General features: G+C 62.0%; 52 protein-coding genes. 27 read left to right on the top strand and 25 right to left on the bottom strand.

What is annotated here, in order from left to right; all coding sequences use genetic code 11:
* Positions 1-59 precede the first annotated feature (59 nt).
* Positions 60-1,364, bottom strand: coding sequence for a tyrosine--tRNA ligase (gene tyrS / locus LVD10_RS15950; protein ID WP_232940863.1), 1,305 nt, complete (start codon positions 1,362-1,364; stop codon positions 60-62).
* 269 nt (positions 1,365-1,633) lie between these two features.
* Between tyrS and LVD10_RS15945 the strand changes: the two genes are divergently transcribed.
* Positions 1,634-3,016, top strand: a complete 1,383-nt coding sequence (locus LVD10_RS15945) for a peptidoglycan DD-metalloendopeptidase family protein (RefSeq protein ID WP_232940862.1) — start codon at positions 1,634-1,636, stop codon at positions 3,014-3,016.
* 4 nt (positions 3,017-3,020) lie between these two features.
* Positions 3,021-4,130 carry an anhydro-N-acetylmuramic acid kinase gene (locus LVD10_RS15940; RefSeq protein WP_232940861.1) on the top strand — a complete coding sequence of 370 codons (1,110 nt, stop codon included), beginning with the start codon at positions 3,021-3,023 and terminating at the stop codon, positions 4,128-4,130.
* Positions 4,131-4,232: 102 nt separating this feature from the next.
* Here the strand turns inward: LVD10_RS15940 and erpA are convergent, their stop codons facing one another.
* The 4 genes from erpA to argC all read right to left on the bottom strand — a co-directional run bounded on the left by erpA (position 4,233) and on the right by argC (position 7,076).
* On the bottom strand, positions 4,233-4,586 hold the full coding sequence (erpA, locus tag LVD10_RS15935; protein WP_232940860.1) for an iron-sulfur cluster insertion protein ErpA: 354 nt from the start codon (positions 4,584-4,586) through the stop codon (positions 4,233-4,235).
* Positions 4,587-4,742: 156 nt separating this feature from the next.
* On the bottom strand, positions 4,743-5,153 hold the full coding sequence (locus LVD10_RS15930; RefSeq protein ID WP_232940859.1) for a bactofilin family protein: 411 nt from the start codon (positions 5,151-5,153) through the stop codon (positions 4,743-4,745).
* 72 nt (positions 5,154-5,225) lie between these two features.
* On the bottom strand, positions 5,226-5,969 hold the full coding sequence (locus tag LVD10_RS15925; protein ID WP_232940858.1) for a DUF6776 family protein: 744 nt from the start codon (positions 5,967-5,969) through the stop codon (positions 5,226-5,228).
* A gap of 60 nt (positions 5,970-6,029) precedes the next feature.
* Positions 6,030-7,076, bottom strand: coding sequence for an N-acetyl-gamma-glutamyl-phosphate reductase (gene argC / locus LVD10_RS15920; protein ID WP_232940857.1), 1,047 nt, complete (start codon positions 7,074-7,076; stop codon positions 6,030-6,032).
* A 112-nt stretch (positions 7,077-7,188) separates the two neighbouring features.
* On the opposite strand from argC, the gene LVD10_RS15915 reads away from it, so the two are divergent.
* From LVD10_RS15915 to hemL, 4 genes are all read left to right on the top strand, one after another.
* Entirely contained in the window at positions 7,189-9,000 is a 1,812-nt protein-coding gene (locus tag LVD10_RS15915) for a chloride channel protein (RefSeq protein ID WP_232940856.1), read from the top strand.
* A gap of 58 nt (positions 9,001-9,058) precedes the next feature.
* Complete coding sequence (hemJ, locus tag LVD10_RS15910) at positions 9,059-9,481, top strand: protoporphyrinogen oxidase HemJ (RefSeq protein ID WP_232940855.1); 423 nt, start codon at positions 9,059-9,061, stop codon at positions 9,479-9,481.
* 92 nt (positions 9,482-9,573) lie between these two features.
* Entirely contained in the window at positions 9,574-10,362 is a 789-nt protein-coding gene (gene thiD / locus LVD10_RS15905; RefSeq protein WP_232940854.1) for a bifunctional hydroxymethylpyrimidine kinase/phosphomethylpyrimidine kinase, read from the top strand.
* A gap of 153 nt (positions 10,363-10,515) precedes the next feature.
* A complete protein-coding gene (gene hemL, locus LVD10_RS15900; protein WP_232940853.1) occupies positions 10,516-11,805 on the top strand; it encodes a glutamate-1-semialdehyde 2,1-aminomutase in 1,290 nt (429 codons plus the stop codon).
* A 29-nt stretch (positions 11,806-11,834) separates the two neighbouring features.
* On the opposite strand, the gene LVD10_RS15895 is transcribed toward hemL, so the two are convergent.
* Positions 11,835-12,221, bottom strand: a complete 387-nt coding sequence (locus LVD10_RS15895; protein WP_232940852.1) for an MAPEG family protein — start codon at positions 12,219-12,221, stop codon at positions 11,835-11,837.
* 132 nt (positions 12,222-12,353) lie between these two features.
* Here LVD10_RS15895 and hemB point away from each other — a divergent pair, with 132 nt between their 5' ends.
* Entirely contained in the window at positions 12,354-13,364 is a 1,011-nt protein-coding gene (hemB, locus tag LVD10_RS15890; protein WP_232940851.1) for a porphobilinogen synthase, read from the top strand.
* A gap of 93 nt (positions 13,365-13,457) precedes the next feature.
* Here the strand turns inward: hemB and LVD10_RS15885 are convergent, their stop codons facing one another.
* Together LVD10_RS15885 and LVD10_RS15880 are read right to left on the bottom strand one after the other, a co-directional pair.
* Positions 13,458-13,994 (bottom strand): redoxin domain-containing protein, encoded by a 537-nt coding sequence (locus LVD10_RS15885; RefSeq protein ID WP_232940850.1) that lies wholly within the window; start codon positions 13,992-13,994, stop codon positions 13,458-13,460.
* A 40-nt stretch (positions 13,995-14,034) separates the two neighbouring features.
* Positions 14,035-14,652 carry an NAD(P)H-dependent oxidoreductase gene (locus tag LVD10_RS15880; RefSeq protein ID WP_232940849.1) on the bottom strand — a complete coding sequence of 206 codons (618 nt, stop codon included), beginning with the start codon at positions 14,650-14,652 and terminating at the stop codon, positions 14,035-14,037.
* A 181-nt stretch (positions 14,653-14,833) separates the two neighbouring features.
* Here LVD10_RS15880 and LVD10_RS15875 point away from each other — a divergent pair, with 181 nt between their 5' ends.
* Complete coding sequence (locus LVD10_RS15875) at positions 14,834-15,187, top strand: winged helix-turn-helix transcriptional regulator (protein ID WP_232940848.1); 354 nt, start codon at positions 14,834-14,836, stop codon at positions 15,185-15,187.
* A gap of 21 nt (positions 15,188-15,208) precedes the next feature.
* Here LVD10_RS15875 and mrcB read toward each other — a convergent pair whose 3' ends face one another.
* Entirely contained in the window at positions 15,209-17,863 is a 2,655-nt protein-coding gene (gene mrcB / locus LVD10_RS15870) for a penicillin-binding protein 1B (protein WP_232940847.1), read from the bottom strand.
* Positions 17,864-18,082: 219 nt separating this feature from the next.
* On the opposite strand from mrcB, the gene LVD10_RS15865 reads away from it, so the two are divergent.
* Complete coding sequence (locus LVD10_RS15865) at positions 18,083-19,111, top strand: adenosine kinase (protein WP_237064258.1); 1,029 nt, start codon at positions 18,083-18,085, stop codon at positions 19,109-19,111.
* Between the two features lie 20 nt (positions 19,112-19,131).
* Here LVD10_RS15865 and LVD10_RS15860 read toward each other — a convergent pair whose 3' ends face one another.
* The 4 genes from LVD10_RS15860 to LVD10_RS15845 form a co-directional block, all read right to left on the bottom strand.
* A complete protein-coding gene (locus LVD10_RS15860; RefSeq protein WP_232940845.1) occupies positions 19,132-20,877 on the bottom strand; it encodes an EAL domain-containing protein in 1,746 nt (581 codons plus the stop codon).
* A 103-nt stretch (positions 20,878-20,980) separates the two neighbouring features.
* Positions 20,981-21,550 carry a YajG family lipoprotein gene (locus LVD10_RS15855; RefSeq protein ID WP_232940844.1) on the bottom strand — a complete coding sequence of 190 codons (570 nt, stop codon included), beginning with the start codon at positions 21,548-21,550 and terminating at the stop codon, positions 20,981-20,983.
* A gap of 56 nt (positions 21,551-21,606) precedes the next feature.
* Entirely contained in the window at positions 21,607-22,050 is a 444-nt protein-coding gene (locus tag LVD10_RS15850) for a copper chaperone PCu(A)C (RefSeq protein WP_232940843.1), read from the bottom strand.
* A complete protein-coding gene (locus LVD10_RS15845; RefSeq protein ID WP_232940842.1) occupies positions 22,050-22,787 on the bottom strand; it encodes an N-acetylglucosaminyltransferase in 738 nt (245 codons plus the stop codon). The genes LVD10_RS15850 and LVD10_RS15845 overlap by 1 nt, the downstream gene beginning before the upstream one ends.
* Before the next feature lie 141 nt (positions 22,788-22,928).
* Between LVD10_RS15845 and LVD10_RS15840 the strand changes: the two genes are divergently transcribed.
* From LVD10_RS15840 to coq7, 11 genes are all read left to right on the top strand, one after another.
* The gene (locus LVD10_RS15840) at positions 22,929-24,722 is read left to right on the top strand and encodes a protein-disulfide reductase DsbD family protein (RefSeq protein WP_237064257.1); all 1,794 of its coding nucleotides are present in this window, start codon (positions 22,929-22,931) and stop codon (positions 24,720-24,722) included.
* A gap of 257 nt (positions 24,723-24,979) precedes the next feature.
* A complete protein-coding gene (aroQ, locus tag LVD10_RS15835; RefSeq protein ID WP_232940841.1) occupies positions 24,980-25,414 on the top strand; it encodes a type II 3-dehydroquinate dehydratase in 435 nt (144 codons plus the stop codon).
* A 42-nt stretch (positions 25,415-25,456) separates the two neighbouring features.
* Complete coding sequence (gene accB, locus LVD10_RS15830) at positions 25,457-25,927, top strand: acetyl-CoA carboxylase biotin carboxyl carrier protein (RefSeq protein WP_232940840.1); 471 nt, start codon at positions 25,457-25,459, stop codon at positions 25,925-25,927.
* A 15-nt stretch (positions 25,928-25,942) separates the two neighbouring features.
* Positions 25,943-27,283 (top strand): acetyl-CoA carboxylase biotin carboxylase subunit, encoded by a 1,341-nt coding sequence (gene accC, locus LVD10_RS15825; protein ID WP_232940839.1) that lies wholly within the window; start codon positions 25,943-25,945, stop codon positions 27,281-27,283.
* Between the two features lie 123 nt (positions 27,284-27,406).
* Positions 27,407-28,288 (top strand): 50S ribosomal protein L11 methyltransferase, encoded by an 882-nt coding sequence (gene prmA, locus LVD10_RS15820; protein WP_232940838.1) that lies wholly within the window; start codon positions 27,407-27,409, stop codon positions 28,286-28,288.
* Positions 28,289-28,482: 194 nt separating this feature from the next.
* Entirely contained in the window at positions 28,483-29,619 is a 1,137-nt protein-coding gene (locus LVD10_RS15815) for a DUF3426 domain-containing protein (RefSeq protein WP_237064255.1), read from the top strand.
* A gap of 232 nt (positions 29,620-29,851) precedes the next feature.
* Positions 29,852-30,790, top strand: a complete 939-nt coding sequence (dusB, locus tag LVD10_RS15810; protein ID WP_233006719.1) for a tRNA dihydrouridine synthase DusB — start codon at positions 29,852-29,854, stop codon at positions 30,788-30,790.
* A complete protein-coding gene (fis, locus tag LVD10_RS15805; RefSeq protein ID WP_232940836.1) occupies positions 30,787-31,098 on the top strand; it encodes a DNA-binding transcriptional regulator Fis in 312 nt (103 codons plus the stop codon). The genes dusB and fis overlap by 4 nt, the downstream gene beginning before the upstream one ends.
* A 167-nt stretch (positions 31,099-31,265) precedes the next feature.
* On the top strand, positions 31,266-32,837 hold the full coding sequence (purH, locus tag LVD10_RS15800; protein WP_237064253.1) for a bifunctional phosphoribosylaminoimidazolecarboxamide formyltransferase/IMP cyclohydrolase: 1,572 nt from the start codon (positions 31,266-31,268) through the stop codon (positions 32,835-32,837).
* A gap of 141 nt (positions 32,838-32,978) precedes the next feature.
* Positions 32,979-34,277 (top strand): phosphoribosylamine--glycine ligase, encoded by a 1,299-nt coding sequence (gene purD / locus LVD10_RS15795; RefSeq protein WP_232940834.1) that lies wholly within the window; start codon positions 32,979-32,981, stop codon positions 34,275-34,277.
* 34 nt (positions 34,278-34,311) lie between these two features.
* On the top strand, positions 34,312-34,959 hold the full coding sequence (gene coq7, locus LVD10_RS15790) for a 2-polyprenyl-3-methyl-6-methoxy-1,4-benzoquinone monooxygenase (protein WP_237064251.1): 648 nt from the start codon (positions 34,312-34,314) through the stop codon (positions 34,957-34,959).
* A 25-nt stretch (positions 34,960-34,984) separates the two neighbouring features.
* Here coq7 and LVD10_RS15785 read toward each other — a convergent pair whose 3' ends face one another.
* On the bottom strand, positions 34,985-35,392 hold the full coding sequence (locus LVD10_RS15785) for an OsmC family protein (protein WP_232940832.1): 408 nt from the start codon (positions 35,390-35,392) through the stop codon (positions 34,985-34,987).
* 348 nt (positions 35,393-35,740) lie between these two features.
* Here LVD10_RS15785 and crp point away from each other — a divergent pair, with 348 nt between their 5' ends.
* Positions 35,741-36,376, top strand: coding sequence for a cAMP-activated global transcriptional regulator CRP (gene crp / locus LVD10_RS15780; protein ID WP_255701134.1), 636 nt, complete (start codon positions 35,741-35,743; stop codon positions 36,374-36,376).
* A 93-nt stretch (positions 36,377-36,469) separates the two neighbouring features.
* On the opposite strand, the gene trpC is transcribed toward crp, so the two are convergent.
* The 8 genes from trpC to LVD10_RS15740 form a co-directional block, all read right to left on the bottom strand.
* Entirely contained in the window at positions 36,470-37,264 is a 795-nt protein-coding gene (trpC, locus tag LVD10_RS15775) for an indole-3-glycerol phosphate synthase TrpC (RefSeq protein WP_237064249.1), read from the bottom strand.
* Positions 37,261-38,310, bottom strand: a complete 1,050-nt coding sequence (trpD, locus tag LVD10_RS15770; protein WP_232940830.1) for an anthranilate phosphoribosyltransferase — start codon at positions 38,308-38,310, stop codon at positions 37,261-37,263. Before trpD ends, trpC begins: the two co-directional genes overlap by 4 nt.
* Before the next feature lie 24 nt (positions 38,311-38,334).
* Positions 38,335-38,913 (bottom strand): anthranilate synthase component II, encoded by a 579-nt coding sequence (locus LVD10_RS15765; RefSeq protein ID WP_237064247.1) that lies wholly within the window; start codon positions 38,911-38,913, stop codon positions 38,335-38,337.
* Positions 38,910-39,779 (bottom strand): ion transporter, encoded by an 870-nt coding sequence (locus LVD10_RS15760; RefSeq protein ID WP_237064246.1) that lies wholly within the window; start codon positions 39,777-39,779, stop codon positions 38,910-38,912. Before LVD10_RS15760 ends, LVD10_RS15765 begins: the two co-directional genes overlap by 4 nt.
* The gene (gene trpE, locus LVD10_RS15755; protein WP_232940827.1) at positions 39,772-41,304 is read right to left on the bottom strand and encodes an anthranilate synthase component I; all 1,533 of its coding nucleotides are present in this window, start codon (positions 41,302-41,304) and stop codon (positions 39,772-39,774) included. The genes LVD10_RS15760 and trpE overlap by 8 nt, the downstream gene beginning before the upstream one ends.
* Before the next feature lie 250 nt (positions 41,305-41,554).
* Complete coding sequence (gene rpe / locus LVD10_RS15750) at positions 41,555-42,220, bottom strand: ribulose-phosphate 3-epimerase (protein ID WP_232940826.1); 666 nt, start codon at positions 42,218-42,220, stop codon at positions 41,555-41,557.
* A 15-nt stretch (positions 42,221-42,235) separates the two neighbouring features.
* Entirely contained in the window at positions 42,236-42,943 is a 708-nt protein-coding gene (locus LVD10_RS15745) for a nucleotidyltransferase family protein (RefSeq protein ID WP_232940825.1), read from the bottom strand.
* Positions 42,944-42,973: 30 nt separating this feature from the next.
* Positions 42,974-44,032: an aminoglycoside phosphotransferase family protein gene (locus tag LVD10_RS15740; RefSeq protein WP_232940824.1), complete on the bottom strand. Its 1,059-nt coding sequence runs from the start codon at positions 44,030-44,032 to the stop codon at positions 42,974-42,976.
* A gap of 207 nt (positions 44,033-44,239) precedes the next feature.
* Between LVD10_RS15740 and LVD10_RS15735 the strand changes: the two genes are divergently transcribed.
* The 5 genes from LVD10_RS15735 to LVD10_RS15715 are packed head-to-tail and all read left to right on the top strand — an operon-like array spanning position 44,240 to position 50,878.
* A complete protein-coding gene (locus LVD10_RS15735; protein ID WP_232940823.1) occupies positions 44,240-46,816 on the top strand; it encodes an LPS-assembly protein LptD in 2,577 nt (858 codons plus the stop codon).
* An 8-nt stretch (positions 46,817-46,824) separates the two neighbouring features.
* The gene (locus LVD10_RS15730) at positions 46,825-48,177 is read left to right on the top strand and encodes a peptidylprolyl isomerase (RefSeq protein ID WP_232940822.1); all 1,353 of its coding nucleotides are present in this window, start codon (positions 46,825-46,827) and stop codon (positions 48,175-48,177) included.
* The gene (pdxA, locus tag LVD10_RS15725) at positions 48,174-49,220 is read left to right on the top strand and encodes a 4-hydroxythreonine-4-phosphate dehydrogenase PdxA (RefSeq protein WP_232940821.1); all 1,047 of its coding nucleotides are present in this window, start codon (positions 48,174-48,176) and stop codon (positions 49,218-49,220) included. Before LVD10_RS15730 ends, pdxA begins: the two co-directional genes overlap by 4 nt.
* 16 nt (positions 49,221-49,236) lie before the next feature.
* Positions 49,237-50,034: a 16S rRNA (adenine(1518)-N(6)/adenine(1519)-N(6))-dimethyltransferase RsmA gene (gene rsmA / locus LVD10_RS15720; protein WP_232940820.1), complete on the top strand. Its 798-nt coding sequence runs from the start codon at positions 49,237-49,239 to the stop codon at positions 50,032-50,034.
* Between the two features lie 31 nt (positions 50,035-50,065).
* Complete coding sequence (locus tag LVD10_RS15715; RefSeq protein ID WP_232940819.1) at positions 50,066-50,878, top strand: symmetrical bis(5'-nucleosyl)-tetraphosphatase; 813 nt, start codon at positions 50,066-50,068, stop codon at positions 50,876-50,878.
* A 43-nt stretch (positions 50,879-50,921) separates the two neighbouring features.
* On the opposite strand, the gene LVD10_RS15710 is transcribed toward LVD10_RS15715, so the two are convergent.
* The 3 genes from LVD10_RS15710 to LVD10_RS15700 all read right to left on the bottom strand — a co-directional run bounded on the left by LVD10_RS15710 (position 50,922) and on the right by LVD10_RS15700 (position 56,247).
* Complete coding sequence (locus LVD10_RS15710; RefSeq protein ID WP_232940818.1) at positions 50,922-51,725, bottom strand: CPBP family intramembrane glutamic endopeptidase; 804 nt, start codon at positions 51,723-51,725, stop codon at positions 50,922-50,924.
* A 1,133-nt stretch (positions 51,726-52,858) separates the two neighbouring features.
* Positions 52,859-54,991 carry a peptidase domain-containing ABC transporter gene (locus tag LVD10_RS15705; protein ID WP_232940817.1) on the bottom strand — a complete coding sequence of 711 codons (2,133 nt, stop codon included), beginning with the start codon at positions 54,989-54,991 and terminating at the stop codon, positions 52,859-52,861.
* On the bottom strand, positions 54,991-56,247 hold the full coding sequence (locus tag LVD10_RS15700; protein ID WP_237064245.1) for an HlyD family secretion protein: 1,257 nt from the start codon (positions 56,245-56,247) through the stop codon (positions 54,991-54,993). The genes LVD10_RS15705 and LVD10_RS15700 overlap by 1 nt, the downstream gene beginning before the upstream one ends.
* Before the next feature lie 311 nt (positions 56,248-56,558).
* Here LVD10_RS15700 and LVD10_RS15695 point away from each other — a divergent pair, with 311 nt between their 5' ends.
* On the top strand, positions 56,559-57,650 hold the full coding sequence (locus tag LVD10_RS15695; RefSeq protein ID WP_237064244.1) for a CapA family protein: 1,092 nt from the start codon (positions 56,559-56,561) through the stop codon (positions 57,648-57,650).
* Positions 57,651-57,671: the final 21 nt, after the last annotated feature.

Here is a 57,671-nt window from a genome sequence, read left to right as displayed (position 1 = left end):
CGCTTTTGTGACAAAACTGTAAAAAAATTACTTCACCCCAAAAAACGCTTAGAAAGCGATCAGCCGGCAAGGGTAAACAGGTGGTATTTCTTCTTGCCCAGGCGAACGATAAAGAAGCGACCACATAGCGCATTGTCGCGACTGAATACGCCCGCGGGATCACTGTTGCGGTCAATCCCCACCGCCTGCCCGTTCACCAGTACGGCATTGCGGCCCAGCGCATCCTTCACCGGCTTGCCGGACGGGGCCATACCAGCCTCCACCAGGACGTGGATCAGGCTCTGGTCGCCAAAGTCTGCCGGCAGGTCGGAGCTGGGAAGGCCATCCTGGCGGAGCTGCTCCAGGTCACTCTCGGACAAGCCGGCACTATCCCCAGAGAACAGCGCACCGGAGATACGCTCGGCCGCGGCCAACCCTTCTTCACCATGCACTTCCCGGGTAACCTCTCGCGCCAGGATAGCCTGCGCTTCCGGCTTGCCGGCACGCTCCGCGTCGGCGCGCTCGATCGCATCGATCTCCTCAACGTCCAGGAAAGTGAAGTAACGGAGGAACTTGTAGGCGTCCGCATCCGCTGTATTCAGCCAGAACTGGTAGAAGGCATAGGGGGAGGTACGCGCCGGATCCAGCCAGATGGTGCCACTCTCGGTCTTGCCGAACTTGGTTCCATCCGCCTTGGTCACCAGGGGCATTGTCATACCGAACACCTTGCCGCGGTGCTGGCGTCGGGTCAGGTCCACGCCGCCGGTAATGTTGCCCCACTGGTCCGAGCCGCCGATCTGCAGGCTGCAGCTGTGTCGGTGATACAGCTCGGAGAAGTCCATGGACTGCAGCAACATGTAGGAAAACTCGGTGAAAGAGATACCCTCCCCCTCACGCTGGATCCGCTGCTTGACGGATTCCTTGTTGACCATGTTGTTGACGGAGAAGTGCTTACCCACATCCCGCAGGAAGTCCAGCACACTGAGGTCCCTGGTCCAGTCCAGGTTGTTGACCACCATGGCGCTGTTATCGCCGCAATCAAAGTCGATGAACTGGGACACCTGCGCGCGAATCTTCTCGACCCAGCCGGAAACCACATCCGGGGTATTCAGGTTGCGCTCTTGCGCCTTGAAGGAAGGATCACCAATCAGGCCGGTTGCTCCGCCAACCAGCGCAATCGGCTTGTGTCCTGCCGCCTGAAACCTCTTCAAAGTCAGCAGGGGTACTAGACTGCCTATATGAAGGGAATCAGCGGTGGGATCGAAGCCGCAATAGAGGGTGCGGGACTGCGCCAGATGCTCGGTGAGCTCCCCATCCCCGGTGGCCTGATTGATCAGTCCCCGGCGGTCCAAGTCTTTCAGCAGTGTCGTATCGACCCCGGCCATTGTTTCCCCTCGTGAATTAACTGACGGTTGCGCCGCCCGCCGGCGGCAAAACGGGCAGCAACATTACCCGATATCGGACGAAATACAAGCGTCTCCCGGGAGCGCCCACCACTGCAGATTGTCAACGCAGAGGAACTCAGTCATGGACAGACAGGTCAATTACCCCGTGAATCACGGTAAGATTTTTGATATAAAGGGTGTTTGGTGTTCGTTTTTTAGACACCGCAAAGCACGCAAGACAAGTACAAACAGCGCCTCCTGTTAAGACCATGCAGAATCATCGCACTACCAAGCCGCGCCTGCTGGGCGCACTGCGCCAGCACTTCCCGCGCACCCATGCCCTCGCGGCAGGTGCCGCAAGCTGCGCGCTGGCACTCGCCATGTTCGTCTCCACCCCAGAGGTAGAGGCGAAGCGCCATTCATTGCCTGTGACCCTGTCCGCAGTTGAGGAAGCTGCTCCCGCCGTGGTCATGGCCGCTGCCGACGCCGCACCCGAGGCCTCTCCAGCAACCCCCGCCCCCACCAGCAGCAAACGGGTGAAGGTTCGTAACGGCGACACCCTCTCCAACCTGTTTGACCGTGCCGGCGTGGATATCCGCCATATGTACGAGCTACTGGAGAGCGGCAAGGAAGCCAAGGGCCTTGCGCGACTGAGCCCCGGTGAGGAACTCACCTTCCATATCGCTGGTGACGGCTCACTCGACAGCCTGGAGGTGCACCGGGATCGCCTCAGCCGCCTGGAATTCAAGCGCGGTGACAGCGGCGACTTCAGCTATGCCCTGCACCAGCGGGAGGCCGACAGTTACCCGGCCTACCGCCAGGCAGAGATCGAGAGCTCCCTGTTTGTTGCCGGTAACAACGCGGGCCTGAGCAATAACCTCATCATGGAAATGGCGCAGGTCTTCAGCTCCGATATCGACTTTGCCCTCGACATCAGGAAAGGAGACCACTTCAGCGTACTCTTTGAGGAAGAATTCCTCGACGGCGAGAAGATCGACAATGGCCCTATCCAGGCGGTGACATTCGTCAACCAGGGGAAAACCTTCAGTGCGGTGCGCTACGTCGACCAGAACGGTGATGCCAACTACTACACTCCTGATGGCAAAAGCATGCGCAAGGCATTTATCCGCACCCCGGTGGACTTTGCCCGCATCAGCTCACACTTCAACCCGAGCCGCCTGCACCCGATCCATAAAACCCGCCGGCCACACAACGGAACCGATTACGCCGCACCGCGCGGCACCCCGGTATATGCTGCTGGCAGCGGGCGCGTAATCAAGGCCGGCTATAGCAGGCCCAATGGCAATTATGTGTTTATCAAGCACGGCGAGCGCTACATCACCCGCTACCTGCACCTGAACAAGCGCAAGGTGAAGGTGGGCGACCGGGTCAAGCAGCGCCAGGTGATCGGCACCGTCGGCGCCACCGGGTATGCAACCGGCCCCCACCTGCACTACGAGTTCCTGGTAGACGGCCATCACCGCAACCCTGCCACCATCGTGCGCAAGCTGCCCAAGGCCAAGTCCATCCCGGATTCCGAGATGGCGCGCTTCCGCGCCCAGACCCAGCCCCTGCTGGCAAAACTGGAAAATTACGAGCAACCGGCGCTGGCACAACGCGGCGAAGAACAAAACCAACAAAACGTCAACTGACCCTATGGGCGAGCTTTATGTCGGCCTGATGTCCGGCACCAGCGTCGATTGTGTCGACGCGGTGCTGGTCGAGTTCTCTGAGGAAACGTCGTCCAGGGCCGATATTATCGCCACGCTGGGCCACCCGATCCCCCCTGCATTGCGCGATGCCGTGCTGGCCCTCTGCGCCCCCGGCCCCTCGGAACTGGACCGGGCCGGCCAGCTGGACTGCCAGCTGGGCCAGCTGTTTGCCGAGGCAACCCTGGCCCTGCTGGATAATGCCGGGGTCAAACCGGCCGGAGTCACCGCTATCGGCAGCCACGGCCAGACCGTGCGCCACCGGCCGCCCGGCACTGTCGCCCACCCTTTTACCATGCAAATCGGCGACCCCAACACCATCGCCACCCGCACCGGTATTACCACGGTGGCAGACTTCCGCCGGCGCGATATGGCCCTCGGTGGCCAGGGCGCCCCACTGATGCCAGCCTTTCACAAGGCGGCCTTCGCGGCCGACCGCGATCGTGCGGTGGTGAACATCGGCGGCATGGCAAATATCACTGAATTACGCGCCGACGGCAGCGTGCGCGGCTACGATACCGGTCCCGGCAATGCCCTGCTGGACTACTGGATTGGCCTGCACCGCAGCCAGCCATTTGACCGCGACGGCGCCTGGGCCGCCAGCGGTCGCGTCAGCCCGGAATTGCTCAACCGCCTGATGGCCGACCCCTATTTCACCGCCCCAGCCCCCAAAAGCACCGGGCGCGAGGCATTCAATCCCACCTGGCTGGAGCGGGCTGGCGAGGGCCTGGAGCTGGCCCCGGCGGACGTTCAGGCGACCCTGGCCGAGGTCACTGCCGCCAGTATCGCGGACGCCGTGCACGCCTTTGCCAACGGCGGTGAGCTGCTGATCTGTGGTGGGGGCGCACGCAATGCGGACCTGATGCAGCGCCTGCACCGGCGCCTGCCCACCTGGTCGATCGCCAGCACCGGCAGTTATGGTATCGACGCCGACTGGCTGGAGGCTGTCGGCTTCGCGTGGCTGGCGCGCCAGACCATGCACGGGCTCCCGGGCAACTGTCCCGGTGTAACCGGCGCGGTTCGCGAAACGGTGCTCGGAGGTATCTACCCCGCCTGAGTGGATGGCGAGCGGCCAGGCGGGAGCAGGGAAGGCAGGAAGATAAGGGACAGCCGAGCTACGGGAACAGGACAGGACCCGGCCCGGGTTCATCCCGGGCGATCAGATGGAGAATGATGACCCGCAGCCGCAGGTGGAGGAAGCGTTGGGGTTTTGCACCACAAAGCGCGAGCCGGACAGGCCCTCTTCGTAGTCCACTGTTGCCCCAACCAGGTACGGATAGCTCATCGGGTCTACCACGACCTCGATGCCATCTTTCTCGACCAGCGCATCGTCGTCAGCCACCAGCTCATCGAAAGTGAACCCGTACTGGAAGCCGGAACAGCCGCCGCCGGTGACGAACACCCGCAGTTTCAGCTCCGGATTGCCCTCCTCTTCAAGCAGGCTCTTGACCTTGGCCACAGCCTTCTCGGTAACGATCACCGGCTCGGGAGAAAAGGAAACAGCTTCTGACATAAGTCTCTCTCGGCAGAATATGGGCCAGCCCACCCATTGTACTGAGCTGGGCCCGGGGGCCGCCATAGTGCTAAAACCGACGAAATCAGTCAAGTATTCGGCCGCATACACCGGCCGGCCGACAGAGGCCGACCAGCCGGTCAAAGAGAGCCGGGATTACTCGGAGTCGACCGAGATCTCCTCGGAATACTCGAGCATGCGCGGCTCACCGGCGTTGTCCATCTCAACGTTGGAAACCAGGGAGCCATTGACCTGTGCGCCCTTGACCATCTCGATCAGCTTGTAGTGCACGTTGCCCTCAACCATTGCCTTGGCGGAGAGCTCCAGGTGGCGAACGGCATACACATCGCCCTTGACGTTGCCATTGATGACCACGTGCGGCACGCGAATCTCACCTTCCACCTTGCCGCCATCGACAATCTGCAGGCGCGCGTCACTGTCGCTGTGTGCGCTGACATTCCCGTGAACGGTGCCCTCAACCACCAGGTTACCGCGGAAATGCAGGTCGCCACTCACTTCGGTCTGGCGGGCGATCAGGGTCGTGTGGTTACTTCCAGAGCTAGCCATAGTCGTCGTCTTCTCTTTCTCTTGCTTTCTAAACATAATCCAGTCAAAACCTCGTGCAATCAGCGCCTGGCATCAGCTCTTCTGAACCAGCCAGCCATAACGCTGCTCGATATTGAACCCCTTACGCGCGCTGGACTTGAGCAACAGCTCAACGCCCTCTGGCTCGAAGCCATGAGGCAACTGTAGCTCGCCCTCAATATTCTGGAAATATTTGAAGCGCAGGGCGATCTTTTCGCTGTCCACCTGCTGCGACAGGGCGCTGAGCGGATAGCGTTTTGGCTGTCCATCCTGACTGCCCACCACGGTGAAGGTCGCGTGCCCCGTCACCACGCTGTGTCGCGTGGCCGACTGCTGCACCAACAGTTTGAACTGGTAGCGCCGCTCATCGGCCATTTGCGAAAGACTGAAACGGCCGATGGAAACACCATCGCCGTCATCATCCGGCGCCATCAGGCCCCGGTAAAAGGAAATTTCCTGCTTGAGTTCGGCGATCCGGTTTTCCTTCTCCACCAGCTCGGCCCGCACTTTCTCGTCCGCCTGCTCACCGATCGCCAGTGACTGCTCGGCCGTGGCCACCCGCAGCCGCAGGGCTTCATTTTCCCTGCGCAGGGAATCGAGCCTGTCCAGGGACTCCTCGTGGGCCATGGTCTTGCGATCCAGCCCCTTACGCAGGTGGTGCTGGCCGGCGAAGTAAGCGGCCGCCGAGGTGACCAGTACCAGCAGCGTCACCCCCAGCAACGTCAGGGCGCCGGAGTAGGGCCGGTGCGGCACTACCTTCATGCGGTACTGTTTACTGCCTTTTACTTTATGTGCCATGACACCCGTGTGTTCTTATCTCGTTATGACTTACTTGTGAGCCTGTTGAATCTGACGATTCTAAGGCAGCAGCGCCGGGCTCTCCAGTCCGAGCTTCTCATTCAGGCCAAACATGATGTTCATATTCTGGATGGCCTGGGCCGAGGCGCCCTTGGCGAGATTGTCGATCACCGACATCACCACCACCGTGTCCCGGTCATCCGGCCGCGCCAGGGCAATACGGCACATGTTGCTCCCCCTGACGCTGCGGGTCTGCGGGTGACTGCCTGGTGGCAGCACGTCCACAAATGGTTCAGCGGCATACCGCTGTTCGTACAGTTCCTGCAGCTCAGCCAGACCGCTATCCCCGTTCAGCCGCGCGAACAGGGTCGCATGGATACCGCGCACCATCGGCAGCAGGTGTGGCACAAAGGTCACCCGCGGCTCGGCACTGCCTGCGGCCTGCACCCGGCGCAGTCCCTGCTCGATCTCCGGCAGGTGGCGATGGCCGCCTGACGCATATGCGCGGAAGCTGTCACTGTTCTCGGCCAGCAGCAACTCGGTCTTGCCCTGCCGCCCGGCGCCGGTGGCGCCGCTCGCGGCACTCGCCACCAGGTGCCCCGGCTCCACCAGGTTGCGCTCCAGCAGCGGGATCCAGCCGAGCTGGATCGCTGTCGGGTAGCAGCCCGGGCAGGCCACCAGCCGTGCCCCCGCAATCTGCTCGCGGTTGACCTCGGGCAGGCCGTACACGGCTTCCGCCGCCAGCTCCGGCGCGGCATGCGACTGGTTATACCAGCGCTCCCAGGTGGCGATATCGCGCAGGCGGAAATCCGCCGACAGGTCGATGACCCTTACCCCGCGTGCCACCAGTTCCGGCACCTGGGCCTGCGCCACCCCGTGGGGAGTGGCAAAAAAGACCACATCGCACGTGGCCAACTGGGCCAGGTCCGGTTCACAGAAAGCCAGGTCACAGTGACCCCGGAGGCTGGGAAAAAGTTCCGCCACTGGCTGCCCTGCCAGGGCGCGGGAGGTGATCGCAGCCAGGCTTACCTGCGGGTGCAATACCAGCAGTCGCAGCAGCTCCACCCCCGTGTATCCGGTCCCGCCGACGATTGCTACTTTGATCACTGTCTGACTCCTCGCTGCTGTATCCGTACCGGGCTCACCCATACACCGCCGGCGCGGCCTGTATAATGGAGGCTGCACTCTACCACAAGCCACCATCGGGAAAGGACGCACGGTGCTCAGGAAAGCGCGCCCCACGGGTAAAAAAAAGCAGCCGAAATGGCCCCTGCGCGAACGGGGACTGGAAAAGTGGCGCCTGCAGCTGTCATCCCAGGAGGCGCTGGCACCGCTGCTGGCCATGGCCCTGCTGACCGGCATCCTCGCGGGAGCGGTGACGGTGGCCTTTCGCCTGCTGAGCGAAATACCGGCGGAGCTGTTCCTGTCCATCCCCGAGCGCTATGAAAGCCTGCCCACCTATTGGCGCTTCGCCCTGCCCGTTGGCGGAGCGCTGGTACTGGGGGCCATCTACCAGCTGTTGAGCCCCGGCTGGCGGCTGGTGGGTGTGGTCCATGTGCTCGACCGCCTGCACAACCACCAGGCCAATATGCCAGTGGCCAACGCGTTACTGCAGTTTTTCGCCGGTGCAATCGCGCTGGTCAGCGGCCAGTCCGTGGGTCGCGAGGGCCCCGCAGTACACCTCGGCGCCGCCAGTGGCAGCTGGCTCGGGCGCAGGCTTAAACTCCCCAACAATTCGGTGCGCAGCCTGCTCGGCTGCGGTGTGGCAGCGGCGATCGCGGCTTCCTTCAACACCCCGCTGGCGGGGGTGGTGTTTGCCATGGAAGTGGTGATGCTCGAGTACTCGGTGGTGGGTTTCCTGCCGGTCATCCTCGCTGCAGCGACCGGAAGCGCCATCACCCAACTGGCCTTCGGCAACCAGCCGGCTTTCAACGTACCCGCGATCCAGCTCAGCTCGCTGGCCGAGCTGCCGGTGCTGCTGCTCTGTGCCGTAGTCATCGGCACCCTCGCCGCACTCTTCATTCGCGCCCAGAGATACCTGGCCCCCATGCAGCGCCGCGCACCGATCCTGCGTTTCCTGGCGGTCGGGCTGGTGACCGGCACCCTGGGCATCTGGGTGCCGGAGATCCTCGGCGCGGGGTATGACACCCTCGAACTGGCAATGCTGGGCGAACTTGCCCTGGGGGCCCTGCTGGTGATCGTGGCGGCGAAAATGGTGGCGACGGCGCTGGCCTCCGGCCTGGGCATTCCCGGGGGCGTGATCGGCCCCAGCCTGTTCCTCGGCGCCTGCATGGGCGGCATAGCCGGCAGCCTGGCCAACCTGTGGCTGGGCGAGTACACCGCCAGCCCGGGCTTCTACGCCATGGTGGGCATGGCCGCGATGATGGCCGCCTTGCTGGATGCACCACTGGCGGCGCTGCTGGCAATCCTGGAACTCACCTACAACCCCAACGTGCTCTTCCCGGGCATGATGATGATCGTGGTGGCCTGCCTGGTGAGCCGCTACTTTTTTGCAGCCCAGGGTATCTTCCAGGAGACCCTGCGAGCCATGGACAAGAGCGGCACCCCCACCTGGCGAGCACAGATGCTGAACCGCGTGGGGGTCGCCAGCGTGATGGAACGGCGCTTTGTGGTGTCACCACAGAAAGTGGGGCGGAGCCAGGCCGAGCGGCTGATTCAGCGCCACCCGCTGTGGGTGCTGGTAGAGTTGCCGGACGAACCCGCGCACCAGTTGTTGCGGGCAGCCGACCTCGCCAGCTTCCTGCAACGGGTGGAGGAAAAGAAAGGTGCCCCGGAGGGCAGCCAGGCGGTGGAGGGGGAGGAGCCCCCGGTGGACCTGCTCAAGCTGCCCGGCGAGCGCTTTGCGGCGGCCGGGCTCAACTGGCGCAGCACACTGCTGGAGGCCCACCAGAAACTGGAAAGCAGCAAGGCCGACGCCCTGTATATCTCCCGCGGTTATTCGGGCATGCTGGACAATGACGCCGCGGGCATTATCCTGCCGGCAGACATCGACAACTTTTATCGCAAGTGACCCCTGCTGCCCCGCGGGCCGGCATGGTCGCGAGGACGAAAACAACAAGGAATACGCAATGCTCTGGGTCAAAGCCTTCCATATTGTGGCCATGGTCTGCTGGTTCGCCGTACTGTTCTACCTGCCGCGGCTGTTCGTCTACCACCGGGATGCCACCGACGCCACCAGCCGCGACCGTTTCTGCATCATGGAGCGGCGCCTGTACCGCGGCATCGGACTGCCGTCGATGCTTGCCACCATCCTGCTGGGCGGCTGGCTGATCACCTTCAACCTCGACTACTACAAGAGCGCCGGCTGGCTGCACGCCAAGCTGCTGCTGGTGGTATTGCTGATCGGCTATCACCATATGTGCGGCGCCTATGTGAAGCAGTTCGCCGCCGGTACCGTCACCAAATCCGGGCGTTATTTCCGCATTTTCAACGAAGTACCAGTGCTGGCACTGGTGGCGATCGTGATTCTTGCGGTGGTGCGGCCGTTTTAGGCACCGGATCATTCCGGCCCACCGCCATATAACAACTAGAATTAGGGCATCTCTGGTCGCGCCCAATACCCCGGATATCGCCCCGACAGGAAATGGATACACGCCAACCCATCATTCTTACCGTCACCCACCACGACCCCAGTGGCAGTGCCGGCATCACCGCGGACACCGAGACCGCGGTGAGCCTGGGATGCCACTGCACTTCCGTGGTGTCCGCTATCAGTGTCTGTGACACCGGCGAACTCCAGGGCGTGGCGCCGGTGGAGGACACGCTGCTGGTGGAGCAGGCCCGGGCGGTGCTGGAAGACCTGCCGGTGGCCGCGATCAAGGTCGGTTACCTCGGCTCAGTGGAAAACGTACGCGCACTCCACAGCGTGCTTGCCGACTACCCCCACATTCCCATCGTGATCGACCCGGACGCCACCCTGGCCGACAAGGAGAGCCTGCTGGCTCCCCCGCTGTGGGAAGCGATGACCTCCCTGCTGTTACCGTTTGCCACCATGGTCTGCCCCAACCGCCGCGAGGCCCGTGCCATGGCCCTGGAGGCTGACGTACTCGATGCCCAGGCACAGGAGCTACTGGAAAGCGGCTGCCGCTACCTGCTGCTCACCGGGGTCCCGGCCGCCGACCAGCAGCTGGAAAACCGGCTTTACGACGAACGCGGCCTGATGCGACAGTTCCTCTGGCGGCGCCTCCCGCCCGCCGCTTACGGCACCTGCGGTACCCTCGCCACCGCCATCGCCTGCCATATTGCGCACGGCCTCACAGTGATCGAGGCAGTGAGTCGCAGCCAGCAGTTCACCTGGAGCGCGATCGCCGACAGCCGCCGGCTGGGGATGGGCCGGCCGGTCCCGAACCGCCTGTTCTGGACCAAGCGCTGAAGCAACCACATAAAGCTTTTGCCCGCCGGCATGCTCCCCATGGCAAGCCCTGTGCAGTGGCTGTCGCCAGTGCGCCGCGCATTTGCTCCCGCCGTCGGCCATCCGGATAATACCCGCCAAATTTCCAGCCAATCAGCAAGGCCGCAGATCGCTATGAGTAAATCCGAGCAACTTTTTGCCGAAGCCCAGAAAGTCATTCCCGGCGGGGTCAATTCGCCGGTGCGCGCCTTCCGCGCGGTCGGGGGCACGCCGCTGTTTATCGAGCGCGCCGAGGGTGCCTACCTGTTTGACGCCGACGGCAAGCGCTATATCGATTACGTGCAGTCGTGGGGCCCCATGGTGCTGGGGCACGCGCAGCCCGAGGTGATCGAGGCGGTGGTGGAACAGGCACAGTCCGGCCTCAGTTTCGGGGCGCCCACCGAGCTGGAAACCGAACTGGCCGAAGAACTGTGCCGGCTATGGCCCAACATGGATCTGGTGCGTTTTGTAAATTCCGGTACCGAAGCCACCATGAGCGCCATCCGGCTGGCGCGCGGCTATACCGGCCGCGACAAAATCGTCAAATTCGAGGGCTGCTACCACGGCCATTCCGATTCCCTGCTGGTGAAGGCCGGTTCCGGCGCCCTGACCATGGGCGTGCCCTCCTCTCCCGGTGTGCCGGCGTCACTGGCCGACCACACCATCACCCTGAACTATAACGACCCGGAGTCGGTCAGGCAGTGCTTTGCCGAGATTGGCGACGAGATTGCCTGCATCATTGTCGAGCCGGTGGCCGGCAACATGAACTGCGTCCCCCCGGTTCCGGGCTTCCTCGAGACGCTGCGGGAGGTTTGTGACCAGCACGGCGCACTGCTGATCCTGGACGAGGTGATGACCGGCTTCCGGGTGAGCCTCACCGGCGCCCAGGGCCACTTTGGCATCGAGGCGGATATCACCACCCTGGGCAAGGTGATCGGCGGCGGCATGCCGGTGGGCGCGTTCGGCGGCAAGCGGGAGATCATGGAGAAGATCGCGCCGCTGGGGCCGATCTACCAGGCCGGCACACTGTCCGGCAACCCGGTAGGCATGGTGGCGGGCCTGGAGACCCTGCGCCTGGTGCAGGCGCCCGGGCTCTACCAGCAACTCAACGACCGGACCGAGAAGCTGGTCAACGGCGTGCTTGAGGCTGCGAAAGAGGTGGGCATTCCCATGACCGCCAACCGTGCCGGCAGTATGTTCGGTTTCTTCTTTACCGAGGAGCCACAGGTAACCAATTACCAACAGGTCATGGCGTGCAACAACGAGCAATTCAACCGGTTCTTCCATGGCATGCTGGACGAGGGAGTTTACCTTGCCCCGGCGTCCTACGAGGCCGGCTTCATGTCCGCCGCCCACAGCGAGGAAGACATCGAGCAGACAGTGGCGGCCGCCCGCCGTGTGCTGGCATCCATCGCCGGTAGCTGACAACAGCCCCGGCCTGGCGGAATCCCCCGTCAGGCCGCCAGGGCTGCCAGCACCAGCAGGCCGATACAACAGGCGAGGCCCGCGAACCACACCAGGGAGCGGGCCCCGTGCCAGTCGCACAGGTAGCAGGCGCCATAAATTACGCGGATGCCGATAAACGCCAGCGACAGGCCCGCCAGCCAGGATTCAGCAACACCCGCCACCATCGCCGCCAGTACCGCCGCGGCAAATACCGGCAGCGCCTCAAAACTGTTGCGCTGTGCCCAGTCCGCCCGCTGGGACAACCCCTCCTGGGCCTCCAGGTACTGGCGCGGGGCACGGTTATCGTAGCGTCCCCGCCCGCTGACCTTGGCGATTACGGTGAACACGTAGGGCATAATTGAGGTTGCCAGCAGGCACCACAGGGCAACGGACATCGATTGTTCTCCTTTTGTTATCATTGCCGCCCGGACAACCCGGTGCGAGTCGCAGCGGGACTGTCCAGCCCGGCAGGCCGGGATACATTTTCTCAATTCTATTCAATTCGTTTCCTCACAAGGTCCAGCCCCATGAGTATCAGCCTTGAGCGCGGCCCCTTCCCCAACACCCGCATGCGCCGCCTGCGCGCACAGGATTTTGCCCGGCGACTGGTGCGCGAGCGGCAACTCTCCTGCGACGACCTGATCCTGCCCCTGTTTGTCATCGAGGGGCACGGCGAAACCCAGCAGGTTGCCTCCATGCCCGGTGTTGAGCGCCTCAGCGTAGACCTGCTCGCGGCCCGGGCGAAAACCCTGGTCGACCTGGGCATCCCCGCGGTGGCCCTGTTTCCGGTGGTCGATCCCTCGGCAAAATCAGACGACGCGCGCGCGGCCTACGACCCGGATGGCCTGGCCCAGCGCGCCGTGCGGGAGCTAAAAAACAGTGCCCCCGAACTTGGCGTGATCACCGATGTGGCCCTGGATCCCTTTACCAGCCACGGCCAGGATGGCCTGATGGACAACAGCGGCTATATCGTCAACGACGATACTGTCGAGGTACTGGTCGAGCAGGCACTGTCCCATGCCGAGGCCGGCGCAGACGTGGTGGCCCCGTCCGACATGATGGATGGCCGTATCGGCGCCATCCGGGCTGCCCTGGAGCACGATGGGCGGGTCAACACGCTCATCATGTCATACGCAGCAAAGTACGCTTCGGCTTACTATGGCCCCTTCCGGGATGCCGTGGGATCGGCCGGCAACCTGAAGGGGGGCAGCAAGGCCAGCTACCAGATGGATCCGGCCAATGGCAACGAGGCCCTGCACGAGTGCGCACTGGATATTCGCGAGGGCGCCGACATGATCATGGTGAAACCGGGCATGCCCTACCTGGATGTGGTTAGCCGGGTGAAGGAAGAGCTGCGAGTGCCCACATTCGCCTACCAGGTGAGCGGGGAGTACGCCATGCACTGCGCCGCTTTTGACAATGGCTGGCTGGCCCGGGAAGCGGTGATTCTGGAGTCACTGCTGGCATTCAAGCGCGCCGGGGCAGACGGTATCCTGACCTACTTTGCCGAGGAAGCGGCAAAGTTACTCAATCGATAACCCCGTTGCGGCCAGTTGGCCACCAGGGCAGCTGCAATGCATTCCGACCCTGATCCCAGCCGCCGGGACTGGCGGCTGGGAGGACGGGATCATTTAACGGAAGGTCCCCCGGACCGGGTAATCATTCTTCGGGTCCCTGATCCACTCGAGCCCGGAAACCAATTGTTCTATATCCGGCCGTGCGAATGGATTATTGGAAATATCCACCACGTGCAGGTTACCGTCCTGATTAACCACAAAAATACCCGGTTCGGCAAAGTTATGGTCCGTTTCCGCGGCAGAACGGGGTACTGAAATATAGACGCCGAGCGCTTGCATCTGCTCAACCGTAAGCCCGTAAGCAACAGGGAAAGAAACTTCCAGCTTTTCCATATGCGCTTGCAGCTGCTCGCGTGAGTCCGCTGACACCGCCATCAGCCCGACCTTGTTGGCACAGAGCCTGTCCCAGTAATTCTCCAACTGGTTCAGGTAGCGGGTGCATAGCGGGCAGTGCTGCCCGCGGTAGACAACCACCATGGTCCAGTCGGCCTCCTCACATGCATGGCCTAACTGGACGGCCTTGCCATCCAGCGTGGTTACCAGCACTTCCGGGAAGGGCTCTCCGGCTGCCGGCCTGCTTTGTCGGCTCATGGGGAATTCCTCGACTTGCTATTCAATTCCGTTCAATCAGTCAGGCTGCACCGCTCTCCCGGGTGGCGCTCCCCAGGTTGAGCTGTTTGCGCAGGTGCTCACGAAAGCGCAGCTTGTCGCTTTCTGTCTCCGGGTTTTTCATCACGTCATAGCAGACAAATGTCTCCAGCGGGGACATGTTGAAAAAGCGAAAATTCATGTGGGTGGGCATGAACAGGTCGTCGACATCCCGCCCCTTGAACAGGAATTGGTTGCCGTCACCGAATGCCTCCGCCGGTGCGTTGAACGTCAGTGAGAGCATATAGCGCTTGTCGCCCAGCACACCGCCAGTGCCATACTGCCTTTCCGGCTGGTCCCGGTGACGGCCATCGCCGTCGCAAAGTCGCCCGGACATACCCGCGGTATAAACCTCATCCATGTATTTCTTGAATGACCAGGGCACCCCCATCCAGTTGACCGGGACCTGTAACAGGATAACGTCCGCCCACTCATGCTTTTCCAGCTCCGCCTCCACGTCATAGGCATCCTGCATGGTGGTGACCTTGACCGCATGGCCGGCGGCCTCTGCCTCTTCCCTGGCGATCGCAACCATGGCAGCACTCAGCTTGCCTTCAGAAAACGGGTAGTACTGGTGGGTATTGATGATAAAGAGATTCACTCGCGGCTCCGCAAATACTGTGGATGGATAAGTCCGCGGAATACTGTTACCTTAGGTTACTACTGTCAACCAGTATACTTTTTGTAACCTTGCGGACATCAGAGCTCAACCGCGCAAGCACGCACAAGCAGTCGCCAGCTAGCGGGAGTCCAGCGGCCAGGCCCGAGAGGAAATGTGACCAATGAGTGAAACCAAGCAAAGATCTCCGGCAAATGCCGGAAACAGTGATACCTGCCTGGAGCCCTGCCCGATTGAGAGGGGCATGCGCATCATCGGCGGCAAATGGAAAGGCTCGATTCTGTGGCACCTGCAGGATGGCCCGGTGCGCTTCAATGAACTGGCGCGCCAGCTGGGAGGCGCCAGCAAGAAAATGGTGGACCAGCGACTGAAAGAAATGGAGCAACAGGGACTGGTCAGTCGCGAGGTGCTGAGCACACGTCCCATTGCGGTGGCCTATACGATCACCGAATTCGGTCGCTCATCACTGTCGGTGCTGGATCAATTAAAGGAGTGGGCCGAAGCCCACGATATCTGAGCCCCCTTTAACGGGGTGCCGTCAGGGCCACTGGTCCTCATCGCCGGGCCAGGGCTCTGCCTCTTCCACCGGCACGTCGCCACGGCGCTGCAGCTCTTCCCGGCGACGCTCTTCCTCTTCCAGGCGCCGCTGGAGCTGCTGGCGCTCCTCTTCGGCACGGCGCTCCTCCTGCTGCCAGAGGTCCTCCTGACGCCGCAACCGTTCTTCCTCACCGCGCGGCAACTGCAGGGGTTCATCATCCATGCGCAGCTGCTCCTGCAACTGGCGCTCGCGCTCACGCTGGCGATCGTCTTCATCCGGGTCCACCCCCCAGCCCGGGGTCATATCCTCCCGCGGGGCGGCATCGTCGCGGCGATTGTCGTCCCGGTCATCACCGAAGAAGTCGCGGAACCAGCGGAAACGATCGCGCCCGCGACATTCCGGTGCCGGCTCGAGGCGGGTCTCGTAGGAGAACGGCATTTCCATGCCGCCCCGGCAGTACTCCGGATTCATATACTGGCCGCGCGCGTTCACCGGTTTGAATTCCACGCCCCGCGGCGGCTCCACCCGGCCGTGGCGGTGTGGCAGCTTGCGCATGACCTCGGTCCAGATCGTCAGCGCGCCGGTGGCACCGGTCAGGCTGGTGCGCTCGTTGTCGTCGCGGCCCAGCCAGACCACAGCGGTCACGTCCGGGGAGAAGCCGGCAAACCAGCTGTCGCGGTAGTCATTGGTGGTGCCGGTCTTGCCGGCAAACGCCACACTGCCCGGCAGGCGCCGCATGGCGCTTTTGCCGGTACCCTCTTTCATCGTCTGCTCCATGGCATAGCGCAGCAGGTAGGCCGGCACCTCGTCCACACCGCGGTTGCTGCGCCGGCGGAAGCGCTGTACCTGCTCGCCGTCCGCGTTCGCCACCGCCAGCAGGGTGCGCGGCTCCACATGCTCGCCGCCATTGGCGATGGTCTGATACATGCCTGCCACCTCGAACGGGGTCATTTCCACGGCCCCCAACAGCAGGGCGGGAACCCGTGGCAGGTCCGCCTGCACCCCCAGCCGGCGGATGGTCTGGCGCACGTTCTCCAGTCCCAGGTCCAGCCCCAGCCGGGCAGTCGCCTGGTTGTACGACTTGGCCAGGGCCAGGTACAGGGGCGTCGGGCCATGGCTTTTGTTGCCGAAGTTCGCCGGCATCCAGACATCGCCGTTGTCACCCTCCACGCGGATGGGGGCGTCCTCGATCGGTGTGGCCAGGTTGTACTGGTGCGGCCGCTCCAGCGCCGTCAGGTACACCGCCGGCTTGATCAGCGACCCCACCTGGCGACGCGCCTCCAGGGCCCGGTTGAAACCCGGGTAGTGGGGGCGGCGATCGCCCACCATCGCCAGTACATTACCGCTGTTGTTATCCAGCAATACCGTGGCCGCCTGCAGGGAGTCCTCCTGGATACCGCGGTCCTTCTCGATCTGCTCGGCGCGGGCACTGACCGCGTCCTCGGCCAGCTTCTGGATCCAGGGCGACAGCGAGGTATAAACCCGCAGCCCGGCAGTACGCAGCTCCTCATAGGAGTAGTAGGGGCGCAATTCCTCCAGTAACCGTTCGGTAAACGCCGGGTAGGGATTCTGCGCCGCGGCACCGGCGCTGGCCACATCCAGCGGGCGGGATCGATAGTCCTTGTGGGCCTCCTCGGAGATCAGGCCCTGCTCCATCATTACATCGAGGACAGTGTTGCGGCGCTCGAGCGCCCGCTCCGGATGGCGCCAGGGATTGTAGTAGGACGCCCCCTTGGCCAGCCCCACCAGCAGGGCCATCTCGTGCGGCTCGAGGGTATCCAGCGGTTTCTGGAAATAGAATTCGGCCGCCAGCCCGAAGCCATAAATGGCGCGGCTGCCCTGCTGGCCAAGCCACACCTCGTTGATGTACTCCTGCAGGATATAGGGCTTGTCGTAGTGGAGCTCCATCAGGATGGCCATCAACGCTTCATTGATCTTGCGCTGCAGGCTCGGCTTGTGGTCGAAGAAGATGTTCTTGACCAGCTGCTGGGTAATCGTGGATCCACCCTGCACCACACTGCCGGCCTTGATATTGGCAATCATGGCGCGTGCGATGCCCCGGGGTGAAACACCGAAGTGGTGCAGGAAATCCTGGTCTTCCACGGCGATCAGGGTGTTGGCCAGCAATGGTGGAATATCGGCGAAGCGCACCGGGTTGCGGTCGTCCCCCCCACCCAGGAGGGTGCCAATGGGCGCCGCATCCAGGCGGAATTTACCGATTTTCTGGCCATTTTCGTCGCGCAGGTTACTGAGCTCGTCGTTCCGCAGGCGGAAGGTTACCTGGGCGGCAGGCTCTCGGCCGTCTGCATGGGCGAAATCCCGCCGCCAGATACGGAACTCCATGCCCTCGCGGTGCCACTGGCCCGGCTCGGTCAGCGGTTTCTTCTCCCGGTAGCTGAGGGCATCGAACTCAGCCATCAGTTCATCCGGACGCAGGGGCATCCCCTCCCGCAGGACCAGCGGGCGGGCGAATACCCGGGCCGGCAACTGGTACTGGCGGCTGTCCAGCCGTTCACGCAGCTGCATATCCAGGTAGACCATATAGCCCGCCAGGGCCAGGGCGCCCACCAGCGCCAGCAGTCCCAGCCGCACCAGCCAGCGGTGCAGTCTTGCCTGTTTTGAAGATTTCGCGCGTTTGCGCTTAGTTGCAGCCATAGCGATGCAGTACCAACCCAATACGTAAACTATAGATAGGGGGACGTCCGCGCCGTTCCCAAATTACCTCATGCTTCCCCGGACCGCAGCACACGCCCCGGGCCGGGCATTTATAAGCCCTGCAACGGACATGTCAAACCCGGCCGACTTGCACTTGACCTGCCGGCGGCCATAATGCCCCCTGAACCAGCCCCAATCCATCCCCGAACAAGGACCCCTATGCACCAGTACGATCTCTACGGCATTGGCGCCGCCCTCCTGGACACCGAAATCGAGGTTACCGACGGCGACCTCCAGTCACTGGGTGTCGACAAGGGCGTCATGACCCTGGTGGATGAATCGCGCCAGGCCCAGCTGGTCAGCGACCTGCAGGACCACCTGGTGACGGCCAAGCGCGCTTGCGGGGGTTCCGGGGCCAACACCATCATCACCGCCAGTTACCTGGGGTTGCGCACTTTCTACTCCTGCAAGGTAGCCGGTGATGACAATGGCGACTTCTACCGGGCCGACCTGTCCCGGGCCGGCGTCTCTTACCCTGCGGCACTGGAGCAGGCCGACGCTGGCATTACCGGCAAGTGCCTGGTGCTGGTGACACCGGACGCCGAGCGCAGCATGAATACTTTCCTCGGGATCAGCGGTGAGCTGTCTGTGGCCGAGCTGGACCGGGAAGCCCTGCGGGCCTCCCGCTGGGCCTACATAGAGGGCTACCTGGTTTCCTCCGACACCGGTCGCCAGGCGGCCATTACCCTGCGCGAGGAGGCCGAGACGGCCGGCGTAAAAACCGCCCTGAGCCTTTCGGACCCCGCGATGGTCCAGCTGTTCCGCGACGGGTTGGGGGAAATGATCGGCAACGGTGTCGACCTGCTGTTCTGCAACCGGGATGAGGCGCTGGGATATACCGGCACGGATTCAGTCGAGGCGGCCGCGGCGGCACTGGCCCGGCACTGTCGCAGCTTTGCCATCACCCTGGGCGGCGATGGTGCACTGGTGTGGGACGGCGAGCGCCAGCACCAGGTGGCGGCCCCCAAAGTGCACGCGATCGACACCAATGGCGCCGGCGATACCTTTGCCGGGGCGTTTATCTATGGCCTGAACCGCGGTATGGGCTTTGCCGAGGCGGGCAAACTGGCCTGTCGCGCCGCCGCCCGGGTGGTGAGCCAGTACGGACCGCGCTTGCGGGCCGGGCAATACGGCGACCTGCAGCAGGAGCCGGAACTGGCGGAGGGCAACAGCGGACCCGCCCGCTGAGTGTATATCCGGCAGCGGGATCAGCTGCTGCCGGCTTCCCGGTCGGGAAACTCGGCCGCTGCCGCAATACCGAATCCCTGGGCGTAATCGACACCCATCTGCCGCAATCTCTCCATCAATTCCGGCGTTTCCACATACTCGGCGATGGTGCTGATGCCCATCTGCTTGGCCAGGTGGTCGATGGTGCTCACCATGGCGCTGTCGATCTCGTCGTCGAGCATGTTGCGCACGAAGCTGCCATCGATTTTCAGGTAATCCACCGGCAGCTGCCGCAGGTAAGCCAGGGACGAAGCGCCCTGGCCAAAGTCGTCCAGCGCAAAACTGCAGCCCGCGGCGCGTAACCTGTGGATAAAGATCAGGGCCCGCTGCAGGTTGTTGATGGCACTGGTCTCGGTAATCTCGAACTGTACCCGCGACGGCGCCACCCCTGCGTCCGCCAGCTCCGCCAGCACGAAGTCCACGAAGGCCTCATCCCCCAGGCTCAGGCCGGAGATGTTGATTGCATAGCTTTCCTCGTCGCCGCCGGACTCGGCGGCCATATGCTGGAACACCCGGCGAATCACCCAGCGATCGACTTCCTCGATCAGGCCGTAACGCTCTGCGGCCGGCAGGAACATCCCCGGCGGAATCAGGTCCCCGTCCCGTCCGCGCATGCGCACCAGCACCTCGTAATGGTGGACACCCCGCTCCCCGCCCAGGCTGACCACCGGCTGGCGGTGCAGCAGTAGCCGGTCCTCCCGTAGGGCCGCATGGATTTCAGCCACCCAGATCGTCTGGCGGCGCTTTTCCAGCACCTTGCGTGAATCGCTGAACAGCTTTACCCGGTTGCGGCCCTGGTCCCGGGCCGCGCTGCAGGCATCATTGGCGGAGGCGAGCAGCTGGCTGACGGAACTGGCGTGGTGATCGACTGCTACCGCACCGATGGACAGGGCCACCCGGCTGTCGCTGCCCTCCCACTGGAATGAGAACCCTTTGACCGTCTCCCGCAGGCGCAGTACCACGCGACGAGCCTCTTCGATCGAGCAATCGCGCAACAGGATGGCGAACTCGTCACTACCGACCCGGGCGAACAGGTCCTCCTGCGCGAGGCAGGCCGCCAGCAACTCCGCCAGCTGCACCAGTAACTGGTCTCCGGCGCGGTAGCCCAGGGTGTCGTTCACCACCTTGAACTGGTAAACATCCAGGTAGAGCAGTACATGGTGGTGGCGGCGGTCCTCGCAGGCGGACAGGCTCTGCTGCAGTTCCGATTCAAACAGTTGCCGGTTGGGCAGGTGCGTCAGGGCATCATGGGTATTCTGCCAGCTCAGGCGAGAGGAGAGACGTCGCGCGGCAGTGGTATCGCGCAGGATAATGACAAAGCCTTCAAGCGTGGATCCGTCGCGCACCACGTTCACACCCAGGCTGAGTGGGGCCGGGTCATTGTCGCCGGTGGGGCACTGCAGGTAGGCCGTCAGTTCATGGGAGGCAGCTTCGGCGCCGTCAGGCAACAGCGGTGGCAACTGCTCACCACTCTCGTTCCACAGGGATAGCCTCTCGTTGAGCGACTCCCCCGGCAACAATGCCACCACTCCGCCGGTGAGCTCCGCCACCAGGGGGTTGCAGTAGGTGATCCGCCCGGTCGCGTCGGCGACCAGAACCCCGTCAGCCACGGCGCCCAGCGCCAGTTCAGCGGCAGCTGCGCTGATCCGGCCGGCCGCGGCCTGGGTGTGCCCGGCCTGCGCCAGCGGGCCGAGTTCTGACACGGATTTCGGATCGAATTTGGTCAAGGTTGCGGGCTCACAGTGTTTTCGGCTGTCCCTGCCTCGCGCGAGCTGGGCACCCCAACGGGGCGCGGCGAACGGCACAGCAGTGCCGCTTCACCAGCTCCCGTCAGAGATTCGCTCGCAGGAAGCTCTTGAGTTTTTCGTCTTCGAACGCCCGCTGCAGCGTGGCGCTCAGCAGGCCATTGATACGCCCTTCCACTTCCTCTTTGGCCGGCTTGATCAGGTTGCGATCCTTGCCGCTGGAGCGGTAATTGCCATAGTAAGTGGAACCCCCGATGGTCACCGCCAACTGCACCTCCGCGGAGGAATCCACCTTACTCGTCACCAGCCCGTTGGGGCTGTCGTACTTCAGGCTGGTCAGGCTGGCCACTACCTGGACGTCGGCGCCGCTGAATACCGGTTCAAACGACCAGTTCCGGAACCCTTCTTTCAGGGTCTCAGCCAGGGCGTCCTCGACATTGTTGCCCAGCCGAACCTGAGACTGATCGGCGTAAATGCCCCCCAGGGAACCCAGTCCGCCGCCGGGCAGCTTGTTGGCGCCCTGGACACTGACCGAGAAGCCAGTACCGAAAGCCTCGGGAGCAACATCGACTTGCGGCCGCACCTGGATTTCCACCGGGCTGTGGGCACAGGCCACCATCAGGACTGCCAGCAGGCTGATCACAATTTTTTTCATTGATACCTCCAGTTTGTCTTTATCCACCCGCGTGCGCGGGCGCTAAATTCCTATAGTCAGTGGTGGTGCGCCTGGCCGGCGGCACCGCGCACCGGCACACTGATAAGCTGCACTTCACCGTCGGCGAAATGCAGTCGCAATTGGACCTGCCCGCCTGCCCTGAGTTCGGCCCCGCTGAGCATCAGGTGAATCCCCCCCGGCGCCATCGCCACTGAACTGGTCGCAGGAACCGGCAGCGCCGTCAGGGGACGCATACGGCTCACTCCGTTATCCCTGACGGTACTGTGTATTTGCGCCCGGGCGCCCTCGACCCCCGGTAACTCTACCCGTTCCAGGGTGCGGGCGGTATCCCCGCCATTGCGCAGCGTCAGGTATGCTGCCGACATGGTGGCACCCGGCAGTGTCTCGCGGGCATAACCGTCGATATCCAGTGCCGCGGCCGCCAGCGGGCTGCCACTGAGCGCCGCCATTGCCAGGCAACAAAGAAGCCATTGCTTCACTATTCAGCTCCCCCCATGGAGCCGGTCAGGATCACCTGTGGCGTCCCACCGACCTTGATATCCCCGCGCACGCGGTAACCGGGTACCGCCTCGCGCAGCTTCTGGTAGATCCAGCGTCCCTCGGCATCCTGGCGCGCAATGATGATAATACGCTGATTCTCCCGCCGGATACGCTGGGCCAGGTCCTTTAACGTCGCCACCATCTCCGGGGACTTCGCCGACAGGGCGCCGGGTGACAACTTGACCGACTCCCCCTCGGGCAGCCCCGCACTGGCGCGGCTCCGCTCCCGCGCCAGCTGCGCGCGGACTTCGCCGACCAGCGGGTTATCAGGAGCCAGCTCGTCGGCACGGTTCAGGTATGCATTGACCTCACCAAAGGAGCGACGGCGCAGGGCATCCCGCGCGCGCTCGACAAACTCGATCACAATCGTCTGGATACCACTGGCCGCGCGGCGATTGTCCGGATCCAGCTGGCGCACCCGCAGGTAATAGTCAAAGGCACTGGCACCGGGTGGCCGGGTCAGGAAGCCCTGCCGCTGGGCGGCCTCGGCGCGGGCCAGGAAGAACTCCACGTTGCGCTGGCGAATTTCCTCCGGCGTCGGGCCGGCCGGCTTCGCTGGCTCAGGCAGGGGCACCGCCCGCGGGGCGGGGACCGGTGTTGAAGTAACGCACCCCGTAAGCCAGCAGGCCAGCACCATTGCGCCCGCTACTGCACGGAATCCCGAGTGATTCGACAAGCCCAACTCCAGATGTTGTTTTTTTGTACCGTTTTTTTGCACCGCAGTCACCGTTATACTGCTTCCGCCGCCGGTTTCGCAATGAACCCGTGACGGTCCGGACAGTCAGATTAATGCTGACTTTAAAGAATTTGAACTGTGATGACTGTGATGACCAACGGTTTACGAAAAAAATTCCCCCTTTTGCTGGTCCTGGCCACCCTGGTACTCGGCGCGATGCAAGCGGTTGCGCAGGCATCACAGTCCCCATTTGGCACTCCCCTGGGCGGGGCCGCACAGGATGAGGCCTTCCTGAAGGTGGACGAAGCCTACCAGCAGGACTTCCTGTTCAGCGACAGCGGCGCCAGCACCATCTTCCAGATTGCCGAGGGCTACTACCTCTATCGCGACAAACTCGCCCTCTACCAGATCGACGGCGACCAGCGCACCGAGCTGCCCCTCAACCTGCCCGAGGGCGAGGTAATCTGGGACGACTATTTCGAGAAAGAGACCGAGGTCTACCGGCTGCAACTGGAAATCCTACTGCCGCAGGCCGAGGGCACCACCAGGGTGGAGGTCCACTACCAGGGCTGCGCCGATGCCGGCCTCTGCTATCCGCCGGAAACACGGGTCTTTGACCTGGACTACGGCAACGGTACCGCCACACCGGCCAGTGGCGGGACGATTCCCCCCGCATCCACTCCCCCCGGTGGCGCGGACCCTGGCGCCGGGGGCTCAAGCCTCTCGCTGCCGCTGGCCCTGCTGGGGGCATTTATCGGCGGGCTGATTCTCAACCTGATGCCCTGCGTGTTCCCGGTGCTATCCATCAAGCTGCTGGCGATCAGTGAGACAGCACGCGTGCCGGCGCAGCGCCACGCCCACGGCTGGGCCTACAGCGCCGGTGTAGTGGCGAGCTTTGTCGCCATCGCCGGCCTGATGCTGGCCCTGCGCGCCGGCGGTGAGGCGATCGGCTGGGGCTTCCAGCTGCAGTCGCCGGTACTGGTGGCGGTACTGGTCTACCTGTTTTTCGCCATGGGGCTGAGCCTCTCCGGGGTCACCGAGTTCGGCAGTCGCCTGATGGGTATCGGCCATGGCGTCAGTAACAGCCCGGGCCTGCGCGGCTCGGTCACCACCGGCGCCCTGGCCACGCTCGTGGCCAGCCCCTGTACCGCGCCATTGATGGGCTCCGCCCTGGGGTTTGCAGTCACCCAGCCCGCCCCGGTTGCCCTGTCGGTATTTGCGGCCCTGGGGGCCGGGATGGCCGCCCCCTTCCTGGCGCTGACCTATGCACCGGGGCTGGTGGAACGGCTGCCGCGGCCGGGGCCCTGGATGGATCGCTTCAAGCAACTGCTCGCCTTCCCCATGTACCTCACCGCAGTCTGGCTGCTGTGGGTGCTGGGCCGCCAGAGTGGCAGCGACGGCGTGGCGCTGGTGCTCGCCGGGGCGGTGGCAATTGCCTTCGCCCTGTGGCTGTGGCCGCGCCCCCAGTGGCATTGGTTCAAGGGCGGTACGGCCATCGCGGCCATCGCCATCGCTGTGGCCCTGCTGCCACGGCTGGAAACCGTGACGCAGGTGGCCACCAATTCGGGGTACTGGGAATCGTACTCACCAGAACGCCTGGATCGCGCCCGCGCCGAGGGCCGCCCGGTACTGGCCAATATGACGGCAGCCTGGTGCATCACCTGCCTGGCCAATGAAAAAGTGGTGCTGTCGAGCGACGAAGTCAGCACCGCCATCGAGAAACTGGGCGTCGTGGCGCTCAAGGGCGACTGGACCAACCAGGACCCACAGATCAGCGAGTTGCTGGCGCGCCACGGCCGCACCAGCGTTCCGCTGTACCTGCTCTACCCCGCTGGTGGCGGCGAGCCCCGCATCCTGCCACAGGTCCTCAGCCGCGACGGACTGCTGGAGGCCCTGGATAGAGCGGCCCGCACGCCCGCTTCCGCCAGCCTGTGACCGACCGGTCTTTATAGCCAACCAATCTGGCGATCAAGCCACTGCACATCGACTAGTTAGCTAATTTAGCGGCAAAATTCGCCGAACTGCGCCTAACGTCAATAATCCGTGCTCCAGGTCATGGACAGGGGGTCATTTTTGGGGCACACTCGCCCCGATTATGGCCATCCGGGGCGCAAACGTGACCGTTCCCGGCAAGTTAGCCAATTTTCGCTAATTTTTTGTGACCGTTTCGCGCTTTTTCTTCAGGACAAGCTATGGCACGCCTCCTTCTGCTGCATGGACCGAACCTCAACCTGCTGGGCACGCGTGAACCGGCGGTCTATGGTGCGACCACGCTGGCGGAGATCGACCGCGCAGCGCGCCAGCAGTGCGCAGCGGCCGGCCACCAGCTGGAATCCCTGCAGAGCAACAGCGAAGCGGAACTGATCGAGCGAGTGCACGCCGCTGGCCGCGAGGGCATTGATTGCATCGTGATCAACCCCGCCGCCTTTACCCATACCAGCGTGGCCCTGCGCGATGCGCTGGCGGCCGTGGCTATCCCGTTTATCGAGGTGCACCTGTCGAATGTGCACGCGCGGGAGGAGTTCCGTCGCCATTCCTATTTTTCCGACCTGGCCCGGGGCGTGATCTGCGGCTTCGGCCCGGCGAGTTACACCCTGGCGCTGCAGGCGGCGCTAAACGAACTTTAACCAACCCAATACTGTCATCACCCAAGACTGCGAGTGAGAACTATGGATATCCGCAAAATTAAAAAACTGATTGAACTGCTCGAGGAATCGGATATCGGCGAGCTGGAAATCAAGGAAGGTGAGGAATCGGTGCGCATCAGCCGTGGGGTCAGCAACGCCCCACAACCGATGATGGCGCAGATGCCGGCCCAGGTGGCCCCCGCGGCCCCGGCAGCCGCCCCAGCGCAAGCGCCCGCTGCCCCGGCCTCCGAGCCGGAGGAATCCGTCCCGGCCCTGACCGGCCATGCGATCAAGTCCCCCATGGTGGGCACTTTTTATGCCGCTTCCAGCCCCGGCGCGGAACCGTTTGTGAAAGTGGGCCAGCAAGTGAAGCCGGGCGATGTGGTGTGCATCGTCGAGGCCATGAAAATGATGAACCAGATCGAGGCGGACAAGGCCGGCACCATCGAGAGCATCCTGGTCGAGGACGGCCAGCCGGTGGAATTCGACCAGCCGCTCGTCACCATCGTCTGACCGGGATAATCCAGCATGTTTGATAAAGTACTGATTGCCAACCGGGGTGAGATCGCGCTGCGAATCCTGCGCGCGTGCAAGGAGATGGGCATTTCCACCGTCGCCGTGCACTCGCAGGTGGACCGCGACCTCAAGCATGTGCGCCTCGCCGACGAGGCCGTGTGCATCGGCCCCAACCCGTCCCCGCAAAGTTACCTGAATATTCCGGCGATCATCTCGGCGATGGAGATCACCGATTCCGTGGCAGTACACCCCGGCTACGGCTTCCTCGCCGAAAATGCCGATTTCGCCGAACAGGTCCAGAAGAGCGGCTTTACCTTTATCGGCCCGGACGCGGACGTGATCCGGCTGATGGGCGACAAGGTGTCCGCGATCGCCGCCATGAAAAAGGCCGGCGTACCCACTGTGCCGGGCTCCAACGGGTCACTGCCTGAAAACGGCGACCGCTGCATCGAGATCGCCCGGGAAATCGGTTACCCGGTAATCATCAAGGCCGCCGCCGGCGGCGGTGGTCGCGGCATGCGCGTGGTGCATACCGAGGCGGCCCTGCTCAATGCCATCTCCGTGACCAAGTCCGAGGCCGGTGCCGCCTTTGGCGACAGCACCGTCTATATGGAGAAGTTCCTGCAGAACCCGCGCCACGTGGAAATCCAGGTGATGTCCGACGGACAGGGCAATGCCATCCACCTGGGGGACCGCGACTGCTCGCTGCAACGCCGCCACCAGAAGGTGCTCGAGGAAGCGCCGGCCCCCGGCATCCCCGACGATGTCCGCCGCGACGTGCAGGAATCCTGCGTCCAGGCCTGCATCGATATCGGTTATCGCGGTGCCGGCACTTTCGAATTCCTGTACGAGGACGAGCGCTTCTACTTTATCGAGATGAATACCCGCATCCAGGTAGAGCACCCGGTCAGCGAGATGGTTACCGGCTTCGACCTGATCAAGGAGCAGATCCGTGTGTGCGCCGGTGAGAAGCTTTCCATCCGCCAGGAAGACGTGGTGATCCGCGGTCATTCTTTCGAATGCCGCATCAATGCCGAGGACCCGAAGACCTTCTTCCCCTGCCCCGGCAAGGTCAACAACTTCCACACCCCCGGCGGGCTGGGCGTGCGGGTGGACTCACACCTGTACTCGGGTTACACGGTACCGGCCAACTACGACTCGATGATTGCCAAGGTGATCACCCACGCCGAGAATCGCGAGGAGGCGCTGGCACGCATGCGCGTGGCCCTCTCCGAGCTGATCGTTGACGGCATCAAGACCAATATCCCACTGCAAGAGGAGCTGGTACGCGACAGCGCCTTTGCCGAGGGCGGGGTCAACATCCACTATCTCGAGAAAAAGCTCGGTCTCTGACCGACCTACCGGCACACGGGGCCGCACGGCTCCGTGTGCCGGCCCCCTGGGCGATCGCCCTGTTCCCCCCTACACTAGCGCCACCCGAGCGCACGACCACCAATCACTACCCGAGTCCCGAACATGCCCTGGCTCCAGCTCCGCATAGATACCCACCGCGAACAGGCGGAACCCATAGAGGATGCACTGCTCGCCGCGGGCGCTGTCTCCGTCACCCTGCAGGACAATGCCGACCAGCCGATCCTTGAACCGGGGCTGGGAGAGATACCGCTGTGGGACAATACCCGGGTGACCGGCCTCTTCGATGCCGAGGTGGATACCGCCCGCGTCGAGGCCATGGCGGCTTCCGCCCTGGGGCAGCCATTGCCTAATGCGCGCTGGGAACAGCTGGAAGACAAGGACTGGGAAAGGGAGTGGATGGCCCACTACACCCCGATCCAGTGCGACGACAACCTGTGGATCTGTCCCAGCTGGTGCGAACCACCGGATCCCGGGGCGGTGAACCTGATGCTGGATCCCGGACTGGCCTTCGGTACCGGCACCCATCCCACCACCTTTCTCTGCCTGCAGTGGCTCGCCCGCGAACCGGTGGAGGGCAAGACAGTAATAGATTTCGGCTGCGGTTCCGGCATCCTCGGAATCGCAGCACTGCTGCTGGGCGCAAAGCGCGCCCTGGGCACCGATATCGATCCACAGGCACTGCGCGCCAGTGCCGACAATGCGGTCCGCAATGGCCTGGCCCCGGAGCGCTTCCCGGTGTACATGCCGGAAAAGCTGCCGCAGGAGCCGGTTGACCTGGTGCTGGCCAATATCCTTGCGGGCCCACTGGTTGAGCTGGCCCCGCAGCTGGTGGCACTGACCCGCCCGGGCGGGCGCCTGTGCCTCTCGGGCATCCTCGCCAGCCAGGCGGAGCAGGTGCGCCAGGCCTACAGCCAGTGGGTCGATTTCGAGGAAGATGGCCAGCGGGAGGAATGGGTGCGCCTGAGCGGCACCCGTCGTACCTAGGGCCTGACCACGCTAATATCGGCAGCCATTCTGCCTTGCGAAAGAATGACCCCCGTCGCGGCCAACGGTGTTGGCGGGAGCAGGCCTGGCGAGCAGTTACTTACCGTCTGCCGCTTACTCGCCCTTACATGGTCTTGCCCCGCGACTCCGTGGGCGCCTAAACTTGTCCACCGAATAAATTCTGCCAAAGTCGAATGTCGCAACTGGTTACCCGCTGCCCCCACTGCAGCACCTCTTTTCATGTCAGCGAACAGCAGCTGCGCGCCGCCCGTGGTGCGGTGCGCTGTGGCTCCTGCCTGCAGGTCTTTCGTGCCGATGAGAATATCCTCTTCGCCGACAGCGAGGTGGACTCGCAGAAGGAACTGGAGGCCCTGCTGGAAGACGACGACTTCCTGATCCACGACGACATACTGCTGGACGATGAGGAGAGTGCGGCCCCGCCCACCGTGCCTGCCAGCGCCGCGACCGACTCCCCGGGGAATGATGAAAGCAGCGCGGATGAAGACCAGCCCCTGATTGGCGACGCTTTTGGCGAAACCCAGTGGCGCGACCTGGATGCAGGCGCTTCCCCCGGCGAGGAGGCGGAAGAGCCGGAGACGGAAGCCGTGCTCCGGGAAGAGGATGAGGAGGAACCGGACTCTTCACCGTGGGAAGCATCCCCCGGATCAAGCCCGGGCGAGCTCGATGCCGCCGGCGATCCATGGGCAGGCTATCGAGAACCTCCCACCGACCCTGCCGAGGCAGACGATCACAGCGACAGGCTTGTCCCGGGCGATGACCGTCCCGAGCGCGAACGCCTGCTTTCCTCGATCGAGCCGGCACCACTGGAAGTGAGCTGGGCCCCACAGCAGCAGCGCCGTGTCCCCGGGTGGCTGTGGGGACTGCTGGCTGTTCTTTTGTCCCTGGCGCTGGTGCTACAGTTGGGCATTTATCGCTTTGACAGCCTGGCCCGGCAGCAGCCCTGGCGTACCGTCTACACCTGGGCCTGCCCGGCCCTGGGATGCCAGCTGCCCGAACTCAGGGACCTGCAGGCAATCCGCACCTCCAACCTGGTGGTCCGCAGCCACCCGGAGATCGCCGGGGCCCTGGTAGTGGACGCGGTACTGCTGAATACCGCCGACTTCGACCAGCCATTCCCGGACCTGCTGCTGCGGTTCAGCAACCTGAAGAACCAGCCAGTGGCCAGCCGGCGCTTCGCCCCGCGCGAATACCTGCAGGGCGAACTGGCCGGGCGCAGGGAAATGCCATCCGGCAGCCCGGTGCATATCGCCATAGAGATCGAGGATCCGGGCCGTGAGGCAATCAATTACGAGCTGCTGACTGCCAACTGACTGTACAGACAATAATAAAGTGGCGGAATTGGCGCTTAAAACGGCGAAAATTGCGCAATCATCAACCTAAACGCACAGCTCGCAACCAATTTGCACGGTTTTTCGCTTTTCCAATCCCGGGGCAGCCGCTATCATAGGCGGCTCTTTTGACGCCCACTCCGCGGAGCAGACCTTGTCGAGCAACATCGCCATAGGGCCCTACATTATCGGCAACCCGGTAATTCTGGCGCCAATGGCCGGCGTTACAGACCGTCCGTTCCGCCAGCTGTGCCGGCGCATGGGGGCGGGCCTGGTGGTATCCGAGATGGTCACTTCGGACACGCGCCTGTGGAACAGCCGCAAGTCGCGCCTGCGCCTCGACCACACCGGCGAGGAAGAGCCGATCTCGGTGCAGATCGCTGGCGGCGACCCGGAGATGATGGCCGAGGCGGCACAGGAGAATGTGCGCCGGGGCGCCCAGATCATCGATATCAACATGGGCTGTCCGGCAAAGAAAGTTTGCAAAAAAGCGGCGGGCTCCGCCCTGCTCCGGGACGAAAAACTGGTCGGGGACATTCTCCGGGCAGTGGTTGAGGCGGTACCGGTACCGGTGACGCTGAAGATTCGCACAGGCTGGTGCACAGAGTCCCGCAACGGTGTCACCGTGGCCAGAATGGCAGAGGAGCTGGGCATCTCAGCCCTGGCGGTGCACGGCCGCACCCGTGCCTGTGGCTACCACGGGCACGCTGAATTCGATACCATTGCCGAAATTGTATCCAGGGTGAAGATCCCGGTTTTCGCCAATGGGGACGTAACCGGTGCCGAGCGCGCCCGCGAGGTGCTCGACTATACCGGAGCCGCTGCAGTGATGATTGGCCGAGCAGCGCAGGGACGGCCATGGATATTTCGGGAGATAGCCCACTACCTCGCCACTGGCGAGCGGCTACCCGAACCCTCACCGGAAGAAGTCAGGGATATTTTGCTCGCCCACTTGGGTGAATTGCACCGTTTTTACGGTGAAGTGATGGGGGTCCGTATCGCCCGCAAGCATGTGGGTTGGTACCTGAAGACACTCGCGGACAGCGAGTCCTTTCGCAAGACCTTTTTCCAACTAGACAGCGCAGAAGCACAACATGCCAGCGTTCAAGAGTGGTTTGAACGCCGAATAACGAGAGGGGCACAAGCGGCATGAACAACGAAGCAATCATTCCGGATACGGGCAACGAAGAAGAAGTAGCCACCGGGGGCCAGACGCAACTCCAACAGCCGCAGCAGCAGTCACTGCGCGACGCTGTCGAGCATGCGATGGAGAACTACTTCCGCCACCTGGACGGCCAGATGGTCACCGATGTCTACGACATGGTCCTGTCCGAGATCGAAGCGCCTATGCTGGAAGTGGTGATGAAATACACCCGCCACAACCAGACACGCGCGGCACAGCTGCTGGGACTGAACCGCGGCACCCTGCGCAAGAAACTGAAGCGCTACGGACTCCTCTGAGCCCGGGCGCCCAGCGCACTGTTTATCGCGAGGGGGGATGGGGACACTCATCCCCCCTCACTTATTTACTGTAAGTCTATTTTACCGGCACCGGAATCTCCCGGGGCCCTGCCGCTGACGGGATCGGCGGCACCAACTCCTTTCAGAAAACAGACGGACCCAATGTTATGACTGACAAGGTTGCGATTCGCCGCGCGCTGATCAGCGTGTCGGACAAGACCGGAATCGTTGAATTCGCCCGCGAACTAGCCGCAATGGGCGTGGAGCTCCTCTCTACCGGCGGTACCCACCGCCAGATCAAGGAAGCCGGCATCCCGGTTGTGGAAGTCTCCGACTACACTGGCTTCCCGGAGATGATGGACGGACGCGTTAAAACCCTGCACCCGAAAGTCCACGGTGGCATCCTGGGCCGGCGCGGCACAGACGACAGTGTCATGTCAGAACACGGCATCACCCCCATCGACATGGTGGTGGTCAACCTCTACCCCTTCGCCCAGACCGTGGCCAAACCGGATTGCACCCTGCCCGACGCCATCGAGAATATCGATATCGGTGGCCCGACCATGGTGCGCGCTGCGGCCAAGAACCACCGGGACGTCGCGATCGTGGTCAACGCCTCCGACTACGACGCCATCATCAGTGAAATGAAAGCCAATGACGGGGCCCTGGACCAGGCGCAGCGCTTCGACCTGGCAGTGAAAGCCTTCGAGCACACCGCCGGCTACGACGGCGCCATCGCCAACTACCTGGGTTCCATCAAGGAGGGCGAGAAGGAGCCCTTCCCGCGCACCTTCAACAGCCAGTTCATCAAGAAAATGGACCTGCGCTACGGCGAGAACCCGCACCAGAAGTCGGCCTTCTATGTCGAGGCCGATCCGGCCGAGGCCGGCATTGCCACTGCCGAGCAGTTGCAGGGCAAGGAACTCAGCTACAACAATATCGCCGACACCGATGCGGCACTGGAATGCGTCAAGGCCTTCGACGAACCGGCCTGCGTGATCGTCAAGCACGCCAACCCGTGCGGTGTGGCCATTGCTGACAGCCTCCTCAAGGCCTACGACCTGGCATTCGAGACCGACAAGGAATCCGCCTTCGGCGGCATCATCGCGTTCAACCGCGAGCTGGATGGCGAGACCGCAAAAGCGATTGTCGAACGGCAGTTTGTCGAGGTGATCATCGCCCCCAGCATTTCGGCAGAGGCGCGCGCCGCCGTGGCCGAGAAAAAGAACGTGCGCCTGCTGGCCTGCGGCGAGTGGGACAACGAGCGCACCCCGGCGCTGGACTACAAACGCGTCAATGGCGGACTGCTGGTACAGGACCGCGATGACGGGATAATCACCGCTGCAGACCTGAAAGTGGTCAGTAAGCGCCAGCCCACCGAGGCCGAGATTCGCGACCTGCTGTTCACCTGGAAGGTAGCGAAATTCGTCAAGTCCAACGCCATCGTCTACGGCAAGGACGGGCGCACCATCGGTGTGGGCGCCGGCCAGATGAGCCGTGTCAATTCCGCCCGTATCGCCGCCATCAAGGCCGAGCACGCCGGGCTGGAGGTACAGGGTTCCGTTATGGCCTCCGATGCCTTCTTCCCCTTCCGCGACGGTATCGACAATGCCGCCAAGGTCGGCATCAGCTGTGTGATCCAGCCAGGCGGCTCGATCCGCGATGACGAGGTGATCGCCGCCGCCGACGAGCACGATATGGCGATGGTGCTCACCGGCATGCGTCATTTCCGCCACTGACCAGAGTCTCACCGACCGCAGTGGCGGCGGCAGGAGCGGGATTTTCCCGACCCTGCCGCCCCGTCACAATCCCGGAGTGAATTCGGGCTAAAATAGCGCAACAAATTTGCATCCAATCGGCCGATACAGGGGGAGTTGAGGATGAACATACTGGTAATTGGCGCCGGCGGCCGCGAGCACGCACTGGCCTGGAAAGCGGCGCAGAACCCTGCGGTCGAGACTGTATTCGTGGCACCGGGTAACGCCGGCACCGCCCGCGAACCCAAAGTGCAGAATCTCGCCATCGGCGTGGACAACTTTTCCGCCCTGGCGGAATTTGCCGAGACCAACGATGTGCAGATGACCATCGTGGGCCCGGAGGCACCGCTCGTCGACGGCATTGTCGACCTGTTCAACAGCCGCGGCCTGCCAATCTTCGGTCCCTCCAAGGCGGCTGCACAGCTCGAGGGCTCCAAGGCCTTTACCAAGGACTTCCTCGAGCGGCACCAGATTCCCACTGCCGCCTACCGTAACTTCACCGAGATTGAGCCCGCCGTTGCCTATATCCGCGAGCAGGGTGCCCCGATCGTGGTCAAGGCCGACGGCCTGGCCGCGGGCAAGGGCGTGATCGTCGCCGAGAGCGAGGAGCAGGCAGAACTGGCGGTACGCGACATGCTGTCCGGCAATGCCTTCGGCGACGCCGGCTGCCGAGTGGTGATCGAGGAGTTCCTCACCGGCGAGGAAGCCAGCTTTATCGTAATGGTTGACGGCGAGCATATCCTGCCGATGGCCACCAGCCAGGACCACAAGCGCGTGGGCGACGGGGACACCGGCCCGAACACTGGCGGCATGGGCGCTTATTCCCCGGCCCCGGTGGTCACTGACCAGGTTTACCAGCGCATCATGGAAGAGGTCATCGAACCCACGGTGCGCGGCCTGGCTGAAGAGGGCATGCCCTACACCGGCTTCCTCTACGCGGGACTGATGATCAATGCCGATGGCGCCCCCAAGGTAATCGAGTACAACTGCCGCTTCGGTGACCCGGAAACCCAGCCCATCCTGATGCGGCTGAAGTCCGACCTGGTGGAACTGTGCCAGGCGGCGGTGGAAAAGCGCCTCGACCAGGTCAGCGTGGAATGGGATTCGCGCCCGGCCCTCGGTGTAGTGCTGGCCGCCAACGGCTATCCCGGCAGCTATCGCAAGGGCGACGCCATCTCCGGCCTGGAGCGGGCCGACGGCGAAAACGCCAAGGTGTTCCATGCTGGTACCGCGCTGGACGGCGAGCGGGTTGTCACCAGCGGTGGACGGGTACTGTGTGCGACGGCACTGGGCGACACGGTTGCCGATGCCCAGGCCAATGCCTATAACGCCGCCCGCGGGATCTACTGGGACGGCGTTTTCTACCGCAAGGATATCGGCTATCGTGCGGTTGAACGGGAACAGCAGTCCACCGAGCAATAACCCGAGCACCTGAGTACTGACCCGGAGGCCAGCCATGTCCAGAGAACGCCAGTTGACCGGCCTGGATCGCCTGCTGCTGCAGGCGGACCGCGCCCTGCGCACCCTCAGCCCTGGAGCGCCCTCCCATCCGCGGCCATCTCCGGCCAGGGGGTGCGAGGAGCCCGAGCTGAACGAGCGTGAGCGCCGCCATGTGGCGGGCCTGATGCGGGTCAATCACAGCGGGGAAGTCTGTGCCCAGGCCCTCTACCAGGGGCAGGCACTGACAGCCAAGCTGCCCGATGTGCGCGAGGAGATGGAGCACGCCGCCGAGGAGGAAGTGGACCACCTGGCCTGGTGTGAGCAGCGGCTGCGCGAACTCGACAGCCGCCCCAGCCTGCTCAACCCGGTGTGGTACGGGCTCTCTTTCGGCCTCGGCGCCGCGGCCGGCAAGGTCAGCGACCGGGTCAGCCTGGGCTTTGTGGCCGCCACCGAGGAGCAGGTCTGCAAGCACCTGGACAGCCACCTGGAACAGCTGCCGGCCCAGGACTCCAAGAGCCGGGCCATTGTCGAGCAGATGCGGGAGGATGAAGCCGAGCACCAGCACGCGGCACTCGCCGCCGGTGGCGCCCGGTTTCCGACCCCGGTAAAAGGCCTGATGACACTGGTGTCGAAGGTAATGACCTCGGCCAGTTACCGGGTTTAATCACTTCGGGGCCCGGGGAGGAGGCTCACGCCTCCTCGATCCGGTAGCGGTGCACAATCTCCACCCCGGCATTCTTCAGCATGATGGAGGCGGAGCAGTACTTGTCCGCAGACAACTCCACCGCCCGGGCCACCTGGCTTTCCTTGATGTTCCTGCCGCGTACGACAAATTCCATCTCGATACGGGTAAAAGGTGCCGGTGTGGCATCCGGCCGCTCCCCAGTAAGTTCACAGTGGCAGGAGATCACGTCCTGCCGGGCTTTCTGCAGGATGGTGACCACGTCGTAGGAGGCGCAACCACCCGCTCCCAGCAGCATCATTTCCATCGGGCGAATGCCGTTGTTCTTCTCGCCGCCCTCCATCACCACGGAGTTGCCACTACCGGCCTCACCGACAAAAGTGACACCGTCCACCCAGGTTACTCTGGCCTGCATGCGCCTGCTCCTCTGCAATCTCAAAAAAACGGGCGGCAAGCTTATCACAGGGGAACTCGACCGCGTCCCGGGAGTCATTACCAATCGTCATCCCAGCCTTTTCGCAGGCGCTCAATGCGGTATAGTAGGCAGCTGTACTGACCGCCCTCTCACAGACTCCGTTGCGAGCCCACATCCGGCCAGAGCAAAAGCAGTTGGCACGGTGACGGTGTTTCAGGTCACAACGCGAGCGATTCCCGGGTGGTGCCACTGTCGGGGACCGGCTTTTCAGGGGATAATTTGCCGGCATCGCGTTGATTGCACTCCCGGCGGGGATCAGGCACAAATTTAAGAATAAGGAGTAGATCCGTGACGGTTGCTACCGAAGAATCCATGTCCACTGGCAATATCGAAGACTTTCTTGCGCATTGCCACCGGCGCCGCTACCCGGCCAAGAGCACAATCATCTATGCCGGCGACCGCTGTGAATCGCTGTACTTCATCATGCGCGGCTCGGTAACCGTCCTGATCGAGGACGACGAAGGGCGGGAAATGATTGTCGCCTACCTGAATGATGGCGACTTCTTCGGCGAGATGGGCCTGTTCGACCAGGACACCCGCAGCGCCTGGGTGCGCACCAAGACCGAGTGCGAGGTTGCGGAAATCTCCTATGGCAAGTTCCAGGAACTCACACGCCAGCATCCGGAGTTCCTCTTCTCCCTGGCCACCCAGATGGCGAGCCGCCTGCGCAATACCACCCGCAAGGTGGGCGACCTGGCATTCCTGGACGTGACTGGCCGTGTGGCCCGCACCCTGCTCGACCTGTGTAACGAGCCGGATGCCATGACCCATCCCGAGGGCATGCAGATCAAGATCACCCGCCAGGAAATCGGCCGTATTGTGGGCTGCTCCCGGGAGATGGTCGGCCGCGTGCTCAAGACCCTGGAAGAACAGGGACTGGTGTCGGTGAAAGGCAAGACCATGGTGGTCTACGGCACCCGCTGAGCCCGCCTTTTCCCCAGCACAAAAAAAGGGCGAACCCACGGGTTCGCCCTTTTTTATTGCTTGCCCGGGCAAAGTCCGGGCAACGTAATCCCGTCAGTTGAACATCTCCAGCAACTTCCGCCCCGGCTCCTTTTCGCGCATGAAGGCCTCCCCAACCAGGAAGGCATTCACGTCATGGCCGCGCATGGCCGCCACATCGTCGGTGGTGTGGATACCACTTTCGGTGACCACAATCCGGTCGTCGGGAATCAGGTCCAGCAGTTTGAATGTGGTTTCCAGCTGGACCTCAAAAGTATGCAGGTTGCGGTTGTTGATTCCCACCAGGCGATTGGGCAGCACCAGTGCACGCTCCAGCTCTGCGCGGTTGTGCACTTCCACCAGCACGTCCAGGCCCAGCTCGAGCGCCAGGGCATTCAGGTCGCGCATCTGCGCGTCGTCCAGGCAGGCGGCGATCAGCAGGATACAGTCCGCGCCAATGGCCCGTGCCTCGAACACCTGGTAGGGATCGACTGTGAAATCCTTGCGCAGCACCGGCAGGCGCACGGCGTTACGGGCCTGCTGCAGGTACTCGTCGGCGCCCTGGAAAAAGTCCACATCGGTAAGCACCGACAGGCAGGCCGCGCCACCGCGGGCATAGCTGCTGGCGATCTCGGCGGGAATAAAGTCCGGGCGGATTACCCCCTTGCTCGGCGAGGCCTTCTTGATCTCGGCGATCACTGCCGCCTCGCCGGCGGCAATACGGCCCTCGATCGCGTCCACAAAGCCGCGGCAGTCCGGCTGCTGCTCGGCCAGTGCGCGCACTTCGGCCTGCGGCATCCCGGCCTTGCGTTCGGCCACTTCCTGCCATTTGCGTTCGACAATAGTCTTCAGGATCGTCGGCGTACTCATGATTCCACATCCTCCGGCCGGAAGGCGCTGGTAAACGCTGCCAGGTCCTTGATTTTTTCCCCGGCCAGCCCGCTGGCGATGGCGTCCTGCGCCATTGCCACGCCCTCTTCCGCGCTCGAGGCCACACCACTTACGTAGACCGCAAGGCCGGCATTCAGTGCCAGCATATCGGCGGCTTTCTGCCCCGCGGCACTGTCGCGCTTGCCCAGGGCATCACCGATCAGTGACAGTGACTCACCGGCATCTGCCACCTCCAGCCCCTCAAGGCTGCGCCGCTCGATACCAAAATCCTCGGGCCGGTAGCAGCGCTCGTGCAGCTCCCCGTCTTTGAGTTCCACCGCGTGGGTATCCGCGGCGATGCTCGCCTCATCCAGGCCGTCGTCACTGTGCATGACGATCACATGCTCAGACCCCAGGGTCTGCAACACCTCGGCCAGCATGTGGCAGTAGCGGCGGTCGAAAACGCCGATCACCTGGCGGCGGACGCCGGCCGGGTTGGTCAGCGGGCCGAGCAGGTTGAAAATGGTACGCAGCCCCAGCGCCCGGCGCGGCCCGATGGCATGGCGCATGGCACTGTGGTAACTGGGGGCAAACATAAAGCCCACACCGATGGTCTCGATACAGCGGGCCACCTGCTCCGGCGTCAGGGGCAGGTAGATACCGGCCTGCTCCAGCAGGTCGGCGGCACCGGTGCTCGACGACACCGAGCGGTTGCCGTGCTTGGCCACCCGCGCGCCCGCCGCGGCAGCGACAAAGCTCGCCGCACTGGACACATTGAACAGGTTGGCGCCGTCGCCACCGGTACCGACAATATCGACCGCGTTGGTGAGGTCGATATCCACCGGGGTGGCCAGCTCACGCATGACCTCCACCGCGCCGGCAATTTCATCCACTGTCTCACCGCGCATGCGCAGTGCCACCAGCAGGGCACCTATCTGGGCGTCCTCGGCCTCACCGCGCATGATCTGGCCCATGGCCGCGCGCATGTCAGCCCGGCTGAGGTGTTCCCCCTCCACCAGCCTGGCAATGGCCTGCTTGATATCCATAGCGTTTCCCCTGGTCGTTATTATTCAGGCATCCAGAAAGTTCCTCAGCATGTCGTGACCATGCTGGGTGAGTATGGACTCGGGATGGAACTGCACTCCCTCAACCGCCAGCTCGCGGTGGCGCAGACCCATGATCTCGTCGATTTCACCACTCTCGGTTTCAGTCCACGCAGTTACCTCAAGGCAATCCGGCAGGCTGCCCTTTTCCACCACCAGTGAGTGGTAACGGGTCGCCTCGAACGGATTGGAGAGGTTGTGGAACACCCCGCGGTTGTTGTGCACGATGGGAGAGGTCTTGCCGTGCATCACCTGCCCCGCACGAACCACCCGGCCACCGAACACCTGGCCGATACTCTGGTGACCCAGGCAGATACCGAGGATCGGGATTTCACCAGCAAAGCGACGGATGGCTTCCATGGAGATACCAGCCTCATTCGGGGTACAGGGCCCGGGCGAGATCACGATTTTCTCCGGCGCAAGGCGCTCGATATCCGCCACACTGATCTCGTCGTTGCGCCGCACCTCCACTGTCGCTCCCAGTTCGGCCATGTACTGCACGACATTCCAGGTGAAGGAGTCGTAATTGTCGATCATCAGAATCATTGTTCAGCGGCCTCTCCAGTTGGCTGTGTGGCGGTTCTGTCCATGCGTCTCTGCAGGCGTGCCAGCGCTTCCTGGGTGGCGCGCAGCTCGCGGAGTATCTCTGTCTGGCTGGGCGGCAACTGCAGTTCATCGAGGCGGCGCAGCTTGGCCTCCTCGAGGTTATTCAGCACCACGCCGATAAACAGGTTGATCATCACGAATGCGCCCATCACCACGAAGCTGACGAAATAGAGCCAGGCCCAGGGCATCACCTCCATGGCGGTGTACATGATGTCGGTCCAGTCCTCAAAGGTGACAATCCGGAACAGGCTCAGCAGCGCGATCGGCAGGCTGCGCCAGTGGGTCGGGTCGATTTCTGCAAAAAGGAAATAACCGGCCACTCCGTAAATATAAAAGATGATCCCCATCAGCAGCGCGATATGGAACATGCTTGGCAGGCTGCGCAGCAGTGTATCCACCAGCAGCCGCAATTCCGGAAATGCCGAAACCAGCCGCAGCACACGCAGCACGCGCACCAGCCGCGCCAGCGTGGCCATGGGGCCGGCGGCCGGCACCAGGCTCAGCACAATGATGGAGAAATCGAAGCAGTTCCAGCCGCTGGCGAAATAGCGCCACGGGCGGCTGCCATGTGCCGCCATCTTGACCAGCGCCTCGAGGACGAAGGAGACCAGGATCAGCTGGTTGATGCCGTGCAGGAAACCGCCGAAGCGCTCCATGACCCAGGCCGAGGTCTCCAGGCCAACGGCGACGCCATTGAGCAGGATCAGGCCGATAATTACCTGGTTGAACAACGGCGCCGCTACCAGGCGGGCACAGGCATCGGCAAAACCGGTCCGCGCCGGCGCTGTCATTTCCATTTCACTCATGGTTGACCGTCTCACTACTCTCGTCATCACTCGCACCGGTGGCCGGCCGGGATTCACCAGCCACCGCAATTGCCACAGCCCGGAACAGCGCCCGGGCCTTGTTCATGGTTTCGTCCCACTCAGACTGGGGATCCGAATCGGCCACCAGGCCGGCCCCCGCCTGGATAAACACCTGGCCATCCTTGATGACCGCCGTGCGGATGGCGATCGCGGTATCCATATTGCCATTCCAGGCCAGGTAGCCCACCGCACCGCCATAGATACCGCGTTTCTCCGGTTCCAGCTCATCGATGATTTCCATGGCGCGGATCTTCGGCGCCCCGGACAGGGTACCGGCCGGCAATGCCGCCCGCAGGGCGTCGATCGCCGTCAGGCCGGGCTGGATCCGGCCGGTCACATTGGAAACGATATGCATGACATGGGAGTAACGCTCCACCGCCATCTTCTCGGTGACGCGCACGCTGCCGGTCTCGGCCACCCGGCCCACATCATTGCGGCCCAGGTCGATCAGCATCAGGTGCTCGGCCAGTTCTTTCGGGTCCGCAAGCAACTCCCGCTCGAGGGCCTCATCCTCCGCCTCGGTGGCACCGCGCTTGCGAGTGCCGGCGATCGGCCGCACGGTCATGTCGCCATCTTCCAGGTGTACCAGGATCTCCGGGCTGGAGCCCACCACCTGGTGGTCGCCCAGGTCGAGGAAATACATGTAGGGCGACGGGTTGAGGCTGCGCAGGGCCCGGTAGAGGTTCAGCGGCGGCGCACTGTAGGGTGCCGAGAGCCGCTGGGACGGCACCACCTGCATCACGTCCCCGGCCAGGATGTACTCCTTGACCCGGTCGACGCTGTGCTTGAAGGCGGCCTCGCCGTAGTGGGACTCGAAAGCCTCCTCCTCAATGCCGCTGCCGTCCAGGTCCAGCGGCGGGGTATCGGGCAGCGGGCGCGCCAGCTGGGTCACCAGTTCATCCAGTCGCTGCTGGACTCGCTCGAAATCCCCCTCCACCGACGGATCTGCATGGGCAATAAAAATAACCGCGCCGGCCAGGTTGTCGAACACCACCAGCTCGTCGCTCACCATCAGCAGGATATCCGGGTTGTCCAGGGTATCCGGCGGGCAGGTGTCCGCCAGGCGCGGCTCGATATAGCGCACGCAGTCATAGCCGAAATAGCCCACCAGGCCGCCATTGAAACGCGGCAGGCCGGCCAGTTCCGGGGCACGATAGCGCTGCTGGAACGTCTCGACGAAAGCCAGCGGGTCCTCGACATCGTGGGTCTCCACGACCTCGCCGTCACGCTCTACCGTCACCCGGTGATCCCGCACCCGCAGTATGGTGCTGGCCGGCAGGCCAATAATCGAGTAACGGCCCCACTTCTCGCCCCCCTGCACGGATTCCAGCAGGTAACTGTAGCGGCCGGCGGCGAGCTTCAGGTAAGTGGACAGGGGCGTTTCAATATCCGCCAGCACGCGGCGGACGAGCGGTATGCGGTTGTATCCAGCAGACGCAAGCTGGGTGTATTCACTGGGGGTCATGGCGACTCCGGAGAAGGTTGAAACCAATCGTGTTGATCTGGGTTATCACCCGAGCGGATTGGACAAACTCCGCCCGCGGTATGCCAGGCGCAGGCCTCTCTAAGGGTCGCGCCGGTCAGCGGGTCAGTGGCGCCATCGCCAGCTGTGGAAGTGGGAAGCAGGTGCGTTCACGGGGTGGCCTCGTCAGTCGAGCTGGCAAGTTTACAAACCTGCCGCCGAGGGGGCAAGGCCCGCCCCGGCGGGCACCGGGTCAGGGGGCGAGTTCACGGCGCATTGCGCCAATCACCTGGGCGTAGTCGTCCGCATTGAATATCGCCGAACCGGCCACAAAGGTATCGGCACCGGCGGCCGCGATCTCGGCGATATTGTCCCGGGTGACACCGCCGTCGATCTCGAGCCGGATATCGCGGCCGGAATCATCGATCAGCTGGCGCGCCTCGCGCAGCTTGTCGAGGGTGGCAGGGATAAACTTCTGGCCGCCGAAGCCGGGGTTAACCGACATCAGCAGGATCATATCGAGCTTGTCCATCACGTATTTCACCGATTCCAGCCCGGTAGCCGGGTTCAGCACCAGGCCGGCCTTGCAACCGAGGCCCTGGATCAGCTGCAGCGAGCGGTCCACGTGGCGCGATGCCTCCGGGTGGAAGGTGATGTAGGTGGCCCCGGCATCGGCGAACATGCGGATCATGTCATCCACCGGCTCCACCATCAGGTGCACGTCGATCGGCGCCTCGACGCCATGTTTGCGCAGCGCCTGGCAGACCATGGGCCCGATGGTCAGGTTGGGCACGTAGTGATTGTCCATCACGTCGAAATGCACCCAGTCAGCGCCGGCTGCCAGAACGGCATCCACCTCTTCCCCGAGCCGGGCAAAGTTGGCGGAAAGGATCGACGGGGCAATCTTGAAGTCGGGCATGGTGAGTCCTGTTGCTTATTGTTCAGTTTTGCCGCACAGGCGTGCATCCAGGCGCTGCAGGCGTTCCGGGGTGCCCACATCGCACCAGTCGCCTTCGTAGAGCTCCGCCTGCAGGCGGTCCTCATTATGCACAAAGACTTCCCCGAGACCGAAGCAGGTGCGCCGGCGCGGATAGTCAGTGAGCATTTCGGGCCGCAGCCAGCTGATGCCGGCAAAAGTGTAGCGGGGGGTGGCAGTGCCGGACAGCAGGCCGTTGTCGATGCCGAAGTCGCCCTCGGGGTTGTGCGGCGGATTGGGCACCATCAGCAGGCGGCCCGGACAGCCGGCCGGCAGGGGACGCCCCAGCCAGCCGGAAAGGTCAAAATCACACCAGACATCGCCGTTGACCACCAGGAAGGGATCCTCTCCCAGCAGGGGCAACGCCTTGAGGATGCCGCCGGCAGTTTCCACCGGCTCCCCCTCGACGGAGTAGCGGACCTCCAGCCCCCAGCGCTCACCGCTGCCTACCCGCTCGCGGATCTTTTCGCCCAGGTACCCGAGGTTGATCACCACCCGGCGCACCCCAACCGCAGCCAGGCGATCCAGGGCGTGCTCGATCAACGGCTTGCCCGCCACCGACAGCAGCGGCTTGGGTGTATTATCGGTCAGGGGCCGCATGCGCTTGCCGAACCCGGCCGCCAGTACCATGGCAGCGGGGACCTGATTATCGTTTGCTTGGCTCATTACAGTCTTCGTGCGCTTCGCAGCTTGGGTTTAACGGGCGCGCTCTCCTGCCGTGCGGTAGTCGCGGTACCAACTCTGACGCTCGGCGAGCGGCAAAAGTTCGGTGCCAAACCACTCGGCAAAGGGCTTTAGCTCGGGATAACGACCGGCGACTTCCAGGGTGTAACGCATTACCAGCGGCAAGTCCGGCAGGTAGCCCTGCTTGCCGTCGCGCAGGAACAGCCGCGGGAAGATACCCAGCACCTTGATGTGGCGCTGAAGGCCCATCCAGTCGAACCAGCGCAGGAAGGTATCGCGATCCACCTCCGGCAGGATACCGGCCGACTGCGCCGTCGCCGCGTAACACAGGGCCCACTTCTCCACCTGTTCACGGGGCCAGCGGATATAGCAATCCCGCAACAACGAGGCCAGGTCGTAGGTAACCGGACCCCAGACCGCATCCTGGAAGTCCACCACTCCCGGGCGTTCGCCCTCCCGCACCATCAGGTTGCGGCTGTGGTAGTCGCGATGCACCAGCACCTGGGGCTGCTCCTCCGCAGAGTCCAGCAACAGGCTGAAGGTCCGGTCCAGCAGTCGCTGCTCATCTGCCCCCAGGGTATAGCCCAACAGCTTTTCCGCCAGCCACTCCGGCAGGATGCGCATTTCCATCTGCAGCAACTCGCGGCTGTATGGTGGCAACAGCTCCTCCGATCGGGGAATCTGTTGCAGGCACAGCAGCTCGGTCAGCATCTCACCATAAAGACCCTCGACCGTGTCCTCGCTGAGCAGGGACAATAGCTGTCGGTCGCCCAGGTCCTCCAGCAGCATAAAGCCGCGGCTGACATCCGCCGCGATGACCAGGGGAGTATGGATGCCAAAACGACGGAGATAGTCGGCCAGCGCCACAAATCGCGCCGGGTTAGTGCGCTCGGGCGGGGAATCCACCGCAATCAGGCGTGATTCACCAGCCGTGCGGAAGTAGCGCCGGAAGCCGGCATCGCCCGACAGCGGCAGTAACTGTACCGGCTGCGCCGCCGACAGTGCCCGCGTGGCCCACTGGCCAAGCTCAGTGCGCCGCATGTCTATCTCATCTGTCGAACGCTCACTCATGCGCCGCTGCTACTCCACCAGTTCCGGGCCGCATTGTAACGGCGCCACTGCCGCCGTCCAGCGAACCCGGCAAAAATTGCCGCCACGCCCGGCTGCCCGCGTGCTATTAGTGTTAACCGTCTCTACATTCAAGTAGAATCACCCGCTGTTTTTTGCACACCGCTCCCTAGGGAAGAGACTCTAAAGATAGTCGGAACTTATCACCTGATGCTGGAAGCCTCCCGCTGGCGCCGCCTGACACTGGCGATCGCCCAGATTTCACGCCCACGAACCCTGGCGATCGGCCTGATGGCCGCACAGCCCGTGTGGGTGCAAGCTGAGGAGCTCCCTCCCGGCGCAACCGGGGGCGACAACCCCTACCTTTTCCTCGACTGGATGCCCGCCTCGCAACTGGCCCCGGAACTGCAGGCCGGCCTGCCGCCGGTCTGTTCCGGCGCGTTTGTGGCACCGCCGCGCGATTATCTCAATGCCGACCGCTTGCCGGAGGAGGCCCCGCTGCGGGCGACCGCGGACAGCTCGGAATGGCTGGATGACGGCACCGCGCAGCTGCGCGGCAACGTGCATATCACCCAGGGTTACCGCCAGCTGTTTGCAGACCAGGTGGATGTCGACCGCCAAAACCAGACCGCTTACCTGCGCGGTGCCATCGAAATGCGCGAACCCAACCTGCTGGTGCGGGGCCGTGCGGCAGAGGTAAATACCGGCAGCAAGGCGGCGGAGATTGAGGACGCCACCTACGTAATCCACGACCAGTTCATTCATGGCAGCGCCGCCTACGCTTCCCGCGAGGCCAGCGGCGAACTGAACCTGTCTGCCGGCAACTACACCCGCTGTGAACCGGGCCACGTGGTCTGGCGCATGAACGGCGGCGAGATCAATATCGACAATGTCGAGCGACAGGGCGTGGCGCGCAATGTCCGCCTCGAGATCCTCGATGTGCCGGTATTCTACTTTCCCTACCTGCGCTTCCCCGTGGGGGATGCACGCCTGTCGGGGCTGCTGTTTCCCAGCATCAGCAACAGCGATGAAAATGGCTGGGATATTGCCATCCCCTACTACTGGAACATCGCCCCGCAGATGGATGCCACCATCGTGCCGCGCTATATCCAGTACCGCGGTACCGGCGCGGAGTTGGAGGTGCGCCACCTCCACCCCTGGTTCAATACCGAGGTTCGCCTTGCCGGGCTGCCTGACGACGAGGGCGGCGACGATGAGGACGCCCGCGAGCTGATCCGCCAGGGCTTCCCCGAGGAACTGGTGTTACCCGCCAAGGGCGAGGACCGCTGGCTCGTGAACGTGGAACAACAGGGCAGCAGCGGGTCCGCCTGGCGCACCAACGTGGACTACACAAAAGTCAGTGACGCGGACTACTTCCGCGACCTGGACACCTCCAACCTGAGTGTGTCGGCCGAAACCGCGCTCAGCCAGCGGGCCCAGTTCGGCCTGCTGGGCGAGCACTGGACCGCCAACCTGCGCCTGCAGGAATACCAGCAGCTGGTGAAGGACCGCTTTGATACCTACAGTCAGCTGCCGCGCCTGGACATTGACGGCAACTACCGCTGGGGGGACTGGCTGCTCAATCTCGAGCACGAGATGACCAGCTTCGATCACGACGAAACCCAGACCATCCGCTTTATCAATGACACCGGCGACATAAACAGTGTCACCACGCGCACCCGCGATTTCGTTACCGCCGACCGCGCGCGGCTGGATTACGAGCTGGACTGGGACCGCCAGTGGCTGTGGGGCTACTTCACCCCCGGCGTGGCAATGCGCTACCTGAGTTACGACCTGAACGACCAGTTCCTTAAGCCGGAGAGCTCCGATACGCCCGAGGCCTCCGCCGCGCAGTTCACCCTGGATACAGGCCTCTTCTTCGAGCGCAATGGCCAGTTCCGCGGCTTCGACTATGTACAGACACTGGAACCGCGCCTGTTCGGCCTGGTCAGCTCCAATGCCGAGCAGGAAGACTTCCTCAATATCACCACCAATCCGGCAGATGGCGGTAACGACCTGCTATTCGATACCTCACTGTTCACTTTCAGCTATGACCAGCTATTCCGTGACAGTCGCTTCAATGGCAATGACCGAATCGATGACGCGGACCGGATCGCCCTGGGCCTGACCACAAGGTTCATCGACCCGACCAGCGGCCGGGACCTGCTGGCGGCCAGTGCCGGCCAGGTCTTTTATTCGGAAGACATCCAGGTCGGGCTCAGGGACCCGATCATCGAATCGCCCCGCTCGGAGTTCGCCGCCCGCTTGGAAAGCCGCCCCCTGCAATCACTACGCCTCAGTAGTGACCTGGTTTACGATGATGAGGATATGGAGCTGGACCGGGGTGACTTCACCGTCCGCTACCTGGACGAAGACCTGCGCCTGTTTAACTTCAGCTATCGCTACCTGCGCAGGGAAGAGAGATTCGACGCCAGCGACAACCTGATCCAGGGTCCCATCGAGCAACTGGACGCCTCCATGGTACTGCCGGTGGCCAACGGCACCTCGATTCTGGCCCGGGCCAACTATGACGTCACTTTCGACCGGGAACTGGAGTACATGGCGGGCGTCGAATATGACAGCTGCTGTTACCAGGTGCGCCTGGCCTGGCGGCGCACGTTGGACAACGACCTGGCGGATGTGGTAACTCCTGAAGAGCTGACCTACGACGAAGGGGTATATATCGAGTTCCAGCTGAAAGGGCTCGCCGGCCTGGGCACCACCGTCACCAACATGCTCAGCCAGGGGATACCCAACTTTCAACAGAGAGAAGTACTGAAACAGTGAAGAATATAATGACAAAGTCCGTCGCAAAGAGAGGCCTGCTGGCACTCGCCGCCGCCTGCGCCCTGTTCACCGGCGCGGCCCTGGGCCAGGTACAGGCCCTGGACCGGGTGGTCGCCGTAGTCGACGACGACGTCGTGATGGCAAGTGAACTGCAACAGCGCCTCAATACCATCCAGAACCAGATCCGCACCCAGCAGGTACAGGCTCCGCCGATGGACGTACTGCGCCGCCAGGTGCTGGAACAGCTGATCATCGAACGGCTCCAGCTGCAGATGGCCCAGCGCGCCGGGGTCAGCGTCTCCGATGCTGAGCTGGAGCAGGCCATAGCCCGCGTACAGCAGAACGCCGGCAGCAGCCCCGAGGAGTTCCGCCAGCGCCTTGAGGCGGACGGCATCACCATGCGCGAGTTCCGCGAGCAGATCCGCCGGGAAATCCTGATCCGCCGCGTAGAACAGGGCAGCGTCAACAACCGGATCCAGATCACCGACCAGGATATCGACAACTTCCTCCGGTCCAAGGAAGGCGAATTCTGGAAATCTCCCCAGTTTGAGCTGGGCCATATCCTGATCCCGGTAAGTGCCAGCGCGCCTGCCGACGAAGTGCAGGAAGCCCGCGAGAAGGCCGAGCGACTGGCGCAACAGATTTCCGCTGGTGCCAATTTCCGCGAACTCGCCATCGCCAACTCTGCAGGCCAGAACGCCCTGTCCGGCGGTGACCTGGGGTGGCGCAAGACCGTGGAGCTGCCCGGCCTGTTTGCCAACGCGCTGGACGGCCTGGGCGTGGGCGATGTCAGTGAGCCGTTCCGCAGTGACGCCGGCTTCCACCTGCTGAAGATCCATGCCCAGCGCGGTTCCAATGAGCAGGTAGTGGAGCAGACCAAGGTGCGCCACATCCTGGTCAAGACCAGTGCTATCCGCGATGACGATGCTGCCTACAACCTGCTGATTGACCTGCGCAAGCAACTCCTGGACGACGAAGCCAAGTTCGATGAGCTGGCCCGCGAGCACTCCGAGGATATCGGCACCATGCTCGCCGGCGGCGACCTGGGCTGGTCCATGCCGGGACAGTTCGTGCCCGAGTTCACCCAGGCCATGAACAACACCCCGGTGGGCGAGATCAGCATGCCGTTCAAGTCCCAGTTCGGCTGGCACATCCTGCGGGTTGACGGCCGCCGCAACCAGGATATGACCGACCAGTACATTCGCAACCAGGCTGCCAATCTGCTGCGCAACCGGCGCTACGAGGAAGAGCTGCAGAACTGGCGCCGCGAAATCCGTGACCAGGCCTTTGTGGATATCAAGCTGCCGGGCGCCGGTGACGATGCCGGGGAATCCGGGGAAGAGGAACAGGAACAGCAATGATTCCGCGCATCGCGCTAACCCCCGGGGAACCCGGGGGTATCGGCCCCGAGCTGGCGGTCAAGCTGGCCAGCCTGGGCCCCGAGCGCGCGGTGGACTACGCCTCCGGCAATGGCAATGATCACGGCCACCGGCACCACGGGCCGACACAGATCGTGGCAGTGGCCGATCCCGCGTTACTCGAGGACACCGCCGCACAGCTGCGGCTCCCCCTGCGACTGATTCCCTTTGACCCCGACCAGCCACCAGCGGACACCCCCGCCGGCACACTCTACGTCCAGCCAGTGGCCCTCGCCGAACCGGCGCAGCCCGGGGCGCTCAATCCCGCCAATGCACGCTACGTGCTGGATACCCTGCGCAGCGCTGCACGCGGTTGCCTGGACCGCACCTTCGATGCCGTTGTCACCGGGCCGGTGCACAAGGGCGTGATCAACGACGCGGGCATCGCTTTTAGCGGCCATACCGAACTCTTCGCCGAAATCGCCGGCGTGGAGCGCGTGGTCATGATGCTGGCCGCCGCCGACCTCCGGGTAGCCCTGGTCACCACGCACCTGCCGCTCAAGGATGTCAGCGCTGCGATTACCTCCGAGCGCCTGGAACAGGTAATCACCATCCTGCACCGCAGCCTGCGCGACCAGTTCCGGATTCCCGAACCGCGTATCGGTGTATGCGGGCTCAATCCCCATGCGGGGGAGGGAGGGCACCTGGGGCGGGAGGAAATCGAGGTCATCGAGCCCTCCCTGGAAATGCTGCGGTCCCTGGGCCTGAAACTGCTGGGGCCATTGCCCGCCGACACCCTGTTCACACCGCCGCAATTGTCACGCTGCGACGCGGTCCTGGCCATGTATCACGACCAGGGCCTGCCAGTGTTAAAATTCAAGGGATTCGGGCACGCAGTGAATATCACTCTCGGGCTGCCGTTTATCCGCACCTCCGTGGACCATGGCACCGCGCTCAACATTGCCGGCCGCAACGAGGCCGACAGTGGCAGCCTGCGCGCCGCCCTGGCGCAGGCGGTGCAAATGGCCCGACTGCGCGCATTCTGACTGACAGACTCTTTCTATGGATAATTTTTTCGAGCACAAAGCGCGCAAGCGCTTCGGCCAGAACTTCCTGGTGGATGAAAACATCATCGAGCGCATTGTGCGCGCCATCGGGCCGAAGGAGACAGACCGGCTGGTGGAAATCGGCCCCGGTCAGGGCGCTATCACCGCGCTGCTGCTACAACGCTGCCCCGGCCTTACTGCCATTGAGCTTGACCGCGACCTGATCCCGATGCTGGAGTTCAAGTTTCGCGACTACCCCGACTTCAGCATCATTGAGCAGGACGCCCTGAAATTCGACTTCAGCACCCTGGCCCGGGACAAGCCACTCAGGATCGTCGGCAACCTGCCGTACAACATCTCCACCCCCCTGCTCTTTCACCTGCTCTCTTTCCGCGGCATGGTCCAGGATATGCACTTTATGCTGCAGAAAGAGGTAGTGGACCGCCTGAGTGCCACGCCCGGGAATAAGGCGTACGGGCGGCTGAGCGTAATGGTGCAGTACCATTGCCGCGTACAGGGCCTGTTCCCGGTGCCGCCGCAATCCTTCCGGCCGGCGCCCAAGGTGGAATCCGCTATTGTCCGGCTCACCCCCCGCGACAAACCAGAGCTGGCGGCGAGCGACGAAGGCCTGCTGGAACGCATCGTCAACGTGGCCTTTCAGCAGCGCCGCAAGACCCTGCGCAATGCCCTCAAGCCGCTCTACCCCGACCTGGACACCGCTGCCCTGCCGTTGGATGCCAGCCGCCGTCCGGAGACCTTCAGTGTGAAAGAGTTTGTCGAACTGGCAAACTACTGTGCCACACTCGAATCCTGAATCGGCATAGCAGAGACACAGGGACAGCGTTTTGGCGACCTACGCAATTGGCGATATCCAGGGGTGCTTCGACCCGTTTATGCGCCTGCTGGATAAAATCCACTTCCGCCCCGACCGGGACAAGCTCTGGCTGGCCGGCGACATGGTGCACCGCGGCCACGACAGCCTGAGCACCCTCCGCTTCCTCTACGAACACCGTTCCCAGGTGACCGCGGTACTGGGTAACCACGACCTGCACCTGCTGGCGCTGGCCCATGGCGCCAAGCGCCTGACAGACAGGGAGCACGACCTGGCCAGGGTCCTGCGTGCGAAGGACGCCGACAAGCTACTGACGTGGCTGCAGAGCCTGCCACTGGTAGTCCACAAGAAGGGCTTCACCATGGTCCACGCCGGCATACCGCCCATCTGGAGTATCACCAAAGCAATCGAGCTATCCGGGGAAGTACACCACGCCCTTGCTGACGACGCCCTCGCCAAGGCATTCTTCTACGGCATGTATGGCAATGAGCCGCACTGCTGGAACGAGCACCTGCTGGGCATCGAGCGCCTGCGCTCTATCACCAACTATTTCACCCGCATGCGCTTCTGCAAGGCCGACGGCACTCTGGACCTGGTCACCAAGCGCGGTCCGGAAGCGGAGCATAACGATTACCACCCCTGGTTCAGCTTTCCAGAGCGCAAAACCAGGAAGGACAAGATCATCTTTGGCCACTGGGCGGCGCTGGAAGGAAGGGCTGATACCGAGAACGTTTATGCGCTGGATACTGGCTGTGTCTGGGGCGGGTATCTGACTGCAATGCGGCTTAGTGATGAGAAGTTTTTTTGTGCGGATTGCGGCTCATAGAGCGAGCCAGTATCCCACAGTGAATACTGGCTTGCGGGACGCCTTACAAGATTCCCAGATATATAACCACAACCGCACTGACAAGGTTATTCAGCAAGTGCAGCAGCATCGGCAGTAATACCGAACCGCTCTTCTCCCGTGCCAGCCCCAACAATAGCGCCAGTACAAAAACGAAACTCAACTGCACCCAGTGGTATTGCCCCCAGTGCATCAGGGTAAACAAGCCAGAGGTCAGCAACAGAGTGCCACTGAAACCGAGCCGGGTCTGTCGCCAGGCCCCAAACAGGTATCCCCGAAACAGCAACTCCTCCAGTAACGGCGCGGCGAATACCACCACCAGCGCCAGCGGCAAATGGCGACTGCCCGCCAGCATCTGCATAAATTCCCCCTGCTCGACACCGAGAGACTTCACCGTCACCACCTGTGCGATCATGAATACCACGAGTAGTGACAGCCAGCGCCATAGGGAGTCCAACCGGAAACCGGAAATGGCCAGCGTCGCCCGCCGTGTCTGGGTCTCGAATCTGGATGCAAACAATAGCGCAGGCAATATCAGGCAGAACTGGGTCAGGTACATCCCTGCCAACGCAGCGGGCGTCTGGATATGCATCTCCACGGCCTGCTGGATCGACGCTGGATCAACAACCTCCCCCTGCGCTCCCAGCTGCGCACCCAGGTAACCACCATAGCCGGCGATATAGAGAAAAACGCCCACAAAGTGAAGGATTGCGAATACGACAAGCCAGCTAGTGGCGTACCAAGGATTTGGCAACAGTCCGCATTTTGGGAGATGCCCCTGGCCGCATTCCTCTGTATTAGTAGACATACTTTCTTCAGAAAAATTCATTGCTGATTTCCCTTATCATTTTTATCCAGGCTCACGATTCGACGTAAATTTCATCATTTTAAACTGCTAAGAGTCTCACTGAAAAATAAATTGCAGCCATATCGGCTACAATTCAATTAAATCTTTATACTATAGATAAAAGCTTGCTCGCTTTCTTCATTCCATTATTTATAAAACCCATCCTCTATCCTCTCAAGTAACGATAGTAAATCGAAACCCCTATAAAGACAGCATTTATAATATAGACAGGCACCCAGCTAAAATTCAGCGATGAAAAATAAACCACCAGAAAGTAAGAAACTAATACAGAGACCCAAAAAAAGATAATATTCATGACCAAATCAAACCAAAATACTCAACCACAAAACAATCAATCAAGACACAAGCCAATTATTCGAAGAACTCTTTACCTAGAGATTAGCCAAACTAAAACATCGGCTCCCATATGAACTCACCGGATAATGCACCACATAAAAGCCTGGAAAAAACGCCTAACCATAAACACATAATAACAGTGTTAGTAATTCCCAAATAGAGTAAGCTCATATCCTCCAGCAGTTTTAACCATGCAACGGTCCCAAAGGATCAATTACTATTCTTAACACCTATTGAATACTAGTGCATGGGCCCTCTAAGCGAGGGCCCTACAAGAACTACCGAAACGCTGCAGCTAGTGCACCGGATATACCTCCAATGCCTGCCCCCATCAACCCAACAACAGCCGCCCCCGCAGGGCCACCGATGGCAAAGCCGATGCCAGCACCGGTAGAAGCACCTGCTAACGCTCCTCCCGACATTCCTCCAATAACCGCCGTCATCTCTGAGCCGCCTACCACAGCCTCAAGTTGATCTCGATTTAACTCTTGCATATCTCCCTCCTTAGTTCTCATTAGTCGCAAATGACCACGCTGCAGAAATACCGCCTACAACGGCCGCCCCCGCCAAGACGCTCAGGCCCAAGGGCGTAGCAGCCACCGTAGCTACTACAACACCTGCTCCAGCGCCCCCTAAAGCTCCCATCAAACCACCAGAGATGGCAGCCTCAGTATCCGTTGCTCCACCCACTACAAGCTCAAGGCTAGCGGCATCCAGTTCTTTCATAACTCTATTTCCTTATCTCAATGAAGATTTGGCTAACTGCCAATCAGTTCTATCTGCCTCCCTGCAGATTCGACCGTCTCCGGCCTATGAGCCACCAATACCCGGGTAATAGCGAGCTGCTTGATATGGTCGTTGACCAAAGATTCATTCGCCACATCCAGGTGACTGGTCGCTTCATCCATGAAAAGTATGCGAGGCGCACGATAGAGCGCACGCGCCAACACAATTCTTTGCTTCTGCCCGCCACTGAGGCTCGTTCCCATATCGCCCACCAGCGTGTTGTACTGCATCGGCATTTCGAGAATTTCCTCGTGTATACAAGCCATTTGAGCACAGTACGCAATGCGCTGCAGATTCGGCTGTGGCTCAAAGCAGGCAATGTTATCGGCTATGTTTCCGGCGAGCAGCTGGTCGTCCTGCATAACACCGGCGATCTGGCAGCGAAAATTAGGCACCTGCTTCAGTGGCTGACCGTCAATCAGTATTTCGCCTTCGTTCGGTTCTAGCAGTCCCATCAGACATTTAAGGAGCGTTGTCTTGCCACAGCCGCTGGGACCAACAATGGCAACAGTTTCCCCTGCTTCGATGGAAAAGTTCAGATTCTGGAAGGCGGGTGCTTCCGCCTCACCGTAGCGAAAGCCCAGATTGCGTACTTCGATAGTGCCGCCAAGGGTCTGCTTAGATTCACCGCCCCCTATCGCCAGGGTATTTACCGAGTCGATTTCTTCGATGTGCGTAAAAATAATATCGGACAGACGGTCCAGGTGCAGACCGAGCATCTTGATTTCGATCCATTTAACGATCAGCGCATCCATAGACTCTACAAATCGGGTCTTATAGCTGATAAAGGCGTAAAGCATCCCTACCGTGAAAAGATTTCCCATCACCGCAGTGGCGGCAAAATAGATGACCAGCAGATTTTCCAGACCAAAAAGGAGTCGATTGATGGTGTCATAGCCGATATTCCAGCGCGTGATGCGGATATCCTTGTTGATGGTATCCGCCAGGCGATTTTGCCACTGCGCCTGGCGGTCATTCTCGCGCTGGAATATCTTCACAGTCTGGATGGCGCGCACGGACTCCATAAAATGCGAATCGTGTTTCGCCTGGGCCACGATCTTTTCTTCGGTAAGCAGCCTCAACGGCCGGAAAAGTAGTAGGCGCAGCACTGCATACAGCATCACTATCAGCAGGACTAACAGTGTTAGCTCTACGTCGTAGAAGAACATGACAGTTAGCGTGATAAGGGCCATAACCCCGTCCACCAACGCCGCGACCAGCCCTGTGGTCAACAGTTCCCGAACCTGGCTAAGGGAGCCGAAGCGCGACACCACATCCCCCATATGCCGAGTTGAGAAATAGCTCATTGGCAGCCGGATCAGGTGACGGAAGAGATTGGCGGCCATCTGCATGTTGAGCCGGCTGGAAATATACAGTATCACCCATTGGCGCAGGGCGCTGGTGCCGGTCTGTATCAACAGCAACAAACCGAAGCCTATGGCCAGTACCAGCAACAGGTTTTCGTCACCGCGCAGAATGACATCATCCACCACCGTCTGCACATAGAAAGGGGCGACTACGGCGAAAATCTGCAACAACAGGGACAGCAGCAATACCTGTACCAGGCTGCGCTTGAGCCCCGTGACACGCGACCAGAAATGACGAAGCTTCAGGTGCTTGCGATCTTCACCCGCCTGGAATTCTTGTGTGGGCGTGAGCTCCAGGGCAACACCGGTAAAGTGCTGACCGAACTCTTCACGGGTCAGCACCCGTTCGCCCATCGCAGGGTCGTGAATAGTCACCTTGCTGCGCTGCACCGACTTCAATACCACGAAATGGTTCATATCCCAGTGCAGCACACAGGGAAGTTGAAGCTCTCCCAGCTGCTCCAGCTCCAGGCGCAGCGCGCGGCCTGCCAGATTCAGGCGGCCGGCCATGTCCATCAGGGTTTTGAGGTTGGTACCGTGATTCGAAATACTGAAACGCCTACGTAGCGCTGTCAGGTCCGTATCGTAGCCATGGAAGCCGGCAATCATCGCCAGGCATACCAGACCGCACTCCGCGGCCTCTGTCTGCTGTATTGCCGGCAGGCGTCGACCGGTAGCAAAATGCAGTAGTTGCTCCGGGCGCGGCTGGCGTGCTCCTTGCTGGGCAGTCGCGTCCATTACAGCCGTCCCTTCAGGCTATAGATGGGTTCCAGCAGCCACTGCAGAAGACTGCGTTCGGCGAGCTGCACATCGGCGGATAGAGTCATACCCGGCTTGAGCGGGAAATTCTCGCCATAAGCGCGGACCGATGGCTGAGACAGCTGCGCGGAAACCTTGAACACAGGCTCACGTACCGATACAGGCGTGTTGAGCAGCTCATCTGGGAGCATGACCGTATCGGAGACTTCCAGCACGCTGCCGCTATAGAGCCCGAATTTCTGGAAAGGAAAGGCGTCGTAACGAATATTCAAGGATTGACCCGCATCGAGAAAACCAGCGGAGCGGACTGGCACCAGCAACTGCGCTGTCAAAGCTTGTCCGTCGGGCACCAGGGACAGGACTGGGACTCCTGTTTGCGCCTGTTGCCCCTCTTCAGCCTGTAAATTACTGACTACGCCCGCCCGGGAAGCCTTGACGATGTAGGCGCGTTGTCCATGCAATTGGGCAACCCGCTGCGCCAGATCCGAAAGCCTCGCGCGCAACTGGTCGGCGACATCGGCATGCTCTTCTGGCAGCAACACCATTTTGCTTTTTAATTGTTGGATCTGGCTTTGCAGCTTGACTCGGTTGCGCTCCAGGCTCTGGCGCTCGGCGCGCATTTCCAGTTCCTGCGCCAACACACTTTCCAGCTCTGCAGAGGAAACATGGCCTTTATCGTTGAGAATCCGGTAACGCTCCGCCTGCTCCGAAATTAGTGTGTAGCGACGAGTGTGCGTCACAATTTGCTTTTCCAGCAACGACAGATCCTGTCTCGTCGCAGCAGTCTGTTGCTGTATGTCTTGTAGTTGTTGCCGGTAGATCTTCTCGCTGCGCGCCAACTGCTCATTAAGCAGTTGGCGCTGACTTTTATACTCTGCCAACAGTAGAGATTCCAGGTGCTTGCCATTGTCTAGGATGCGATCGCCATTGACCACGATTAACGGCTGGCCTTCGACAACACTTTCCCCTTCCTCTACCAATACCTGCTTTATGATGCCCGGGCTATCCGTATAGACACGCACCACGCCCGACGCTGGCTCAAGCCAACCCTGCACCGTTTCCTGCCGCGCGTAATTACTGCTGCAAAGCCATGCGACAACTGCAATCACCCAAATCAATAACAGAGCCAGAATAGCCAAATGGGAAAGGCGAGGCAGTAACAGGATCTCCCCGTGCAGGCGATCCGCATGCCTCTGCAATACTGCTTTTCGGAATAATCCTGACACCGCCGACATTCCCCGCTGGAATTAGTAAATAGGGGCAGCGTTTTACATGCCATATTGATGGATTTCAAAATTGTCTCATTACAATCAATTACAAGAATTGAATACAAATTCAGCTATAAAAATAAATGAAATTATTTCATACAACTATTAAAAAATGTGCGATAAATTTCGCCATCCCCTCGAGCCAGCTTGTCAAAGCGATAATTACCGGGATAGTTTAATTTTATTAGTCAACTTCATTTGAGAATAGAATTTGCAAATTAGGAGATAAAATTCTGTTATTACTTTTTTCTTTTTGCGTATAAGGAGTGTTCCGAGCTATGCGACTGATGATAGCCGGCGATGTGATGACCGGGCGGGGGATTGACCAGCTACTCCCACACCCGGGCAATCCAAGGATCTACGAGTCCTGGCTGAAATCGGCATACGACTATATCGTGCTCGCCGAACGACTCACCGGCCCAATCCGCGCCCCTGTTTCACCGGACTACATCTGGGGCGACGCGCTTGCAGTCCTGCAGGCGCACCACTTGGACTTGCGGGTCATCAATCTTGAGACAGCCGTCACTACAAGCGATGATTGTTGGCCTGGCAAGGGAATTCACTACCGGATGCACCCGGGCAATCTGGGCTGCCTGACTACCGCGTCTATTGATTTCTGCAGCCTGGCCAACAACCACGTACTGGATTGGGGATATGCAGGGCTGGCGGAAACCCTGTTATCCCTGTGCAATGCTGGAATCAAGACTGTCGGTGCCGGTTTGGCGGGCACGGAAGCCTGCAGTGTGATGACGGCTTCAGTCAGGCAGCAACGATTACTGATATTCGCCTGTGGCCATGGCAGCAGCGGTATCCCGCCTGATTGGAGCGCGGCGCCTGACCGAGCCGGGGTGTGTCGTATTGAGACCCTGTCTCCACCGTCAGCCGACGACATCGTAAGCAGGGTAGAGGCCATTCGCCGGCCAGGCGATATCGCCATGGTGTCAGTACACTGGGGCGGCAACTGGGGATACGCCGTACCCCCCGAGCAACAGCAGTTTGCCCGCCGGCTGATAGAAGGTGGCATTGACCTGGTGTGCGGTCATTCCTCCCACCACCCGAAGGCGATCGAAGTTTACCGTGGCAGGCCGATTCTGTATGGCTGCGGTGACCTGATAAATGACTACGAGGGTATCGGCGGCCAGGAGGAGTTCCGGCCGGACCTGCGGGTACTGTACTGCGTGGAGCTGAAGGAAGATGGGGAACTGAAGTCGCTGGAGCTGATTCCGTTCCAGTCGCGACGCTTGCGACTGGAATGGGCGCCGGAGATGGACCGGCGGTGGATCCGAAAGGAACTGGACCGCGAATGCGGCCTCTTTGGGGGCCATCTTACCTCAGGGGCGGCCGATACCAGTTTCCTGCTGGAGTGGTAGCGGCAACAGCCCCGACCGGTC

Source organism: Microbulbifer zhoushanensis (assembly GCF_021729055.1).
GTDB lineage: Bacteria > Pseudomonadota > Gammaproteobacteria > Pseudomonadales > Cellvibrionaceae > Microbulbifer > Microbulbifer zhoushanensis.
This window is presented reverse-complemented; position numbering and strand designations above follow the sequence as displayed.

Bases quoted from the DNA above. Each gene is read 5' to 3' on its own strand.
- tyrS (WP_232940863.1), bottom strand. From the start codon at position 1,364: ATGGCCGGGGTCGATACGACACTGCTGAAAGACTTGGACCGCCGGGGA.
- LVD10_RS15945 (WP_232940862.1), top strand. From the start codon at position 1,634: ATGCAGAATCATCGCACTACCAAGCCGCGCCTGCTGGGCGCACTGCGC.
- LVD10_RS15940 (WP_232940861.1), top strand. From the start codon at position 3,021: ATGGGCGAGCTTTATGTCGGCCTGATGTCCGGCACCAGCGTCGATTGT.
- erpA (WP_232940860.1), bottom strand. From the start codon at position 4,586: ATGTCAGAAGCTGTTTCCTTTTCTCCCGAGCCGGTGATCGTTACCGAG.
- LVD10_RS15930 (WP_232940859.1), bottom strand. From the start codon at position 5,153: ATGGCTAGCTCTGGAAGTAACCACACGACCCTGATCGCCCGCCAGACC.
- LVD10_RS15925 (WP_232940858.1), bottom strand. From the start codon at position 5,969: ATGGCACATAAAGTAAAAGGCAGTAAACAGTACCGCATGAAGGTAGTG.
- hemJ (WP_232940855.1), top strand. From the start codon at position 9,059: ATGCTCTGGGTCAAAGCCTTCCATATTGTGGCCATGGTCTGCTGGTTC.
- thiD (WP_232940854.1), top strand. From the start codon at position 9,574: ATGGATACACGCCAACCCATCATTCTTACCGTCACCCACCACGACCCC.
- hemL (WP_232940853.1), top strand. From the start codon at position 10,516: ATGAGTAAATCCGAGCAACTTTTTGCCGAAGCCCAGAAAGTCATTCCC.
- LVD10_RS15895 (WP_232940852.1), bottom strand. From the start codon at position 12,221: ATGTCCGTTGCCCTGTGGTGCCTGCTGGCAACCTCAATTATGCCCTAC.
- hemB (WP_232940851.1), top strand. From the start codon at position 12,354: ATGAGTATCAGCCTTGAGCGCGGCCCCTTCCCCAACACCCGCATGCGC.
- LVD10_RS15885 (WP_232940850.1), bottom strand. From the start codon at position 13,994: ATGAGCCGACAAAGCAGGCCGGCAGCCGGAGAGCCCTTCCCGGAAGTG.
- LVD10_RS15875 (WP_232940848.1), top strand. From the start codon at position 14,834: ATGAGTGAAACCAAGCAAAGATCTCCGGCAAATGCCGGAAACAGTGAT.
- mrcB (WP_232940847.1), bottom strand. From the start codon at position 17,863: ATGGCTGCAACTAAGCGCAAACGCGCGAAATCTTCAAAACAGGCAAGA.
- LVD10_RS15865 (WP_237064258.1), top strand. From the start codon at position 18,083: ATGCACCAGTACGATCTCTACGGCATTGGCGCCGCCCTCCTGGACACC.
- LVD10_RS15855 (WP_232940844.1), bottom strand. From the start codon at position 21,550: ATGAAAAAAATTGTGATCAGCCTGCTGGCAGTCCTGATGGTGGCCTGT.
- LVD10_RS15840 (WP_237064257.1), top strand. From the start codon at position 22,929: ATGACTGTGATGACCAACGGTTTACGAAAAAAATTCCCCCTTTTGCTG.
- aroQ (WP_232940841.1), top strand. From the start codon at position 24,980: ATGGCACGCCTCCTTCTGCTGCATGGACCGAACCTCAACCTGCTGGGC.
- accB (WP_232940840.1), top strand. From the start codon at position 25,457: ATGGATATCCGCAAAATTAAAAAACTGATTGAACTGCTCGAGGAATCG.
- accC (WP_232940839.1), top strand. From the start codon at position 25,943: ATGTTTGATAAAGTACTGATTGCCAACCGGGGTGAGATCGCGCTGCGA.
- prmA (WP_232940838.1), top strand. From the start codon at position 27,407: ATGCCCTGGCTCCAGCTCCGCATAGATACCCACCGCGAACAGGCGGAA.
- LVD10_RS15815 (WP_237064255.1), top strand. From the start codon at position 28,483: ATGTCGCAACTGGTTACCCGCTGCCCCCACTGCAGCACCTCTTTTCAT.
- dusB (WP_233006719.1), top strand. From the start codon at position 29,852: ATGGCCGGCGTTACAGACCGTCCGTTCCGCCAGCTGTGCCGGCGCATG.
- fis (WP_232940836.1), top strand. From the start codon at position 30,787: ATGAACAACGAAGCAATCATTCCGGATACGGGCAACGAAGAAGAAGTA.
- purH (WP_237064253.1), top strand. From the start codon at position 31,266: ATGACTGACAAGGTTGCGATTCGCCGCGCGCTGATCAGCGTGTCGGAC.
- purD (WP_232940834.1), top strand. From the start codon at position 32,979: ATGAACATACTGGTAATTGGCGCCGGCGGCCGCGAGCACGCACTGGCC.
- coq7 (WP_237064251.1), top strand. From the start codon at position 34,312: ATGTCCAGAGAACGCCAGTTGACCGGCCTGGATCGCCTGCTGCTGCAG.
- LVD10_RS15785 (WP_232940832.1), bottom strand. From the start codon at position 35,392: ATGCAGGCCAGAGTAACCTGGGTGGACGGTGTCACTTTTGTCGGTGAG.
- trpC (WP_237064249.1), bottom strand. From the start codon at position 37,264: ATGAGTACGCCGACGATCCTGAAGACTATTGTCGAACGCAAATGGCAG.
- trpD (WP_232940830.1), bottom strand. From the start codon at position 38,310: ATGGATATCAAGCAGGCCATTGCCAGGCTGGTGGAGGGGGAACACCTC.
- LVD10_RS15765 (WP_237064247.1), bottom strand. From the start codon at position 38,913: ATGATTCTGATGATCGACAATTACGACTCCTTCACCTGGAATGTCGTG.
- LVD10_RS15760 (WP_237064246.1), bottom strand. From the start codon at position 39,779: ATGAGTGAAATGGAAATGACAGCGCCGGCGCGGACCGGTTTTGCCGAT.
- trpE (WP_232940827.1), bottom strand. From the start codon at position 41,304: ATGACCCCCAGTGAATACACCCAGCTTGCGTCTGCTGGATACAACCGC.
- rpe (WP_232940826.1), bottom strand. From the start codon at position 42,220: ATGCCCGACTTCAAGATTGCCCCGTCGATCCTTTCCGCCAACTTTGCC.
- LVD10_RS15745 (WP_232940825.1), bottom strand. From the start codon at position 42,943: ATGAGCCAAGCAAACGATAATCAGGTCCCCGCTGCCATGGTACTGGCG.
- LVD10_RS15740 (WP_232940824.1), bottom strand. From the start codon at position 44,032: ATGAGTGAGCGTTCGACAGATGAGATAGACATGCGGCGCACTGAGCTT.
- LVD10_RS15735 (WP_232940823.1), top strand. From the start codon at position 44,240: ATGCTGGAAGCCTCCCGCTGGCGCCGCCTGACACTGGCGATCGCCCAG.
- LVD10_RS15730 (WP_232940822.1), top strand. From the start codon at position 46,825: ATGACAAAGTCCGTCGCAAAGAGAGGCCTGCTGGCACTCGCCGCCGCC.
- pdxA (WP_232940821.1), top strand. From the start codon at position 48,174: ATGATTCCGCGCATCGCGCTAACCCCCGGGGAACCCGGGGGTATCGGC.
- rsmA (WP_232940820.1), top strand. From the start codon at position 49,237: ATGGATAATTTTTTCGAGCACAAAGCGCGCAAGCGCTTCGGCCAGAAC.
- LVD10_RS15710 (WP_232940818.1), bottom strand. From the start codon at position 51,725: ATGAATTTTTCTGAAGAAAGTATGTCTACTAATACAGAGGAATGCGGC.
- LVD10_RS15705 (WP_232940817.1), bottom strand. From the start codon at position 54,991: ATGGACGCGACTGCCCAGCAAGGAGCACGCCAGCCGCGCCCGGAGCAA.
- LVD10_RS15700 (WP_237064245.1), bottom strand. From the start codon at position 56,247: ATGTCGGCGGTGTCAGGATTATTCCGAAAAGCAGTATTGCAGAGGCAT.
- LVD10_RS15695 (WP_237064244.1), top strand. From the start codon at position 56,559: ATGCGACTGATGATAGCCGGCGATGTGATGACCGGGCGGGGGATTGAC.